General features: G+C 72.3%; 9 protein-coding genes and 2 pseudogenes (2 of these 11 running past the window's edge). 4 read left to right on the top strand and 7 right to left on the bottom strand.

All coding sequences use genetic code 11. The features are described 5' to 3' along the window. Both ETAA1_RS30780 and ETAA1_RS30775 read left to right on the top strand, forming a co-directional pair. Positions 1-330: the end of a 2OG-Fe(II) oxygenase gene (locus ETAA1_RS30780; protein WP_145244420.1), read on the top strand. The gene continues 2016 nt to the left of window position 1, outside the view; the window shows 330 of its 2346 coding nt (coding positions 2017-2346); its start codon lies off the left edge, out of view; the stop codon is at positions 328-330. Positions 331-351: 21 nt separating this feature from the next. Then, entirely contained in the window at positions 352-798 is a 447-nt protein-coding gene (locus tag ETAA1_RS30775; RefSeq protein ID WP_145244419.1) for a DUF3362 domain-containing protein, read from the top strand. A gap of 29 nt (positions 799-827) precedes the next feature. Here ETAA1_RS30775 and ETAA1_RS30770 read toward each other — a convergent pair whose 3' ends face one another. From ETAA1_RS30770 to ETAA1_RS30755, 4 genes are all read right to left on the bottom strand, one after another. Next, entirely contained in the window at positions 828-3971 is a 3144-nt protein-coding gene (locus tag ETAA1_RS30770; RefSeq protein WP_145244418.1) for a helicase HerA domain-containing protein, read from the bottom strand. After that, positions 3968-4927 carry a hypothetical protein gene (locus tag ETAA1_RS30765; RefSeq protein WP_145244417.1) on the bottom strand — a complete coding sequence of 320 codons (960 nt, stop codon included), beginning with the start codon at positions 4925-4927 and terminating at the stop codon, positions 3968-3970. The genes ETAA1_RS30770 and ETAA1_RS30765 overlap by 4 nt, the downstream gene beginning before the upstream one ends. Further along, on the bottom strand, positions 4924-6120 hold the full coding sequence (locus ETAA1_RS30760) for an endonuclease domain-containing protein (RefSeq protein ID WP_145244416.1): 1197 nt from the start codon (positions 6118-6120) through the stop codon (positions 4924-4926). The genes ETAA1_RS30765 and ETAA1_RS30760 overlap by 4 nt, the downstream gene beginning before the upstream one ends. A 117-nt stretch (positions 6121-6237) precedes the next feature. Next, positions 6238-7146, bottom strand: a complete 909-nt coding sequence (locus tag ETAA1_RS30755) for a hypothetical protein (RefSeq protein ID WP_145244415.1) — start codon at positions 7144-7146, stop codon at positions 6238-6240. Between the two features lie 479 nt (positions 7147-7625). Between ETAA1_RS30755 and ETAA1_RS33280 the strand changes: the two are divergent. Both ETAA1_RS33280 and ETAA1_RS30740 read left to right on the top strand, forming a co-directional pair. Continuing rightward, positions 7626-8729, top strand: a pseudogene (locus tag ETAA1_RS33280) (ISL3 family transposase). A gap of 303 nt (positions 8730-9032) precedes the next feature. Further along, positions 9033-9392, top strand: coding sequence for a transposase (locus ETAA1_RS30740; RefSeq protein WP_315851285.1), 360 nt, complete (start codon positions 9033-9035; stop codon positions 9390-9392). A gap of 98 nt (positions 9393-9490) precedes the next feature. On the opposite strand, the gene ETAA1_RS32595 is transcribed toward ETAA1_RS30740, so the two are convergent. The 3 genes and pseudogenes from ETAA1_RS32595 to ETAA1_RS30725 form a co-directional block, all read right to left on the bottom strand. Next, positions 9491-10132 carry an IS630 family transposase gene (locus ETAA1_RS32595; RefSeq protein ID WP_238389510.1) on the bottom strand — a complete coding sequence of 214 codons (642 nt, stop codon included), beginning with the start codon at positions 10130-10132 and terminating at the stop codon, positions 9491-9493. Between the two features lie 167 nt (positions 10133-10299). Further along, a pseudogene (locus tag ETAA1_RS33275) lies at positions 10300-10422 on the bottom strand (helix-turn-helix domain-containing protein); the annotation flags it as partial. 203 nt (positions 10423-10625) lie between these two features. Continuing rightward, a protein-coding gene (locus ETAA1_RS30725) for a hypothetical protein (protein ID WP_145244411.1) crosses the window boundary here: on the bottom strand, positions 10626-57671 show its 3' portion. It continues 108 nt past the right edge of the window; only the last 47046 of its 47154 coding nucleotides appear in the window; its start codon lies beyond the right edge, outside the window — the gene reads right to left on this strand; it ends in the stop codon at positions 10626-10628.

Genomic DNA, 57671 nt, shown 5'->3' with positions numbered 1-57671 from the left:
CTCGAACGGGCGACGGCCCGCGAGCCGACGCCGCCGTCGGACTGGGCCCGGCCCGCCACGGTCGAGTGCCGGTGCGGCTACTGCACGCAACTCAACACCTTCCTCGCCGACCCGACCGCCGCGGTCGGCCGCATTCCGGCGAGCGAGGACCGGCGCAGTCACGTGATTCACCAGATCGAGCGGCACCGGAGCGATGTGAGCCATCGCCTCGAGCGCACCGGGCGGCCCTACACTCTGGTCCTCACGAAGACGACCGGCTCCTACGAGCGGGCGGTGCGGCGCTACGAGACGGACTGCCGCCTGCTGCGCGACCTGCCGTCGCTGGTGTGAACGCCGTACGACTGGAGGAATATCGAGTATCTCCCTGGCGCAAGTGACATCGCCACGGCACTTTACTACACGGGGATCGACCCGTTCACCAAGAAGGAAGTCCACGTCTCCCGCGGCTTGAAAGACCGGAAAATGCAGCGTGCCCTCATGCAGTTCTTCAAGCCCGATAACTACTTCACGGTCCGCGAGGCGCTCATTGAGGCGGGTCGCGCCGATCTCATCGGCGGATGCGAGGGGCTGATCCCGGCCCACCCGCCGAAGGAGGCGATCGCGGCGAAGCGGCGGCAGGCCGACGCGGCGCTGCTAGGAGACCACTACCACACTGTCGCCAACCCCGCGAAGGGCGAGCCGCCCGGCGAGCGCCGGGCGGCGCCGGCGAAATCGACCGGCTACCGACCGGGCAGAAAGTCACAACAGCGGCGGCAAGGGAAGAAGACCGGTGGCGGCTCGCCACCGCGGCTGCCGTAAGCGAGTCGGGGGACGACCGGGCCGGCGGGTCAGCCGCCCGCCGCGCCGCCGAGCCGGGCCACTGCCAAGATGCGGTCCTCCGACAACTGCGCGGGCGGGATCAGGCAGACATCCGCCCGGACGGGGCGCACGTCGCCCTCGCGGGCCAGGTAGAATTCGCCCGCCCCCTGCTCCGCCAGCCGGTCCGCAGCCCCCGGCTTCGCCTCCAGCACCGGCCGCAGCTTCCCTACCGCCACAGTCTCCTTCACCTTGCCGACCAGCCACGTCGTCACCTGGTCGCGGCACTTGTAGTCCAGGTCGCCGGGGCTCTGCGTCGCCAGGAACACGCCCACCCCCGCCGACCGCGCCCGCCGCAGCAGGCTCTCCATCGGCCCCTTCGTCGCCGGCTTCCCCACCGCCGGCAGGTACCTGTCGGCCTCGTCGAACAGGAACACGGCCTGGAGGCGCGGCGACGGGTGCTGCCGCGTCCACCGCTCGACCGCCAGCAGCAACTGCGACACCCAGAAGTCCGCCGCCTGCTCGTCGCCGAGGAACTGCGTGCTGACGACCGACAGCCGCGTCTTCCCGGGGCGGGCCGCGGCGCCGCGGCCGAGGAGGGCGTCCACGTCGAGCCGGTCGGACCCTTCAAGGAGTCGGCGGTGCTGGAGGCCGAGGGTGAGCAGGTCTTGCGACAGCTTCGTAAAGTGCTTCGCCTCGTACTGCCCGTCGAAGTGGCTCGTCAGCGCGTCGTCCTGGTCGCCGACCAGCAGCTGAAGTGCCTTGATGGTGACGACCCGGTCAGGGGCGGCGGCGAGGGTTTCGATCGCCTTCTGGAGGATGACGAGCTTCGGGTCGGAGCCGCGAGACTTGTAGCCGAGCATGACGCCGAGCGCGGCAGCGGCGTACTGCGCCAGTTGCTCGCGGTCGGCGGCCGGCAACCGGCCGAGGTCGGGCGGGGCGACGGGGATGGCCAGTGGCCGGCCGGCGTCCTTCCCCGGTGTGTACAGCGCCACGTCGATCGCGGCGCGCAACCGAGCGCGGCGGGCGGCGCGGTCGGCGTCCGGCTCGGGGGCGATCCAGGCGTCGGGGTCGGCGTAGCGGGCCAGGTCGCCCTTGCGATCGACGAGTACGACGGGGACGCCGGACAGGAGCAGTTGTTCGACAACGGTGAGGGCCGCGGTCGTCTTGCCGCTGCCGGAGCCGCCGAGGAACGCGGCGTGCCGGCACAGCGACTGCGGGTCGAACTCGACGGCCGCCGGCGCCGCCCCGCGGGTCTGGCCGAGGCGGATCGCGGCCGGCGTGGCGGGCGGGGGAGCCGCGCGGGCCGCCTCCTTCGGCAGCACGGCCGGCGGCGCGACCGGCGCCGGGGGCGGTGCGGCCGGCCGCGTGTCGAGTGCGAGGAGGCTCCGCAGCGACGGCAGGCCGGTGAGCGGCTTCGCGGCGAGCTGCCAGTCGGCGAACCCCGGCGCCTTCCCGTGCGCGGCGGCGAACGTGCGGAACGCGGACATCAGCCGCCAGTCGCTGTTGGCGACGACGTGCCGGCGGTGCCGGCCGACGGGGAGGCACAGCTTCGCCAGCCGCTTCGTCACCTCCGCGCCCGGGGTCTTCGGGAAGTCGGTCGAGCGGAGGAACACGGCCGGGATCTCGCCGGCGCGGGAAACCACTTCCTCGACCTGCTTGCCGAGGCCGCCGCCCTTCGCGCTCTTGTCGCACACCGCGGCGAGCTGCTTGTCCACCGCGTTCCCGGCGTGCGCCTCGACCTGCACGAACCGGTCGTCCGCCTCGGCCCCGAAGAAGACGCCGCCGTCCGCCTCCGCGGACGCCTCCGCCACCGCCCACGCGAGCAGCTCGGCGAGCTTCGGCTCGTCCACGAGCGGCGGCTTCTGCGCGGCCAGCGCGTCGTTCCACAGTTGGTCGAAGTCGGACGGCGGGGGCGGGGGCGGGGGCGGCGTCGCGCCCGCGGGTTCGACCCAGCGGCCGGCCTCGACGCACCGGCTGCGGTGCTGGTGGAAGAACGCGAGGACGGCCCGCGCCGACATCCCCGCGAGCGGCGCGAGGTGCGCGGCGGTGTACGGCGCGACCGGGTTCGCCGGGTCGGGCGGAACGCCGGCCGCGTCCCACAGCGCGGCCAGCCGCGGGGCGACGATCGCGGCCGCGTCCTCGGCCGTCCGCCGCGAGGCGAGCGGGAGCGGGGCCGGGTCGTGTTCCAGTCGGTCGAGCTTCGGCCGCGGCAGCGACTGCCGGCCGATCTCGTCGAACAGCTCCTTCAGGCAGCCGACGACGACCACCGCCGTCGGCAGGGCGTCGGCCACGTCCACGAGCGTGTTCACCGCTGTGCGGAACAGCTCGCCCGGCGCCGCGTCGCGGCGGGCCAGCTCGATCACCTCCTCGATCTGGTCCACCAGCAGCACCAGCGCCGCGCTCTGGACCGCGGCCATCAGCCGGCCGAGGCCGACGATCGTGCGCAGCGGCATCTCGTCGCCCGGCCGCGGCACGAGGCCGCCGAGCATCCTCCGGTCGTGGTCCGGCAGGTCTTCGCACCGCAGCCAGCTCAGGGCCTTCGGGCGGATGCGGCCGTCGTTCGGCAGCAGGAACAGCACGGCGCGGAGGAGGTTCGGGTCGAGCCCGGCGAACTGCGGGTACTGCACCGCGGCGTCGGCGAAGCGGAAGACCAGCTCCGCGACCTCGGCCGGTTCGAGGAGGTCGTCGCACAGCCGTTGTCGGTCGGCGGCGGGGATCATGTCGAGGGCGTCGATCAGGCCGCGGGCGAGGCGGCCGAGCCCGGTGGTGGCGGCGCCCGGCCGGTACGGCTGTTCCAGCGAGTCGATCAGGTAGCTGAGCACGTAGCGGGCGTAGTTCGCCGACCGGCTCGTCATCTGGAGGTAGCCGCAGTACGCGGTCCCGGCGGCGTGGGCGGCGGTGCGGAAGGCGCGGAGCAGGTGCGTCTTGCCGCTGCCGGCCTCGCCGAGGAGCAGGAGCGTCTTGCCGTGCGGCGGCGGCTCGGCGGACGACGCGCGGGCGAGCAGCCGCGCGAACGCCGCCCGCGCCTCGGGGTGGACGGTCTCCACGTCGAACGGGTCCGGGGTCCACACCTGGTTCCCGTGGACGACCCCGCCGAACACCTCGGGGCCGTCGGGCCGGGCGAACGCGGCGGCGCGCGGGTCGGCGGCGGGGGCCGTGGTCGTTGCGGTCATGGTGCGTCCTCCACGGCGACGAAGTGGAACACGGCCGTCAGGAACGTCGTCTCGGACGCGCGGACGTCTTCGGGGTCCATCAGCTGCACGAGGTCGGCCCGGCTGAGGGTGAGGAGGCCGGCCCGGTTCGCGTCCACCAGCTTTGTCTTGAACCCGTCGGCGCCGAGCGCGGCGAACCGCGGCTCGTCGCGCAGCTGCCACCACAAGTGGCTGATGAACACCTTGTTGCCGCCGAACCGGCCCGTGGGGCAGTCGCGCGCCACCGCCCGCACCGTCGCCGCGAACATCTCCAGGTCGAACGGCTCCTCCGCCGCGGGGCGCGGCACGCGAGCCGACTGGGCGGCGACCCAGTCGGCCAAGATGGCGCCGCGGACGCCGTCGCCTTTCAAATTGAGGAGCACCCGCGGCACCACCGCCTCGGCGGCCTTCGGGGTGAGGGATACGTCCGCGCCGAAGGCCCGCGCCAGCGCCGCCCGCTTGACCGCCGCGAGGGTCGTGAGTTCGGGGAAGCCGAGCTCCCGGCACGCGATCGCCTCGACCACGGCCGCGAGCGTCGGGTTCGGACCGAGCGGTAGGCCGAGCGCCTTCGTCAGCTGGAGCGCGGCCAGCCGCTTCGCGTCCGTCGGGGCGTCGCGGCCCAGCGCCATCGGCAGGAGGCAGCGCGACTTCACGGCGGACCAGTCGCCCTTCCCCGGCAGCGCCTCCACCCCAAGAAACGCCCGCGCCCGTTCCCGGCCGGCGTCGGTGAGCCGCAATCCCTTCGCGGAGACGAGGCCGGCCGCCCGCAGTTCGGCCACCGCGTCGGCGAGGGCGTCGGCCGAGGGCGGGCCGCGGAATAGCGGCGAGAGGTCGGCGCGGAGCTTCGTCGGCGCGAGGCTCGTCTTCGCCGGCAGGAGCCGGGCGAGGATCAGGTCGGCGAGTGCGACGCCGGTCGGCGGGGCGAGAACGTCAGTCAAGGGCAGGCACCTCGGCGGGGGAGTCGTTGCGTCACCGCGTCCACGATCGTGGCCAGCACGGCCGGCAGATTCTCGACCACGTCCTCGGCCAGGAATCGCAGCACCACGTACCCGTGTTGTTGGTACAGCCAGTCCTTCCGGCGGTCGCGGCGGTACTGCTCGGGGTGCAGGTGGAACACCGCCCCGTCCACCTCGACGGCCACCCGCGGCCGCTCGGCCAGCAGGTCGGCTTCACCCGTCCGGGGGCCGTGGCGGAACGGCAACTCGGCGTTCGGACGGAACAGGCCGGCCGTCTGCGGGAGCGACTCCAGCTGCTCGAACAGGAACTGCTCGTGCACGCTTCGGAAATCGGACGCCACGTCCCCCGCGGTCGGGCGCCGCACCGTCGCGGCCGCGGCGACGAAGGCATCGGCCACGTCGTCGGCCAGCCCGCCGGCGGTCAGCGCCGCGGCTGCGGCCGGCGGCGGGTCCACCCCGGCGGCGCGCAGTCGCTGCGTCAGTTCGTCGCCGCTCACCCCGCGGACTTCAACCAGCCCTTCGCGGACCAGGGCGGCGCCGCGCGTTCCGGCCCGCGCCGCGAGGAAGCGCTCGACGCCTTCCGCCCGGACTGCGACCGCGACGGGCAGCCGCGGCTCGGCCGCGACCAGCGGCTCCAGCGCCGCGGTGGCGGCCGTCAGCCACGCGACCGGGTCGGCGCCCGGCGGTTCGACCAGCAGCAGCGCCGGCCAGCGCGGCTCGGGGAGGAGCCCGGTCAGCCCGCGGACGACCGCGGCGGGGTCGGCCAGCTCCCGCACGAGCGCCTCGGGGTCGGGGCGGGCGCCGGTCGCCGCGTCGGCGAGAACCCGGTACGCGGCGCGCGCCGCCGGGGCGGCGGGGTCGATCGGGAGCCCCTGCCACAGGCGGTCGAGGTCGTGGCGCGTCATCCGGTCGGCGTCCGCGCCCGCGACGGCCGCGAGCCACGCCGTGGCGTCGTCGACCAGTCCGGCGGCGAAGGCGTCCTCGGCCCAACCGGCGACCAGGGCGGTCGGGTCGGCGTCGGAGGCGGGCCGGACGGTACGACCCCGGGTCGCGGCCCAGCCCCGCCAGGCCTGGATGCCGACGCCGATCGGCCCCGCGAGGATGGTGACGGTCGGCACCCCCTGCGCGCGGCGGGTCTGCAACCGGTCGAGAGGCATCGAGTCGGTGGGGGGCATCGCGCTGCGGGGTGGTGTCGCGCCGGTCGGTCTTGCTTATTGTGCCGGATCGGCAGGCGGCGGGCGAGAAAAACCTGCGACTCGGGGGGAATGGGACGTGATGACCCCCTGGGGCGGTCAATCGCCGGGGAGCGGCCAGACGTACCCGAGCCGGTGGGCCGCCTTCCGGACCACCGCGAGATCGCCCTCGCGGACGACCACGTGCCGGTCCCCGGCGCGGAGGCACTCCCGCTTCAACAGCCGGTCGCTCGCGAGTTCGGCCGCGACGTGCGCGCTCGCGCACCCGAAGAGTCGAGCCGGGCCGTCGTCCTGGAGTTGCCCGGCCCGGTGCTCCAGGTCGGCCAGGAACGTCTCGACCGCTGCGGGAAGCTCGCCCGCGGCCCGCGCCAGGAACGCCCGCAACTCCTCGGCCCGACCGCCGCGTTCGACCACGTCCGTGAACTTTGCCCCCGAAAGCTTCCACACCGCTGGTGAGGTCGCGTCGGCGAACCGCTCCAGCGTCAGCCGGTCCGCGACCGGCGGCGGGTGGGTCGCGACCACGTCCAGGTTCGCCAGCACGCGGAGGGCGTCCGTCCGCCGCGGGGCCGCGGGCCGGTACTCCTCGGCCTGCCCCAGGAGCCACGCGCCGAGCGGGTTGATGCGGACGTACAGGAGCCCGTCGTAGCGGCTGAAGCAGGAGAGGTCGTCGGCCCCCCACCGGTCCCAGAAGTCGCCCCGCGCGCCCCGCGGCGGGACGTAGGCCACCTCGAGCACCCCGTGTGTGGCCGCGTACTCGAACAGGAACACGAGGGCGAACCGCCCCTGAAGCTGATCCCAGGCATGCGCGTCCTCGTAACCGAGGCTGCCGTACTCCTGCTCGAAGAGGTACAACTCCCAGGCGTCGCGTTCCCCGACGAGCGAGAACCCGCGGCCGATCCCGCGCATGAGCCGCCAGAAGTCGTCGACCGCGAACCACGCCCCGGGCAGGCAATCCTTCAGCACGCCGAGGACGGCCTTACGGCGGCCCGAGGCCGCGCTCAGGGTCATGCGCCCCTGGGCCTTGACCACCTCGACCCGCGCGAACTCGTCGAGCAGCTGGTTTTTCTGCCACGCGCCTCATACCGCCTTCAGCACCGCGGGCGCCTCGGCGCCCAGTGCGGCGCGCCCGGCGGGCGTGAGTTTCAGGGCGTCGCCGCGCTTCTCGGCCAGTCCCGCGGCCTGCACCAGCATCGGCCAGGCGAACGCCTTGATCGCGAGGTCGCCGGCCGGGTCGCCGCGACCACTACCACACCGTCGCCAACCCGACCAAGGGCGAGAAACCCGGCGAGCGTGGCGCGGGGGCGCCGAAGCCGACGGCTATCGGCCCGGAAGGAAATCACAACTGCGCCGGCTGGGAAAGAAGAGATAGCGGGACGATGGTGATTAGCACGGAATCCTGGCTCTCCCGCGGAGTTGGTGTGTAACAGGCGTACAATTCTAGCTGGTATCACCTGCAATTCCCGCCCGGCAGGCCGCCGAAGGTCGTCATGGACGCCGCGTTCCTCCAGACCCTGCTGCCGGCCGACGCCGGCGTCCGCATCACCGATGTCGCCATCGATCCGGCCGGTGTGGCGGTGCAACTCGCCACCACCGCGGACGCCGCGCCCTGTCCGCAGTGCCGGTCGGCGTCAACCGCCGTCCACGGCCGCTACCGCCGCACCCTTCGGGATCGGCCGTGCCTCGGCCGGCCGGTCCGCTTGCTCGTCACCGCCCGCAAGTTCGTCTGCCGCCGGGCCGACTGCCCGCGGCGGGTGTTCTGCGAGCGGTTGCCGGAGTTGACCGCGCCGCACGCCCACACCACTGGCGAGCTGGCCGACGCCCACCGACACCTCGGCCTGGCCCTGGGTGGCGAGGGCGGCGCGCGTCTGGCCGCCGAGCTGGGCCTGCCGACCAGCCCGGACACCATCCTCCGGCGGGTCAAGGACGCCCCGGACGAGCCGACGCCGCGGCCGCGGTACGTCGGCGTCGACGACTGGGCCACCCGCAAGGGGCACTCGTACGGCACCATCCTCATCGAACTCGAGCGGGGGACCGTGATCGACCTGCTGCCCGGCCGCGACGGCGAGGCGGTGAAGGTGTGGCTGGCGGCCAACCCGCAGGTGGAGGTGATCACCCGCGACCGCTGACCGGCGTACATCCAGGCCGCCACCACCGCCGCCCCCAACGCGCAGCAGGTGGCCGATCGGTTCCACCTGCTGCGGAACGTGCGGGAGGCGGTGGAGAGGATCCTCTCCCGCGTCGGCCCGGAGGTCCGCGCCGCCAACGCGGAGGTGAACACCCCGACCCAACATGCGCCGAACGGGACGAACGGGCCGACGACCGAACCGCCGATCCTGCCGGTCTCGACCGCGGAGGACGCCGTGGCGACACCGACCCCGGAAGCGGAGGCGAAGCCCACGACCGCGACGGAGCGACGCCGGGCGGAGAAGCGGCGGGAGCGGGAGGAGCGGTTCCGTCAGTTGAAGGTGCTACTGGCCGGGGGCGTGTCGTGTCGGGGGTGGCGCGGCGGCTGGGTTTGGACATCAAGGTCGTGCTCCGGTATCGGCGACTGGACCGCTGCCCGGACTGGTCACCCGGCCGCCCGACGGTGACCGCCCTCTACCCGTTCGCCGCGTTCGTAGCCGAGTGGGTGGTGGCCGGGAACCGCACCATCAGCGACCTGTAGCGGGCGTTGCAGGTGGGACGGGGTCCGCGAGCTGGCGGAAGAGCAGGCCAACCGCACCATCAGCGACCTGTAGCGGGCGTTGCGGGGGAAGGGCTACGCGGGCGGGTACGACGCGGTCCGCCGGTACCTGATCCGGTTGACCGGCCGCAGAGTCTGTGCGGGGCGGCGGGATGCGAACACGCGACCGCCGGGGCGAAAGGCGCCCTCGGCGCGACGGCTGTCGTTCCGGGTGGTGAACCCGAAGGAAGACAGTCACTCGACCCGCGTGCTGAAGCACCTCCGCGAGCGGAATGCGGCGGCACACGCGACGGTGGGGGCCGCCGAGGAGTTGATGGCAATGATCCGTCGGAAGCAGGCGACGACGATGGCCGATTGGGCGGCGAAGGTGGTCGTGTCGGGCGATCCCGACTTGAGGAACCTGGCGGACAGCTTGCTCTCGGACGCGGCGGCCGTGCAGGCGGCGATGACGGAGCCGTGGAGTAATGGCCAAGTGGAAGGCCAGGTCGGCCGGCTGAAAGGGATTAAACGGCAGATGTTCGGCCGAGCCGGAATGAAGCTGCTCCGGGCTCGGGTGCGACGCAAGGGGTGACCCACCCCGCCGAAACCGAAACAACTCGGCGCCCGAGAGGAAAGACCTCCACCAACTCTGCGGGAGAGCCAGGATTCGCCGCTAGAGCAGTTCCAGTTTCAGTCTGGCGGGTATCCGGCGTGAGCGAAGTAGTTCCGGGCGTCGGTCGGGGTGATCCAGTCGAGGCTCTGCCCGAACGCATCCTCCACCTCGGGTACCGTCCGCAGCTCCCGCCGCCGGAGTTCGTTCTTGACCTTCGAGAACACCTGCTCGATCGGGTTCCGGTCCGGGCTGTACGCCGGCAGGTACACCAGTCCGGCGTCCCGCCCGCGGATCGCCTCGGCCACCCCGGCCACCTTGTGCGTCGCCAGGTTGTCCATCACCACCACGTCCCCGGGCCGCAACCGCGGGGCCAACTCCTGCCGGACGTACGCGCGGAACAGGTCGCCGTTGAGCGCCCCGTCGATGACCAGCGGGGCGAACAGCCCGTCGAGCCGGAACGCCGCCAGGAAGGTGGTCGTCTTCCAGTGCCCGAACGGGACCACCCCGGGAACCCGCTCGGCCGTCGGCCCCCACCCGTAGAGGCGGGTCATCTTGGTCGTCCCGAACGTCTCGTCGAGGAAGACGAGCCGGCGGGGGTCGAGGCCGGCGGCGGCGACCGCCCACTCGGCCCGGGCGGTGACGACATCGGGCCGGTCCCGCTCGGCCGCCCGGACCGACTTTTTTTGAGCGACAGGCCGAGCGCCCGGAGGGCGTTCCAGAGGTTGGCGATCGAGGTCGTCAGCCCGAGGTCGCGGCGCAGGTCGGCCAGGGTGGTGCCCGGCTTCTCCCGGACGCGGGCGCGGATCCGGTCGCCCTCCCGGTCGGCGAGTGACCGCCGGTGGTTGGCCTTGGACTTCGGGGCGAGGGGCTCCCCCGCCCGGTGCAGGGCCTTGATCGACCGGACCCAGGACGGGCTGACCCCGAGCGCCTCGACCACCTCGGCCGTGGAGGCGCCCTCCTCGGTGAGTTGGACGACGCGGAGTCGGTACTCGACGGGCAGGGTCTTCATCGGCGACGCCCTCTTGGGTCGCCGCCGAGGGTACGCGACCCAAGAGCTCAGCGCCAGACTGAAACTGGAACTGCTCTAATCACCACGCCGCCACGGCAGCCCGCGACGTAAGTCGCGTCGGATCGGCGTCGAAGCGAGCCGGGGACGTACCCCGGGCATTCACGTCGTGGATGGCATTCAACGTCGTCACCGACCCCGACCGCCTACACGATCCGGAGTCGGTTGCTGACGACCCGCAGCCGGACCAGGTGGCTCAGGATGGTGGTCAGGCCGTCGAGGTCCTCGTTGACGAACAGCCCGAGCCCGCCGAGCTGCCGGCCGATCGTGTCGGCGAAGATCGCCGTCAGCACGGCCTGGTCGATCCCGTCCGGGGCCGCGGAGGCGTTTGCCGAGTAGTAACCGGGCGTCGTGGGCGTGTTGAACCGGTTCACGATCGCGCCCGAGGCGGCGACGACCCCCTGGTTGATCCCGAAGCTCATGCTGGTTCCTAGAGCCGGGTCGCCGATCGTGCCACCCGAGACGATGGACGACCCCGGCCCGATGCCGTTGATCTGGACGTTGCCGAGGATGCTGCCGCGGACGGCGACGGAGCCGCCGCCGACCAGCCCGCCGAGCAGGTTCAGGTCGCCGATCATCCGCCCGAGCACCACGATCTTCCCCGTCACCGGGCTGAAGTCCGTGCCGATGCCGCCGACGCGCGTCGGGGACGTGACGCTCAGCAGGGTCGAGAACTGGCCCACGTCCCCCTCGACGGCGATCGTGCCCATGATGCCGCCGCCGGCGATCACCTGGCTCAGCAGGTTCCCGCGCGAGATCAGGCTGCCGACGAGCCCGGCGGAGTAACCGGCCGGCGGCCGGCCGTTGGCGTCGGTGACAACCTGGGTCGAGGTCACGGACAGCGCGCCGTTCGACCCCAGCACCACGTACACCCGGCCGAACTCGGCGGACGCCGTGGCCGCGGTTCCGAACACCGGGTCGCTCCGCACCCCTGTCGTCTGCACCGTGCCGACGATCGCCCCGTAGGTGCTGACGTTCCCGAAGAAACTCGGGGCCGTGGTGTCCACCAGGCCGAGCACGTGGTTGACGTACACGTCGCCGAGCGGGCCGGTACTGGTGATCGACTCCGCCACCCACAGCGAGCTGACGAACGACCCGCCGTCGCCGCGGACGTCGAGCGTCTGCACGATGGCGTTCACCGCGCCGTCGGCGTACGGGTACGACCCCTGCTCGGTGGCGATGAGGGCCACGACCGCGCCGCGGGCCTCGTTCAGCGCCTGCCCGGAGCTGCTCTGCTTGGCGAAGCGGATGCTGGCGTTGTCGAACGCCCCGGTGAATCGCCCGGTGTTCATCCAGAACGTGACGGTCTGCGTCGGCAGGTCGGCGAACGGGACGCGGAACGTCTGCGTGGTCGCGGCGTTCGTGGACCCGGCGATGACGACGTGCGTGCCCGGCACCAGCAGGGCCTTCGCGTCGGTGGCGACGATGAGTGTGCCCGTGACCGGGTACTGCAACCCGGTCCGGTTCGTGGACCCGAACGCGACGCCCTGGATGCTCTGGGCCTGGATCGACTGCTGCGGCGCGAAGTCGCGGACCGCCACGCTCGCGACGCGGTCGAGCGGCAACCGGACGCCGCCCTGGTTACTGGCGAGCCCCATGAACGCCTGGGCGGCCGGGGTGACCGTCGTGAGCAGGTCGCCCTCGACCACGACGTTGCGGACGCCCGAGACGCCGGCGGCGTCGACGCGGGCCAGGTTGAACTTGGCCACGTCGTCGTAGGTCATCAGGTTCAGGTCGAACTGGTCCGGCTGCCCGCCGACGCCGTTGTCGATCCGCGTCGTGAGCTGCGGGTTGTAGAGGCCGGTGCCGTTGCCCTCGTAGAAGTACTGGAAGTTCACGTAGCCCGCGCCGGACGGGCCCGGCAGCGCGGCCTGGTCCGGGTTCGGGTACGGGTTGTCCGGCAGGTCGGCGTCGATCCGCCGCTGGATGTCGTTCTCGCGGATCTGGCCGACGACCGGGCCGAACCCGCCGAGGACGCCGATGGTGCCGATCGACCCGGCGACGATCGAGCCGGGCGTGCCGCCGGCCACGCGCAGCGACCCGAGCGTCCCGGCGACGTTTAGCTCGCCGGCCAGGTTCGCCCCGACCGTCCGCGTCGTCGCCCCGTTCGGCCCGACCGTCATCGTTACGATGTTCGTCGCGTTGACGATGCTGCCGGGGGCCATCGCGCCGGTGATGGTCACGCTCTGCAGGGTGCCGTACCCGAAGTTCAGCGTGCCCGTCACGTCCCCGGTGGTCGTCGGCGTGCCCACCGCCACGGTGCCGCTCTCGAACTGGTAGAAGTTCACGACCGTGTTCAGGTCGGTGGTCCAGTTGGTCGTGAGCGCGTCCATGCCGGACGTGCCGCCGAACACGGTCGTGGTGCCGGGCAGGTCGAGCCCGGCAGGCACGGCGACGGTGAAGGCGTTCCCGACCGGGCTGCCGGCGAGCGTGGTGCCGCCGGAGCCGAGGTGCGTGTTCAGGTTGCTCAGGCCGTTGTAGGTGATCCCGGCGAGGCCCATGCCCAGCCCCGTGAGCGTCCCGGTCGGCCCGTTGAGGGCCGGCGGCGTCGCGGCCGCGGTCAGGAACCCGTCCTTCGGCCCGCGGCTGCCGGTGTCGTCGAGCCACAGCGTGTCGTTGCCGCTCCCGAGAATGAACTCGGCGCCCTGGAGGTAGTCCGACACGCCGCCGATCACCGGCTGCGTGCTGCCGAGGTTGATCGTGTTCGCCCCGGCCCCGGTGTCGAACGTGACCGTCGAGCCGGGGGCCGTGGCCCGGACGTTGGAGGTGTCGTTGTCGCCCTCGCCCTGGAGCAGCACCGTCGGGGCAGTGATGGCGGAGAAGATGTCGAACGTCGCGCCGACGCCCTGGTCGGGGTCGATCGAGGCGACCGCGCCGGCGTCGGCGTCGGCGAAGTCGCCGTGGATGGTGACGGCGTGGCGGGCGCGGACCTGGGTGTCGGCCGGGAGGCTGAAGTTGTCGCCGACCAGCACCGTGACCGACCCGCCGCCGCGCGGGGCGTGAACGAGGTTGTACGTCGGCGTGGTGACGCCGGCGGCGTACAGCGTGCCGGACCCGGCGCCCGCGCCAAACGCCGACAGGTAGATGTTGACGCTCGACGCCCACGACGGCAGCGTCGGCAGCGTGACCTGGGGCACGTCCCCGGCCGCGACGACGGAGAACGGGGCCGAGCTGCCGCCGGCGACGCGCTCGGTGCCCTGCGCGTCGTTGAACGTGAAGAAGACGAAGTACGAGCCGACGTGGAGCTGGCCGACGAGTCCGGTCGGGTTGCCGCCGGTCGGGTTCACCAGTGGGGTCGGGCTCTGGTCGGCCGGCGGGGCTGCGGCCGACAGCGCGAACGACGTGGCCGTGATACCCGCGGCGTAGCGGACGAACGAGGCGGGGTCGCCGAGCGGGTTCGACAGGTACACGTTGATGCCGGTGGCCCACGCCGGGAGGGCTGGCAGCGCCACGGTCGCACGCTGGCCGGCGGCCACGGTGAACGGCGCGGAGGTCGCGCTCGGGAACGATTCGAGCCCGTTCGTGCCGGTGAACGTGTAGTAGAGCCGGTACGTGCCGGCCGCGAGGCTGCCGCCGCCGCCCACGGTCACGGCCGGGGCCGCGGTCCAGGCGTTCGTGGCCGGCGCCGTGACCCGCCCGGCGAGGGCGTTCGCACCCAGGTCGAACGGCGAGGCCGTCGTCGCGGCGTATAGGGTGCCGGAGCCGGCGTTCGCGTTCACGTCGGACAGGTACACCTTGTACCCCGTCGCCCCCGCCGGCAGCGCCGGCATGAAGACGCGCGGGACGCTCCCGGCGGCCACGATGAAGACCGCGGAGTTCGGGCTGGCGAACGTCTCGACGCCGCCGGGGAAGGTGAACGTGTAGTAGACGAAGTACTGGCCCGGCAGCAGGCTGCCGCCGGCCGTGCCGCCGCCGGCCGGGAGGACGGTCGGCGCCGCGAGGGCGAAGTTGTTGATCGCCGGGTCGATCGGGCCGACCGGGGTCGGGTAGGAGAGGTTGAACACCGGCCCCGGCACCCGGATCGCGTACCGGTTCTCCGAGCCCGGCGTCGCCGACGGGTTCGACAGGTAGATGCTGTAGCCCACCGCCCCGTCCGGCAGCGTCGGCAGGAGTACCTGCGGGATGCCGCCGGCGACGACCGTGAACGTGTTCGACGCCGGGCTCGGCAGCGACTCCGCCCCGCTCGGGTAGATGAAGGCGTAGCGGATGAAGTACGTGCCGGGCGCCAGCGTGCCGATCGCCCCGCTCACGTTACCGCCGCTCGGGACCACCGTCGGGGCGGTCGCGGCGAGCATGCTCACCGGCTTGCTCGCGCCGAGCGCCGGGCCGGCTGTGGCGAGGTTGAACGTCGCGCTCGTGACCGCCGTCGCGTACCGGGTCGCGGACCCGGCCGCGGCGGTGTTGTTCGACAGGTAGATGTTGTACCCGACGGCCCCCGGCGGCAGCGGCGGGAGGGCGACCTGCGGCACGTTCCCGGCGGACACCGTGAAGGTGTTCGACACCGTGTTCGGGAACGACTCCAGGTCGTCCGGGTAGGCGAAGGTGTACTGCACGAAGTACGTGCCGGCGGCGAGCTGGCCGCCGGCCGCGCCGCCGCCCGTGGGGTTGACCACCGGCGCCACGTTCCCGGCGTTCGTCCGCGGCGCCTGGATCGCCCCGGCGACGACCGCGTTCCCCAGGGCGACGACCACGCTCGTCTGCCCGGTCAGGTAGCGGGTCGCCGTCCCGTAGTCGGCCGCCGAGTTGGACAGGTAGATGTTGTAACTCGTCACCCCGGTCGGCAGCTGGCCGACGGGGAGAAGCGGCATCGTGAGCAGCGGGCGGTTGCCGGCGGCCACCGTGAACGGGGCCGACGCCGGGCTCGGCGACGTCTCGTAGTTCGACGGGAGGAAGTTGTAGTTGAACGTGTAGAAGGCGTAGTACGTGCCGGGCTGCAACAGCCCGCCGGTGGTGCCGCCGCCGGTCGCGTTCACCGACGGGGCCACGACGACCGTGCCGTCCGTCGGCCGGACGACCGGGGCGTTGTTGTTCAGGAGGAACGTCGTCGCGGTCACGTTCACCGCGTAGCGGATCGCCTTGCCCGGCTCTGTCGCCGGGTCGGCCAGGTAGATGTTGACGCCCGTAGCCCCGGCCGGGCGGGTCGGGAGGGTGATGAGCGGGACGTTCCCGAGCACGACGTTGAACGTGTTCGAGTTCGGGCTGGCGACCGTCTCGACGCCGTTCGGGTACGCGAACGTGTAGTAGACGACGTACTGCCCCGGCGTGAGTTTGCCGCCGAACGCCCCGCCGCCGGTCGCGCTCACGACGGGAGCCGACGTGGGGATGACGGTGGACGGAACACGCAGGCCGCCGACCGGCGTTGCGATCGTCAGGTCGAACGTGGAGGACGTCGCCCCGACGGCGTAGGTCTTGGCCGAGCCGGCGGTCGCGGTGGTGTTCGACAGGTAGACGTTGTACCCGGTCGCGCCGACCGGCAGCGGCGGCAGAGTGACCCGCGGGATGTACCCCGTCGCCACGAAGAAGTTCGCCGACTGCGGGCTGGCGAACGTCTCGGTGCCGCCCGGGTACGTGAACGTGTACTGCAAGAAGTAGGTGCCGAAGGCGAGCTTGCCGCCCGTGGCGCCGCCGCCGGTGGCGACGACGGTCGCCGCCGCGGTCGCCCCGTCGCGCGCCGGCGGGAGGTTGCCGACGGGCGGCACCGCGTTGCGGAGCAGGAACGTCGTGCCGGTCAGCGCCGTGGCGTAGCGCGTCTCCGAACCCATGTCGGCCGTCGCGTTCGACAGGTAGAGGTTGATCCCCGTCACGCCCGTCGGCAGGGGCGGCAGGGTGACCTGCGGGATGTACCCGGCGACGACCGTGAACAGGGCCGACGTCGCGCTCTCGAAGGTCTCGGCGCCGGTGTCGTCGACGAACGTGTAGCGGACGAAGTACGTGCCGGCCGCGAGGCTCCCGCCGGTCGTGCCGCCGCCGAACGGCTGGACCATCGGCGCGACCGTCGGCACGTTCTGAACCGGCGGCCGGTTGGCGTTGATCGCCGCGGCGGCCGACAGGTCGAGAGTGGCGGACGTGACGCCCGAGGCGTACCGCAGCGCCGACCCCGGCGTCGCCGTCGTGTTCGACAGGTACACGTTGTAGCCGGTCATCCCCACCGGCAGCGGCGGCAGCGACACCCGCGGGACGTTCCCGGCCGCCACCGTGAACGGCGCCGACGCCGGGCCGACGAACGACTCGGCCCCGTCCACGTTCGTGAACGAGTAGAGGAGGAAGTACGTGCCGGCGGCCAGCTGGCCGCCGGCGCTCCCCCCGCCGGTCGGGTTGACCGTTGTGACCTGGGCCGGCGTGTTGATGACCGGCTCGACCGGCAGGCCCGCGAGCGCGTTCTGCGACAGGTTGAACGTCGTGCCCGTGAGGCCGGCGGCGTAGAGCGTCTCCGAGCCCGCGTTCGCCGCCGGGTCGGACAGGTACAGGTTGACCCCCGTCGCCCCGGCCGGCAGCGGCGGCAGCGACACCTGCGGCACATTCCCGGCGACCACCGTGAACGGCAGCGAGGCCGGGGCGGCCGAAGTCTCGGCCCCGTTGGGGTAGGTGAACGTGTAGCGGACGAAGTACGTGCCCGGCAGCAGGCTGCCGCCGTAGGCGTTACCGCCCGTCGGGTTCACGGTCGCGGGGAGCGGGGCGTAGTTGTAGACCGGCGGTCGGGCGGCCGTCGGATCCATCGGGGTGATCAGGTAGAACGTCGGGTTGATGACGTTCGTGAGGTAGCGCGTCGCGGTGCCCGGGTTCCCGAACGGGTCGGAGACGTAAATGTTGTACCCGGTCGCCCACGGCGGCAGCGGCGGCAGCGTCACCTTCGGGATGTCACCCGCGGCCACGACGAACGTACCCGAGGCCAGGCTGGCGAACGTCTCGGCCCCGGTCGCGTGCAGGATCGTGTAGAGGACGTAGTAGCGGCCGGGGGTGAGCGTCGCGGGCTGTCCGGTGTTCCCGTCGCAGCCGCACTCGCAGTCGAGGTTGAGACCGTTCCCGCCCGTCGGGTCCACGGTGATCGTGCCGCCGGGGATGTTGGCGAGCGGCCGCGGCAGCCCGCCGGCCGGCGGGTCGGTCAGCAGGTCTAGCGTCGTCGCGGCCACGCCCGAGGCGTACAGCACGCCCGACCCCGACTGGCCAGTGGAGTTCGACAGGTAGACGTTGTAACTCGTGCCGAGCGGCGGCGCCGGCAGTGCGACGCGCGGGACGTTCCCGCGCGCCACGGTGAACAGCGCCGAGCCCGGCGCCGGGAGCGACTCGACGCCGGCGGTAACCGTCGTGTACGTCACGAAGTACGTGCCCGGCGAGAGGGTGCCGCCGGTGGCGCCGCCGCCGGTCGCGGTCGCTGCTGGGGCGGCGACCGGGGCGCCGGTCACGACCGTCCCGGCCGCCGGGGCCACGACCGCGGCCGGCGCCACGTTCAGCAGGGTGAACGCGGCGGCGGAGATGCCCGCGGCGTAGCGGCGTGCGGCGCTCGCCGTGGGGGTGGTGCCGAGGTACAGGTTGTAGCCGGTCGCCCCGACCGGCAGGGCCGGGAACGACACGCGCGGGATGTTGGCGCCGCCGGCGACTACGGCGAAGGCGGCGGACGCCGGGGACGCGATCGACTCCGCCCCGGACGGGTAGACGAACGTGTAGAAGGCGTAGTAGCTGCCGGTGGCGAGGTTCGTGGTCACCCCGGCGAGATTGCCGCCGGCCGGATCGACGGTCGGGGCGGCGGTGGGCACGATGGTGGTCGGCGGCGCGGCCCCGGCCGCGTTCGCGGCGGCGGCCATCGTGTAGTACGGGGTCGTGATGCCGGTCGCGTATCGCTTGCTCGCGGCGGCCGACGCCGTGGCCCCGACGTACAGGTTGACGCCCGTCGCGCCCGCGGGCCGGGCCGGGAACGCGACCAGCGGCTGGTTGCCGGCCAGCACGGCGAGCGGGTTCGAGGCGGGGCTGGCCGGCGTCTCAATCCCGTTCGGGTACGTGAACGTGTAGAAGAGGTAGTACGCGCCGGTCGCCAGCAGGCCGCCGGTCAGCCCGGAGTCCGTGGCCCGCGCGGTGGGGGCGATGTTCGGCGTGTCCACGCTCGGCGCGGCGACGCCGCCCTGGGCCGTGATCTGCCCGCCGGGCAGGACGCGCACGTCTTGGCCCGCGCCGGCGGCGTCCGGCACCGTCAACTTCACGTCGCCCATCGTCGAGTAGACGGTCCCGACGCGGAGCTCGCCGGACACCTCGGTCAGGTTCACGCCGCCACTCGACACGGCGTCGAGGCGCGTCGCCGTCCCGCCTTGCAGGTCCATCAGCCCGATGACTTCGATCTGCCTCGCCGGGTCGTTGGTCGCCGCGTCCGCGGCGCGGACGATGACGTTGCCGCCGGCGATCAGGCTCGTCACCGTGCGGTTCATCAGCGCGTCGAGGCCGCGGTAGTTGAAGATGCTCGGGATCGGCACGCCGGTCGTCGGGTCGCCGAACACGCCGAGGTCCGTACCCAGGCCGGCCGCGCCGCTGTCGGGCCAGAAGTAGTTGGCGAACGGGTCCTGCGGGTTCGTCTGCGTGCCGTAGATGCCGATCTGCGGCGCCTCGACGAGGATCGCGCCGGCGCTCCCGGCCGTCGTCGTGATCTTGATCGCGCCCTGCATCAGCACGTCCGCGTCGCCGCCGGCGGCGCGGACGAGGTCCATGTTCACGACCATGAACGTGTTCGGTTGCTCGAGGTGGCGCATCTCGCCGAGCACGTCCAGGTAGACGTTGCCGCCGGCGTCCGCGACGAGCTTCGTCTCGCGGCGCAGCCGCAGGGCCACGTCCGAGGCGTTGACCACGCTCTCGACCGGGTTCACGTTAATCCGCTTGCCGCCGTCGCCGACGTTGCCGTTCGGGGCCGTCAGGGTAAGGACGTTGGTGCGGATCAGCGACTCGCGCGTGTCCGGGCCGACGGCCGCACTCCAGCGCGGGTCGGGCGCGGTCGAGCCACGGACCTTCGTGGAGTAGATGCTGCCGCGGTCGTTGTTGATGGTCGTCGTGCCGATCGGGTTGTTGATCGTGCCGTTCAGGATGATGTCGGAGTTCGCCACGAACGCGGCGGGCGGGGTGCTCTGCTTGTTCTGGATGTCGATGTCCGTGGGGATCGACGTCTGCTCGATGAAAAACTTGAGGTCGTTCAGCTTACTCTGGAGGTACACGTCGTAGGTCGCCGACCCGCTGCGCTGGCGGACCACGTCGATGTTGTTGATCAGCAGCGTCTTGGGCGAGAGGTTGGTGATGGTGACGGCGCCGAGGGTGTTGAGGAACGTCCACGTGCCGGTGCCGTCGGTGTGCCGGATGATCGGGTCGGCCGAGTGGCTCGGGTCGCCCTCCGGGTTGTTGTCCCGGGCCTTCGGGTTGTTGAAGTACACCTGCCCGCCGGCGGTCGCCCCGATGTTGTTCACGACGATGACCGGGTCGGCGATCAGGCCGCTGGTCTGGTTCGGGTTCGCGGCGGTGCGGACCGACAGCCCGCCGGTCGCCTTGACGATGTTCCCTGCCGCGTCGATGACGAGCGTCGGCTCCTGGTCCGGGTTCGACTGGATGACCACGTCGGAGCTGAAGTCGACGACGTGGTTGCGCGGGTTGAAGGTGTCGCCGTGCGACCCGCCGGCGGCGAGCGCCCGCCGCGAGTAGTCGGCCCGGCGTGTGATGTTCAGGTTGGTGTTCGTCGTGTCCACGTAGAACGCGAGCTGCGTCAGGCCGGCCGGGTACTCGTTGACGTAGGGGCTCGGGTCGGGATTCGCCGGGTGGTTGAGGAACGTGTCCACGGCGCTGGGGTTGAGCGGGTCGGCCACGGCCGGGTTCCGCGGGGCCGCGGTGACGACCGCGTCGGCCGCGCCGTAGACCGTGTTCGTCTGCGTGGTGTCGTTGTCGGCGCTGGAGGAGAGCCACCCGAACAGGCCGGTCACCTGGGCGAAGGTGTAGGCGTTGGTGGTGACGTTGTTCGACTGGGCGAGGAGGTCCACGCCCTTGGTGCCGGTCACGTTCGCCTGGGTGGCGATGGCGACGGTGTTGTTGAACGTGGCGTTGACGTACGAGTCGTCGTCGGACACGCCGACGAACCCGGCCCCGTACCCCTCCGCCCGGGCGCGGAGGTTTACGTACGAGTTGAGGGCCGCGATCTTCACCCGCGCGCCGTGGATGCCGACGTTCTCGTTGATGTCGACCCGGGTGGTGTTGCCGAGGGTGGTGATCCGGGCGTCGGCGTACCCGCCGCCGCCGAACCCGCGGCCGTCGGCGTAGGCGGTCGCGTACCCGCTGGTGTCCGTGTTGGCCGCGATGTCCACCCGGTCGCCGGCGGTCACGCAGGCGTCGTCGTCCACGTACACGGCCGTGTTGTACGTGTCCGTCCCGCCGGAGTCGGCGTGCACGTCGGCGGCGAACCCGCCGGCGTTGGACTCCGTGCTGATGGTCCCGAGGTTGTTCGCCGTGTTCGCCTTCATGGTGAAGTCGCGTCCGGCGCTCACGTTCGCCGCCGCGCCCACCCAGGCGGTGTTGTCGTTCTTGACCACGTTCACGTTGGCGTTCGATCGGCCCAGCGCGATGAACCCGCCGGTCCCGTTGGACGCCCGCGCCCCGGAGTTGTTCACCGAGTTCGTGGTGATCGACACGTCCTGCTCGGCGACGATCAGGGTGGATGACACGTAGGCCTGCACGGTCGCGCTCTGCGTGACGGTCGAGCGGTTACCGTTGATGCCGACGAACCCGCCGCCCGACCCCTTGGCCGCGGCCTCGGACACGCCGTTCCCGATCGGCGGCGACAGGACGTTCAGCGGCACGCCGCCCGGCCCGAGGACGTACTGCGTCCCCGCGACCGCCGAGCCGGTGATGTTGTGGTACAGGGCGAACGTGCCGGTCTGCCCGGCGAACCCGCCGAGGTTGATCCCCTCGACCCCGAGCTGGTGGATGGACGCGCTCAGGGTCAGCCCGGCGGTGCTGAGGGTGATGGCGGGGCCGCCCGGGGTGTTCGAGAGCCGGAACTTGCCGCTGTTCGTGTCGACCACGGTGACGTTCGGCGAGTTCGCCTCCGGGGTCAGTACGCGGGCTACCGTGAGGACGATTTGCAGCGCGGTAACGCTGGCGATCGTGTACGTCCCGCCGTTCACCCCGGCGGGGTCGGTGACGGAAATCGTGTCGCCGGCCTCGAAGCCGTCCAGGATGAAGTTGCCGGCGGCGCGGGTGATCGTGTCGCCGGCCGTCAGGGTGTCACCGTTGGTCTGGTCCCGGACGGTGGCGGTCCCCGTCCCGGCCGTGCCGTTGAGGTACGCGGCGGTGGTCAGGTACAGGGTGTTGCCCGAGATGCTCTGGATCGTGTACGTGCCGTCGTGCGTCCCGCTGGAGGACACCACGATCGTGTGCCCCGGGGCGTAGAACGTGGGCGAGGCGGGCAGGGTGATCGACCCGCCGTTCGACAGGTTCCGCACGGTGACGGTCGCCGCCCCGGTAGTGGCGAAGTTCGGCCCGGCCGTCAGGGTGATCGTCGTAGCGTCGACGGTGCTGATCGTGTACGTACCGGCGTTCGTGCCGGTGACCTGGATCGTGTTCCCGGCGGCGAACCCGTCCGCCAGCCAGCTCCCGGTGCCCCGGGAAATGGTCCGCGCGCCGGTGTTCGAGAATGTGACGGCGACGTTGCTCGACAGGGCCGGGGCGAACGTCGTGCTCCCGGTGATCGCCGCCCGGGCGAACGTCATGGTGCCGGTCGCAGTGGCCCGCACCACGTAGTACGAGTTGCCGGGCGTCAAGCCGCCGATGGCCTGCTCGCCGGCTTTCTGCAGCGACTGCCGCACGTTCATCTGGGCGAAGGTGCTCTTCTGCGGCGAGAGAGTCACGGGGTTCGAGAGGGCGGTCACGCCGTACCCGCTCGTGCGGCTCTCGGCGACGACCGCGCGGTTCACCTGCACGGTCGTGGCGTTGACGACGGTAATCGTGTAGGTCCCGTTGTTCGCGGCATTGGTGGCCCCGCTGACGGTGATCGTCATCCCGGTCTGGAAGCCGTCGGCGCCCCAACTCCCGATGTTCCGCGAGATCGTGTCCGGGACGAACGGGAAACTCCCCGGGGTAAACGTGAGCCCGCCGGTGTACGACAGCTGCGTCCGGAGGCGGATCTGGTTGTCGTCGATCTTCTCCACGACGTACGTCTGGCCGTCGGTCAGCCCGCCGATGCTGCCGTTGACGGCGGTCCGGTAGACGAGCAGGTCGCCGGTGTTGAAGCCGTGGCCGGGGATGACGATGTTGTTCGCCCCGGCGTTGTTGACCGGCAGGCCGGTGGCCTGGTCGACCTGGTACGTCGTGACGGTCTGGTTCGTGAGCGGGTCCGTGTAGGTCGTGACGAAGGCGTTCACCGCGGCACTGGTGAAGGCGACCGGCTCCTTGACGTGGTACGTCACCAGCGCCCCGGTCGGGAAGTTCGACCCGGGGACGACGAGCGTGGTGTTGTCCGGGCGGACGGCCGTGCCGGCGAACCCGACAAGGGCCGGGTCGGTGCCGAGCGCGGACGGCGGGTCGGACAGCGGGTACGTCAGTGCCTGCGATTGGCTGGCCGTCAGCTTGACGGCGGTCGCGCTGACGACGCGGACGTAGTAGATCGAGCCGTTCGTCAGGCCGCCGACGATGCTCGGCCCGACGTACTTCACCGGGTCGCCGTTCCGGAAGTGGTGCGCCGCAGCGAAGGTGATCGTGTCCTTGTTCACGTCGGCGGAGCCGAACTGGTTGCCGAGGGCGATGTTGTTCGCGTCGAGGGCGACGACCGCGTAGTCGCGGCGGACGGTGGCGTCGCCGCTGCCGGTCGCGGCCACAAGCCCGCCGATCACGGCGTTCCCGTTGTTGTCGTAGGTCACCACGTCGCCCGTCTCCAGGCCGTGGCTGTTGACCGTGAGCGCCTCGGTGTTCTGGTTCGCCGCCACGATGCGGTAGTCGGGCGTGGACCCCGACGCGACCGGCAGCACCTCTGCCGAGACGCTCACGTTCAGGCCGTGGACCGTGGTGCCGGTGTCGAAGTAGGCCTTCACCGTCGGCGTGATGTTCGAGGCGGACACGGACCCGCCGACGCTGATACCGCCGCCGCTAACGCCCCGCGTGTTCGCATCGCCCTCCGGGCTGGCGGTGGCGGAAACCGCCACGTTGCCGGTCGAGTCGACGTTCCGGTTGGCCCCGAGGTAGGCCGTGACCGTCGGCGTGACGTTCGAGGTCGCCGTGTTGTCGGCGCTGACAGACACCAGCCCGCCGCCGGCCGCGTACGACAGCGCTTGCGCGTTGTCCCGCGACGAGGCTTCGACCCGGAGGCCGCCGCCCGTGATGTCGGGTGTCGCCGCCGGGGCCGCATTCCCGGCGACCCACGCCTTGCTCGACCCGCCGGTGTTCGACACCGCCTGGCTGGCCCCGACCGCCACCACGCCGCCGACGCGCGAGTCCGCCGTCGAGTACGCGAGGTTCGCCCCCGTCGAGGTGAGTGAGATCGGGCCGGTGGTCGCGAGCCGCGCACCGCTGCCCACGTAGGTGGTCAGGACGGCGTTCGCGTTCGCCGTGGGCGCGGCCCCCTGCACGCCGACGAACCCGCCGCCGGCCGCCGCCGCGGACGCCACGGCCCCGGTGGTCGGGTTGTGCGTCGCGGCCAGGGCGATGCTGCCGGCGTTGAACGTCACGTTCCCCGCGACGTGCGAGTCGAGCACCGGCGCGACCGTCGCGTCGGCCCGCATCGTCCCCACGCCCGCCACCAGCCCGACCGTGATTCCCGTCCCCGTCGCCGAGGCGTTCGAGTCGGAGGTCGAGCCGATCGTTGCGGCCCCGCTGATCGTCACGTTGCCGTTGACCGCGGTGGTGACCTGCGGCCGGGAGTAGGCGTCCGCCCGCGACACGTTCACACCCACGCCGACGGCGCCGCCGTTGGCCTCCGCGAAGCTCGTCGAGGTGTTGTTGGACGCGGCCTGCATGTCGAGCGAGCCGCCGGACAGGATCGTGCCGTCGATCCGCGCGCCCGTGAACCCGTCGGCCGTGGCGGTCGCCGTGCTGACGCCGGCCGAGGCGATGCCGGCGACGCTCAGCGAGTTGGCCGTGGCCGTGGCCCTGTTCTCGCCCGTCGCCGAGAGCGAGATCGCACCGGTCGAAGAGAGCGTCGAGCCGCTTCCCAGGTACGTGTTCAGTACGGCGTTGGCGTTCGCCGTCGGGGTCGAACCCTGGCCGCTGCCCAGGATGCCGCCGCCGGACGCGGACGCGGTCGCGGTCGCACCGGTGGTCGTGTTGTGGGTCGAAGTCAGCGCGATGCTGCCGGCCTGGACCGAACCGCCGCCGCCGACGTACGCGTTGAGGACCGGCGAGACGGTGGCGGTGGCGAACATTGTGCCGACGCCGATCCCGAGGCCGACGATGACCCCGTTCGCCGTGGCCGTCGCGTCCGAGTTCGAGGTCGCGTCGATCGTCGCCGCGCCGGCCACGTTGGTCACGCTGCCGGTCACCACCGCCGTGATCGTCGGCCGGGCCGTGGCCGTCTGGGTGGACGAGCCGCCGGCCCCGAGGATCGAGCCGAAGCCGCCGACGCCCGTGCTGGTCGCCGTGTTGTTCGCCGTCGCGTCGATGTCGAGCGACCCGGCCGAGAGCACCGTGCCCGCCACCCGGGCCGAGGTCGAACCGTTCGCCGTGGCGACCGCCGTACTCACCCCAGCCGCGACGAGGCCGGCGACCGAGATCGTCTTCCCCGTCGCGGTCGCCCGGTTCGTCGCCGTGGACGCCAGCGAGATGCCGCCGGCCGCAGACACGCTCGTCCCGGCCGCCACGTAGGTGTCGAGGACGGCGTTCGCGTTCGCCGTCGGCGTCGCCCCCGACACCCCGACCAGCCCGCTGCCGCCCGAGGAGGTGGCCGTCGCGCTCGCGCCCGTGGTCGTCGTGTGCGTCGAGGACAGGGCGATGCTGCCGGCGGTGAAGGTGCCGCCACCGCCGACGTACGCGCTGACGGTCGGCGAGTTGGTGGCGTTCGCCTCCATCGTACCGACGCCGACCCCGAGGCCGACGACCACCCCGTTTGCAGTGGCGGTCGCGTTCGTTCTCGTGGTCGCGCCGATCGTCGCCGCGCCGGTAACCGTCCCGCCCCCCGTCACCGCCGCGGTCACCGTCGGGTTCGATTCCGCGTTCACGATGCTCACGTTCACGCCCGCCAGCCCGCCGCCGGACGCGTCGCCCGTGCTGGTGGCCGTGTGCTCGGCCCGCGCCTGCACGTTCAGCGAGCCGGCCGACTGGATCGTGCCGCCCATGGTCGCCGACACGGTCCCGTTCGCACGGGCGTTCACCACGCTCACACCGACCGCGCCGAGCCCGACGGAGATCGCGCCCCCCGGTGCGGTCGTGGTCTGGTATGACAACGACTCCAGCGAGATCGCACCCGTGGAGTTGAGGATTGCGCCGGTGGCGACGAACGCGGCGACCGCTGGCGTTCCGGTGACGAGCGGGACGGCACCCTGGCCGGAGACGATGCCGCCGCCGGGGGCTTCCGCACTCGCGTAGGCGCCGTGGCCCGGGCCGGTGAGCGGCGTGCCCGTCGCCTCGTCGAAGTTGTGGAGCGCGCGGACGCGGATACCGCCGCCGGACACCTGTGCCCCGCCGTCGAGGTGCGCCGAGACCACGGGGGCCAGGTTCGCCGTGGCGAACCCGGTGCCGATCGACGCCCCGAGGCCGACGGAGAAGCCGAACTCGTAGGCCTCGGCGTAGTCGGTGGACACGGCCTTCACGTCGACGGTGCCGGCCGGCGCCGCGGCCCGCGCGCCGCCGGCGACGAAGGCCTCGACGTTCGGCGTGGTGCTCGCCGTGGCCTCGTTCACCGTCACGCCGACGAGCGCCGCCACGGTGACCGCGGTGATGGTGGCCTTCGCCCCGCCGGTCATCTCCGCCGTCACGTCCAGCCGCGGGCCGTTCGCCGTCACGTGGGCGGCGTTGCCGATGTACCCCTTCACGACCGGCTCGCTCTTGGCGACCGCGCCGGCGCCAATGACGTTGATCAGGCCGACGGACACGGCGTTCTCGGTCACCTCGACGGTCGAGTCCGCCTTGGCCGCGACGACCGCGCTGCCGGCCGTGGTGACGACCGCGGGCGTGCCGGCCGAGAGCGTGCCCGCCACCGGGCCGACGTAGGCGTACACCTTACTGCTGTCGGTCGCCGTCGCGCCGATGCCGGCGCCGGTCAGCGCCCCGATGCCGACCACGGTGGCGTCCGTGGTCAGCACGTTGGTCGCCGTCGCCGTCATGTCAAGGCTGCCGGCAGTCACCGTGGCCCCGTCGTCGATGTGGGCCGCCGTCGTCCCGTTCACCGTCTGGTCGATCACCAGTGCGGTGATGGCGAGCAGGCCGCCGGAGACGCCGGTCGTGGTCCCGTCGGACGTGGTGTCCGACGTGGCGCGGATCGTGACCGGCTTGCCCGTCACCGTCACGTTCGCCCCGGCCGCGACGTACGCCTCGGTCGTGCGCGAGACGGTGGCGGACGACGACGCCCCGCCCCCCGTGACGGCCGCGACGCTCACCACCGTCGTGTTCGGCGTCACGCGGTTCACGTCGTCCGCGAGCACCTGCAGTTCGTCCGCCGTGACCGTCGTCGCGCCGCTGGTGAAGGCCCGCGTGAGGCCCAACACGTCCACCTTCGACAGCATCACCCCCACGGAAATGCCGAGCGACACCGCGACGCCGGTCACCGTCGGGCTGGCCGTGCTCGTGGTCGCGGCCGAGAGGGTGACCGTGTGCCCGGCCGCCGTCAGGTTCGAGGCGTTCGCGTACGCCTCGGTCGTCCCGTTGATCGTGACGGTGGACTTCGCCCCGGCCCCGGCGCCGACGGTCCCGAAGGACGAGACGACGCTGCTCGCGGTGATCGTCGGGTTCGAGGCGGCGTCGACCAGGAGGTCGCCGCCGACTGCGGTCACCGTCGAGCGGTCCGTGTACGCGGACACCGTGGGGGCGATCGTGTTGTTCGCCACCGACGAGGCGCCGGCGAGGCCGATGAGCGTCACCGCACTAGCAACCGCGGTGATGGTCGCCGAGACGGTCGCGGTGTCGTGGGCCGCCACGCTCACGGAGGTCCCGTCGGCGAAGCCGCCGCCCACGGCCGGAACGGTGCCGACGACGTTCGTCGAGGTCTGGATGAACGAGCTGACGTTCGAGGTGATCGTGTTGCTCGACTCGACGCCCGCGGTGCTGAGGCCGGCGATGGCGACGGTCGCGGAGACCGCGACGGCCGTGCTGCTGATGGACGACGTTTCGTCCGACAGCAGCGCGACCTGCCCGGCCCGCGCCCGCACCTTGGTGTCCGCGTTCTTGATCGACGTTTCGACGCGGTTGGCGATCTCGTTGTGCCCGATCGCGTAGACGGCGGAGAGCGCCAGCCCCACTGGGGCGATCGTCGCGGCGAGGGCCGCGGCCGCGGCCGCGGCGGTGATCGTCGAGTGGTCCGTCGCCGTGAGCCGGACGTTGTTCGCCTCGATCCCGGTCGCCCCGTCGCCGTCGATCGACGCCTTGACGGACGTGCCGGACTTGTTCGTGGCGGAGACGCCGGACCCGGCCGCGGACGCGCCGACCAGCCCGCCCGCGATGGCCACGGACGCGGCCACCGTGGTCGAGTTGATCGTCTGCTCGGAGGCGGCCGTCAGGGTAAGGTCGGTGACGGCGGTGGCGCTGGAGCCCGCCATCGTCGCGGCCACGGTGTTCGCCGCCGGCGTGCCGTCCGCGTAGAAGCCGATGAAGTTGCGCGAGATTGCCGCGCCGATCGCCAGGGCGCCGCCGACGGCTCCCCCCCCGAAGGCGACCGGGATGGCGACGATGTTGGCGTCGATGGTGGACTTGTCGGTAGCGCTGAGCAAGATGCCCGCGGCGCTGGTGAGGACGCTGCCGTCCGCGTGGGCCAGCGCGCCGCCCAGGATGACGTTCGTCGCCTCGGCCCCGGCCCCGGCGATGCCGACGCCGGCGCCGAGGCTGACGCCCCCGGCCAGCGCCGCGGCGGACGAACTCGCCTTGATCGTGGCCGTCTGCGTCGCCCCGATCGTGATGCCCTCGGTCGTGGCGGGGTTGAGGTCGTCCGGGGTCCGCGTCGTCACGCCGTCGTCGGCGCGCGCGATGTAGGAGTTCGCCAGGCTGCTGATCGTGTTCGACGCCAGCGAGACGCCGATCGCAACGGAGATGGAGACGCCGCCGCTGAGCGCGAACGCCACCGCCGCGCCGACGGCGTCGGCGGTGATCTTCGACGTGTCGCTCGACAGGAGGGTTACGTTGTTGGCCGCGACACCCGCGTTCGTGCCCGCGCCGTCGCCGTCGTGGTATGCCTGTGTGTCGACGCCGATGAAGTTCTGCGTGTACACGCCGGCCCCGGCGCCGGCGAGCCCGAAGCCGATGCCCCCGGCCAGCGCTACCCCGGCCGCCAGCACGAAGGCGTCCACCGTCTGGTCCGCGGTCGAGGTGACGACGTAGTCGGTGGTCGCGTCCACGGACGTGTCGAAGCCGTACGCCTTCACGCCCAGCCCGACCGGCACGAGCCCGACCTGCCGGAACAGCGTGGCGTCCGAGTAGTTTTGCTGCAGCGCCGTGACCTGCCGCCAGTTCCGCGGGTCGTCGTAGTCCACGCCGGACAGGTTTGTGACGGGCAGGTTCGACGAGCCGACGTACTCGAAGACGGCGTTGTCGGAGAGCCGCCGCACCTTCTGCCCGCGGTTCACCGCCGTCGTCTGCGAGCTGGTGAAGTTGGCCGTGACCGTGAGCGGCGTCGAGCCGATGTACTGGTAGATGCCGCCGGCGCCCGGCCCGCCGACGAGCTTGACGCGCTGGCCGGGGTTCAGCGTGAGGACGTTGTCGCTCGACTTGTAGTCGAATGTCGTGGCCGCGTCCTGCTCCCACCCGACGTAGTTCCGCGCCACCGACACGCCAATGCCGAGGCCGGCCCCGCCGGCGCTCGCCCCGATGCCGACGGAGCCCGCGACGGCCACGACCTCGGCGTCGATGGTCGACTTGTTCTCGGCCGTGATGCGGACCGCGGCGGCGCTGTCCAGGTGGCTCCCGTCGGCGTGCGCCGTGGCCCCGCCGAGGATGCGGTTGGTCGCCTCCGCCCCGGCCCCGGCGATGGCGATCCCCACGCCCAGGCTGCCGCCGACGGCCACCGACGCGGCCACGGTCGTGGCGTCGATCGTGGCGTTCTCCGCGGCCGAGATCGAGATGTCGCCGGTGCGCGACCGCACGCCGTTCGCCGCGCCGCCGATGACGGCGTCCACCGAGTTGTCGATCGTGTTCGACGCGATCGACACGCCGATCGACAGCGAGATCGCCCCGAGCCCGGCCACCGAGGCGGCCAGCGTCGCCGCCACGATGTCGGCGGTGATGGTGGACGTGTCGGTCGCGCGGAAGGTGATGGTGTTGGCGACGATCCCCGGCCCGGCGCCCGTGCCAGCGCCGTCGTGCGACGCCTCCACGTCGGCGGCGATGAAGTTCTGCGCCTCGACGCCCGCCCCGCTCACGCCGATCCCCAGGTCCGAGGTCGCGGCGACGGCCACGGACGCGGCCAGGGCGAGCGCGTCCACCGTCTGGTTCGCCCGCGCCGTGACCGCGTAGTCCCGCGCCGCGTCCACGCTCGTGTCGGTGGCGTAGGCCTTGACCTCGAGCCCGCGGCGGGTGCCGTCCGACTCGAACCCGACGTAGTTGTGATCGACCGCGACGCCGATCGACGCCCCGACCGCCCCGCCGGCACCGCTCCCGGCCACGCCGATCGCCGCCGCCAGGTTCAGCGCCTTGATCCGCGACGTGTTCGCCGCGGCGAGCGTTACGTCGGCCGCGCTGGTGAGCGCGGCGTCGTCGGCGTGCGCCTTCGCCCCGCCGAGTACGACGTTCACCGATACCGCCCCGGCTCCGGCGATAGCCACGGCCGTGGTCCCGCTGAACGACAGTGCCAGAGCCGCGGCGACGGACGTGGCCGTGATGGTGGAGTTCGTCGTCGAGACGACGGCGATGCCGTCGAGCGTCAGCGGGTTCGCGTCGGGCGGGGCCGTCGTGGTGACGGCGGCGTCGGCGATGTACGAATCGACGAGGCTGTCCACCGTGTTGAACGCCAGCCCGAGCCCGATCGACAGCGAAGCGCCGAAGCCACCCGCGACGCTCGCGGCGACGGCGACGCTGGCGGCCGTGGCCTCGATGGTGGACGTGTCGGTGCCGGTGACGAACACGTTCCGCGCGGTCACGCCCGAGCCGGGGCCGCTCCCCGCACCGTCGATCGAGGCGCCGCCGTGGACCGAGATGCGGTTCTCGGTGTACACGCCGGACCCGGCCAGCCCGAGGCCGATGCCACCTCCGCCGATCGCCACCGACCCCGCGACCGTCACGGCCTCGATCGTCTGCGCCGCGGTCGAGGTGACGGCGACGTTCTGGGCCGCGGTGATCGGCGAGTCGATGGTGTAGGCGGTGACGCCGAGCGGCGCCTTCACCAGGTCGATCTGCCGCCACAGCGTCATGTCGCCGTAGTCCGACTGCAGCGCCGTCACCCGCCGCCAGAAGTTCGGGTTCGTGTAGTCCTGCGTGCCGAGGTTCGGGTTGCTCAGGTTCGACGCGCCGACGTACTCGAACACGGCGCTGTCGGAGACGCGCTTGACGCGCTGGCCGGGCCGCACGACCGCGGGCGTGCTCGTCGTGGTGAAGTCGTTCGAGACGCTGACGGCCGGGCCGGTGTACTCGTACACGTCGCCGGCCCGCGGCCCGGCCGACAGCTTCACCCGGTCGCCCGGGTTCAGTGCCAGCACGTTGTCGCCGGAGCGGTAGTCGAACGGCTCGGCCGCGTTCTGCGACCAGCCGACGTAGTTGCGGGCCACCGCCACGCCGATGGAGGCGCCGACCCCGCCGCCGGCCCCGGCGCCGACTGCGAGCGCGGCGGCGATGATCTTGGCGTTGATGTCCGACGTGTTGGTCGCGGTCACGTCCACGCCGGCGGCGCTCGTCAGCGGGCTGTTCGAGACGCCGGCGCTGGCCCCGCCGACGATGCGGTTCGTGGCCTCGGCCCCCGCCCCGCTGACGGCGATGCCGACCGAACTGACGCCGGCCGTGAGCGACGCCGCGATCGACGTGGCGTGAATCGTGGCGGCCTCGTCGGCCCGGACCGAGATGCTCCCGGTGCGGCTCTCGACGCCATTGTCGGCGTCGGCGATGAAGGCGTCCACCGAGTTGTGGACCGTGTTCGACGCCAGCGAGACGCCGACGGCGACGGACACCGCGGCGGCCCCGGAGACGGCCACGCCGATCGACGCGGCGACGATGTCGGCGGTGATGGTGGACGTGTCGCTGGCGCGGAAGGTGATGGTGTTGGCGATGACGCCCCGCCCGGCCGCGGAGCCGTCGCCGTCGTGCGACGCCTCCACATCCGCCGCGATGAAGTTCTGTGCCTCGACGCCCGCCCCGCTCACGGCGACCCCCACGTCCGAGCTCGCGGCGACCGCCGCGGACGCGGCCAGGGCGAGCGCGTCCACCGTCTGGTTCGCCACCGCGGTCACGGCGTAGTCCCGCGCCGCGGTCACGCGCGTGTCGGTGGCGTAGGCCTTGACCGCGAGCCCCTGCCGGCTGCCGTCCGAGTCGTAGCCGACGTAGTTGTGATCGACCGCGACGCCGATCGACGCCCCGACCGCGCCGCCGCCGCCGCTCCCGGCCACGCCGATCGCCGCCGCCAGGTTCAGCGACTTGATGCGCGACGTGTTCGCCGCGGCGAGCGTCACGTCGGCCCCGCTGGTGAGCGTGGTGTTGTCGGCGTGCGCCTTCGCCCCGCCGAGCACGACGTTGATCGACACGGCGCCCGCGCCGCTGATGGCGACCGCCGTGCCGCCGCTGAACGACAGGGCCAGGGCCGCTGCGACGGACGTGGCGGTGATGGTGGAGTTCGTCGTCGAGACGACGGCGATGCCGTCGAGCGTGGCCGGGCTGGCGTCCGGCGGCGCCGTCGTGGTGACGGCGGCGTCGGCGATGTACGAATCGACGAGGCTGTCCACCGTGTTGAACGCCAGCCCGAGGCCGATCGACAGCGACACCCCCAGGCTGCCGCCGACCGCGGCCGCAATCGCGACGCTGGCGGCCGTGGCCTCGATGGTGGACGTGTCGGTGCCGGTGACGAACACGTTCCGCGCGGTCACGCCCGAGCCGGCGCCGGTCCCCGCCCCGTCGATCGACCCGCCGCTGTGGACGGAGACGCGGTTCTCGGTGTAGACGCCGGACCCGGCCAGTCCGATCCCCGTGCCGCCGCCGCCGATCGCCACCGACCCCGCGACCGTGAGCGCGTTGATGGTCTGCCGCGCCGTGGACGTGACGGTGACGTTGTCCGCCGCGGTGATCGCCGAGTCGAGGGTGTAGGCGGTGACGCCGAGCGGCGACTTCGTCAGGTCGATCTGCTTCCACAGCGTGATGTCGGCGTAGTTCGACTGCAGCGCCGTGACCTGCCGCCACTGGTTCGGGTCCGCGTAGTCCACCGTGGCGAGGTTCGTGCCGGTCAGGTTCGACGCGCCGACGTACTCGAAGACGGCGTTGTCGGAGAGACGCTTGACGCGCTGGCCCGGCTCCACGACCGGGGAGCCGCTCGCCGTGGTGAAGTCGCTCGAGACGCTGACGGCCGGGCCGGTGTACTCGTACACGTCGCCGGCCCGCGGCCCGGCCGACAGCTTCACCCGGTCGCCCGGGTTCAGCGCCAGCACGTTGTCGCCGGAGCGGTAGTCGAACGGCTGCGCGCCGTTCTGGCCCCAGCCGACGTAGTTGCGGGCGACGGCGACGCCGATGGAGGCGCCGACGCCGGTGGAGCCGGCGCCGACCGCGAGCGCGGCGGCGATGATCTTGGCGTTGATGTCCGACGTGTTGGTCGCGGTCACGTCCACGCCGGCGGCGCTGGTCAGCGGGCTGGTCGCGACGGAGGCGTCGGCCCAGCCGCTGATGCGGTTCGTGGCCTCGGCGCCGGCGCCGCTCACCGCGATCCCGGTGCTGCCGAGCGCTGCCGACAGCGCCGCCGCGATCGACGTGGCGTGGATCGTCGCGGACTCGGACGCGCGGACCGAGACCCCCTCGATCGTCGCCGGGTTCAGGTCGGCCGGGGCCGTCGTGCGCACGCCGGCGTCGGCGTCGGCGATCGACGCGTTGACGCGGTTGTCCACCGTGTTCGTGGCGAGCGAGACGCCGACCGAGATCGCCACGGCGGTCTGCCCGACGGCGGCGGCGAGGGTGGCGGCCGCCACGTCGGCCGTGATCGCGGACGAGTCCGACGCCGAGAAGATGACGTTGCGGGCGCGGATTCCCGCCTCCGGGCCGGTGCCGTCGCCGTCGTGTGACGCCAGCACGTCGACCGCGATGCGGTTCTCGGCGTAGACGCCGGACCCGCTGAGGGCGACGCCGGTCTTCCCCCCCGAGACCGCCACCGACAGCGCGAGCACGAGCGCATCGACCGTCTGGTCGGAGGTCGCGGTGACGGTGTAGTCCTTGACCGCGTCGATGCTCGTGTTGGTCGTGTACGCCAGAACGTCGAGGCCGATGCGGGGGGCGTCCGCTAGGAGGCCGACGCCGATGAGGGCTCGCCGTCGAAGGCGAGAAGTGGGGCGGTTGTTGTTAGGTGGGCGGGTAGAGTCTGCCTCTTGGCCGATGAAGTTCTTGGCGACCGAGACGCCGATGGAGCCGCCGATGCCGTCGGCCCCGACGGCGACCGCGGCGGCGGCCGCGACGATCTTCGCTTCCACCACCGACTCGTTCTCGGCCGCGAGGACGACGCCGGCGGCGCTGTGGAACTCGCTCGCATCGGCGTACGCCTGCGCGCCGCCGGTCACCGTGTTGAAGGCGACCGCGCCGGCCCCGGCGATGGCGACGGCCAACTTGCCCCCCGCCACGGCCAGCGACGCGGCGATGGTCGTGCTGTGGATCAGGTCGTTCTGCGTCGAGGTGATCGAGATCCCCTCGGTCGTTGCGGGGTTCCCGTCGTCCGGCGCCGTCGCCGTCACCGTCGCGCCGGCGATGTGGGCGTCCACGACGTTGTCGATCGAGTTCATGCCGACGGTGACGCCGAGCGCCACCGACACGCCGTTCTTGCCCACCGCCGCGGCGAGCGCCGCGCCGATGGCGGTGACGGTGACCGCCGACTCGTCGGCCGCGGCGAACACGACGCTGGCCGCCCCGATGCCGCCGCCCGCGTCGCCGTCGTGGGTGGCGCGGATGTCGGTGGCGATCCGGTTCTCGACGTACACGCCGGAGCCGGCGACCGCGACCGACGTGCCGCCGGACGCGCCGACCGCGGCCGTGGCGGCGAGCACCTTGGCGTCGATCGTCTGCCGGCCGGCCGCCGTGACCGTGTAGTCGTTCACGGCCGAGACGCTCGTCCCGGTCGCGGTGGCCGTCACGCCCAGGGCTGCCGTGGCGAGGTCCACCTGCTTCCAGAGCGTGACGTCGCCGTAGTCCTGCTGCAGCGCGGTGACTTGCTTCCACAGCAAGAAGTCGTCGTAGTTCTGGGTGGCGAGGTTCGGACTCCCCAGGTTCGTGTCGCCGACGTACTCGAACACCGCGTTGTCGGAGAGTCGCTTGACGCGCTCGCCGGGCCGCACCTGCGCCGGCGTGCTCCCCGTCGTGTAGTTGAACGTGACGGTGACGGTCGCCCCGAGGTACTGGAGGATGTCGCCGGCCCGCGCCCCGGAGTCGAGCTTGATCCGGTCGCCGGTGGTCAGCGTCAGCACGTTGTCGCTGGCGAGGTGCGTGTACGTCTGGTCGGCGGCCGGCCCGAAGCCGACGAAGTTCCGCGCCACCGACACGCCGATGGCGACGCCGACGCCGTCCTTGCCGCCGCCGACCCCGACGGCCACGGCCAGCACTTCCGCGTCGATGTCGGACGTGTTCGTGGCCGCGATTGTGACGCCCGCGGCGCTCGTCAGCGTGTCGCCGTTGGCGGAGGCCATCGCCCCGCCGCCGACGCGGTTGGTCGCCGCCGCCCCCGCGCCGCCCACCGACACGGCCGTGCCGCCGGCGAACGACGCGGCCAGCGTCGCCGCCTGCGTCGTGGCGAGGATGGTGGCGCTCTCGGCCGCGGTGATGGTGATGCCGTCCGGCGTCAGCGGGTCCGCGTCGAGCGGCGCGCTCGTCGTCACCATCGCGTCGGCGACGTGGGCGTCCACCGTCGTGTACACCGCGTTCGTGGCGACCGCCGCGCCGAGGGACACCGTCACGCCCGTCTTCCCCGACGCGCTGGCGGCGATGCTCGCGGTCTGCACCACGGCCGTCACGTCGGAGGCGTCGGACGCCGCGACCGTCACCGTCTGCGCCGTGATCCCCTGGCCCACGCCGGTGCCGTCGCCGTCGTGCGATGCCTGCACCAGCGCGGTGACCGTGTTCTCGGCGATCGACCCGGACCCCGCGAGCCCGACGCCCGTGCCGCCGGACGCGGCCACCGCCACGGACCCGGACCGCGTACTCGAATCGATCGTCTGGTCGGACTTCGCGGTGACGGTGTAGACGCCGCCGGCGTGGACGGGCGAGTCCACGACGTAGGCCTTCGTGTCGGCCGAGTCGGCGGCCGAGCCGATGTGGTTGAGCGCGACCGCCATGCCGATCGCCGCCGCGACGCCGGTCTTGCCGCCGAACGCCAGCGACCCGGCGACGCCCAGCACCGTCGCGTCGATGGTCCCTTCGGACTCGGCGCTCACGGCGACGTCCGAGCCGGCGCTCAGCAGCGTGCGGTCCACGTGGGCCGTCACGTCGGTGAGGATCGTGTTGAGCGCGACCGCGCCGCCGCCGCTCAGGGCGAGCCCGGTCTTCCCCGCCGTCGCCGCGATCGAGATGGCGACCGCGGTCGATTCGACGGTGATGTCCGCGACCTCCAGCGCGCTCACCTCGACCCGGCCGGCCGGGGCGGCGAGCTGCACCGCGTTCAGCACCTCGGCGGTGACGGCGTTGTCCACGGCGTTCGACGCCAGCGACAGGCCGACCGAGATCGACGCGGCCGTCTTCGCGCCGGACAGCGCCGCCGAGATGGCGGTCGCCTGCGCGTCGGCGAAGACGAGCGACGTGTCCTGCGCGTGAACCGTGATGTCGCCCGCCGAGGCGGTCACGCCGCCGCCGCCGGCGATCGAGGCGAGCACGTCCAGCGCGACCTTGTTGTCCGTCCACACGCCGCCCGCGCTGAGGGCGGTCGCGCCGCCGCCGCCCGACACGCCGATGGCGACGGACGTGGCCTCGACCGTCGCCGTGATCGTCGCGTCCGACGTAGCCGAGACGGTGACGCCGTTGTCCGCCGTCAGCGTCGCGTTGCTGGTGGAGGCGTGGACCTCGACCGCGTCCGCTCCGCCGTACTCCTCCCAGCCGATCAGGTTGCGGGCGAGGGCGAAGCCGATCGCCACGGCCGGCGTGTTCCCGGCCAGCCCGCCGCCGGCCGCGATGGCGATGGCCTCCACCGTCGCCGTGATGGTCGAGCTGTACGTGCTGCTTACCTCGATCATCCCGGCCGTCGGCGCCGCGCCGGTGGCGAGGACCGCGCCGCCCGTGATGGAGGCGTTGCTGTTGCCGCCGATGAGGTTGACCGCCGTCGCCCCGCCGCCGCTGAACGCGGTGCTCTTCTCCAGGCTGACGGCGACCACGATCGACGACGCCGTCGCGGTCGCGTCGATCGTCGCGCTCTCGTCGGCGCGCACCGTCACGTTGCCGTTGACCGCCGTCGGCTGCGGGACGTTCGCGATGAACGCCTCCATGTCGTTCGCGATCTCGTTCCGCGTGACGCTCAGGCCGACGGAGATGCCCGTCGCCTTGTCGGCGGACGCGGCCACCGACAGGGCCGCGGCCGTGACGAACGACGTGACCTCCGTGACGTCCGACGCCAGCACCTCGACGCTCCCGTTCGAGGCCAGCAGGACCGGCGCGTCCTGCACGTAGGCGTGGGTCTTGGTGCTGACCTTGTTCATCGCCACGATGGCGCCGACGCCGACGCTCGTGCTCCCTGCCAGCGTGGCCTTGATGGCCGTGGACGCCGACTCCACGGTCGCGTCGATGCTCGCGTCCGACATCACGGTGACGCTCACGGACCCGCCGGCGCGGACCGTGGAGGCGGTGATGTACGCCTGGGTCGTGGCGGGCTTCTCGGTCCCGAGCGGGGCGCCGGAGATCGCCTCGGCCAGGTTGAAGATGATGTTCTGTGAGTCCCACCCGATCGTGTTGAACGCCACTGTCGCCCCGACCGACACGCCCTTCGAGGTCGTGGTGCTCGCGATCGTGGCCGAGACGGCGGACGTGTTCACCGCCTCGACGGCCACGTCGCCCGTGCCCGTCGTCACGTCGCTGGATGTGATGAAGGCGCTGGCACCGCTCAGCACCAGGTTCGTGGCGATGACGAAGTTGAACGCGTTGGACGAGCCGCCGACGAGGACACTCCCGCCGATCGACGTGACGGTGCTGGTGTCCGTGGCGCGGATCGTGGCCGTCTGGATCGCCGTGACCGCGAGGCGGTCGGCGGCGGACACGGTCGAGTGGGCGATCGAGCTCGTGACGCCGCCCCGCACGTCGTTCCGCACCGCGATGGCGCCGGCCGCGGTCGAGTCGGCCGGGTCGATGTTCAGCCCCAGGTTGTTGAGGATGGCGAACATCTGCTCGACCTTGACCTGCGCCCACTTGCTCGTGTCCGCGAAGTTCTGCGCCGCGAGGTCGAGGGTGGCGTCGGCCCCGATGTACTGGTAGACGCTGTTGATCTCGGCGCCGGGGTCCGTCGGCGTCGGGAGCGGGGTCGGGTTCTCGTCGTCGAGGACCAGGTCGCCCGCTTTCACAAGCCGCACGCCGGACTTGGTCGTGTACTGGTAGTCGGTGAGGAACGGGGTGAGCAGCCCGGTCACGATGCTCAGCCCGGCGTCGCTGGCGGACTGGGCCAGCACCTCGATGGTGCTGTCGGAGGTGATCGTGGCGCTGTCCTCGCCGGACACCGTCACGTTCCGCGCGAGGACGACGTTGAACTCCCGCCAGGCCGCGTTCGTCGCGTAGGCGATCGCGCCCAGGTTCGGCGCGGCGACGACCGGCCCGAGGTACTCGTAGACCTTCCCGGACGCGAGCACGACGCGGTCGCCGGGCCGCAGCGTGGCCGGCGTGCTCGTCACGGTGTAGTCGGCGGCCGTGGTGACGTAGTCGATGCTCGCGTGCGTCTCGGCGTTCACCATGTTGCTGGCGATGGCGACGCCGACGCTGAGGCTCGTGGCAGTGGCGATGGCGATCGACACGGCGGTCGCGTTGTTGCTCAACTCGGCGTTGACCGCCGCCTCGTTCAGCGCAGAGACGGTCACGTCGCCGGCGATGTCGAGGCGCGAGTTGATGACTTCGGCCCGCACCTGGGCCGGCTGCTGGCCACCGAGCGCGTTGGAGATGAGCGGGTCGCCGACCAGCGCGTCGAGGGTGGTGAAGAGGACGTTCTGCGGCTTCCACCCGATCGTGTTGAACGCCAGCGTGGGCGTGATCGACTGCCCGTTGCTCGACGTGGCGTTCGCGTTCTTCGCGTCGATCTGCGACAGGTTCTCGGCGCGGACTTCGAGGTCGCCGGCGGTCGTCGTGACGTGGCTCTCGCGGACGGTCGCGCTCGCCGAACTCAGGATGAGGTTCGTCGCCAGGACGCCGCCGCCGGCGTCGGACGTGCCGCCGCCCGTCAGCGAGTTCCCGCCCGACGACGTGGTGCTGTTGTCCGCGGTGGCGCGGATGACGGCCGTCTCGAGCGCCACGACGGTCACGGCCGCCGCGGTGACGGGGACGTGGTCGAGGAGCGCCTTCACGTCGCTCCGCACATCGTTGAGGACGACGAGGACGCCGACCGAGGTGGAGTCGGAGTCGGTGATGTTGAGCGCCGGGACAAGCTGGGTTTCGAGTACCGCCTTCCACAGCCCCAGGTCCTCGTAGTCCTGGGTGCCGAGGTCGAGCGTCGCCGCCGTCCCCATGTACTGGTACACGGTCCCCGGCGAGCCCGCGACCTTCGCCCACAGCGCCTCGTCGCGGTAGTCCTGCGCCGCCAGGTCACCCGTCAGCGGCGCCGCCCCGAGGTAGCGGTACGCGCTCCCCGCGTCGCCGCCGACGAGCACCCACAGCGCGGCGTCCGTGTAGTCCTGAATCCCCAGGTCGAGCCGGCCGCGGGCGCCGACGTACAGGTACACCTCGCCCGGCGTCCCCAGGAGCGGGTCGTAGTCGTCGCCGACCTGCACCACGTCCCCGGGCACCATCAGCCGGCGGCCCGACTCGGTCGTGAAGCCCGCCACGGCGTAGTCGTCGGTCAGGCGCACCACCTGGGCCGGCGCCACCGTCTGCACGCCCTGGTCGGTGGTGAAGTCGTCGACGACGAAGTCCGACGCCAGCCGCACGCGCTGGCCGAAGTCGATGGCGCGCGTCCCTTCGGCCGTGCTGAAGTCGGCCGGTAGCAGGTTGTTGATGAGCCCCTGAAGGATCGCCGCCCCGCCGTCGTTCGACGTGACCGAGGAGGAGATGATCTTGCTGTTCGCGAAGACCCCGGCCTGGTCCTCGGCCCGGACGAGTACCTCACCCGCGGCCGTGACCGGGGTGCTCGTAATCGAGGCCGACGCGCTGCTGCTCACCTTGTTCGTCGCCAGCACGGCGCCGAACGCGGCACCGGTGGCGTTGAACAGCGCGGACGCGGCGGACGAGGCGGCGTTGCTCACCGTCGCGTTGATCTGCGCCTCGGACACCGCCGTGACGGACACGTCGCCAGTCGCGTTGACGGTGGAGTCGAGGATGTACGCCGTCGTGGCGACCGGCACCTCGGTGCCGATGTTGGTCCCGACCAGGGCGTCGAGGCTCTGGAACAGCAGGTTCCCCGGGTTCCACCCGACCGTGTTGAACGCCAGCGCCACCCCGGCCGCCAGCGCCCCCGACGTGTTCGCCACGTGCAGGGTCGCGTCGACCAGCGCCGCCGTCTCCGCGGCCACCGTCACGTCCCCGGTCGTCACCGTCACCTCGTCCAGGTGTGCGTCCGCGCTGCCCCGGACGCTGTTGGTGACGATGACGCCGTTGACCGCCCACACCGTCCCCGTCCCGAACGCACTGCCGCCCGACGCCGACGTGGTACTCTCGGCCGCCGCCGTGATCACCGCCTGCTCCAGCGCCGTCACCGCCACCGACGGTGCGTTCACCGTCAGGTGGTGCAGGTACGCCGTCACGCCCCCGCGGACGTCGTTGCGGACCACCAGCCCGCCCACCGACTTCGCGTCCGACGGGGTGACGTTGCCGATGTTCGGGATATAGTCGGCCGTCGACGTGGTGATCTTCTGCCAGTTCGCGGCGTCGTTCTTGTAATCCTGCGCCCCCAGGTCGAGGGTGGCCGACCCGCCGACGTACCGGTACACCGCCCCCGCGTCGCCCTTCAGCGGGTCGTAGTCGGCGGCCACCCGCACCAGGTCCGGCGTCGCCACCGCCACCCGCTGCCACTGCGACTGGTCCGTGTAGTCGGTCGTGCTCAGGTTCAGCGTCGCCGCCGCGCCGAGGTAGCGGTACACGGCCTCCGCCACCCCCTTCTTCGCGTCGTACCCGGCCAGCACCTTCACCCGCTGGTCCGGCGCCACCGTCTGGCTCGTCGCCGCCGACGTGAAGTCGAACGCCGGGGCGTCGGCGCCGGTCGCGTCCACCACGCCGGACTTGGTCGTGTACGAGTACTCGTCGAGCCGCGCCAGGAACGCCTTCAGGATGCTCACGCCGCCGTCGTTGACCGTCGTGGACGACGAGATCAGGTGGCTCTCGGCGTTCACCCCCGCCCCGTCCTCCGCCGCGACGGTGAGGGCGCCCCCGACCTGCACAACGCCGGCGGCGCCGGCGGTGTCGTCGACGAAGGCCGTCGCCCGGGTGCTCACCCGGTTGCTCGCCAGCGCCACGCTCGCCGCCATCCCGACGGCGTTGACCAGCGCCCCGGCGGCCGACACCGCCCGGTTGTCCAGCACGGCGCTCACCTGCCCGTCCGCCCGTGCCGTGACGGTCAGGTCGCCGCCGACGTTCAGCGGGCTGTCCAGGATCGTCGCCGTCACCGCCGCCGGCTGCTCGGTGCCGATGTCCGTCCCGAGGAGCGCGTCGATGGTGTTGAACAGCAGGTTCTGGGACCGCCAGCCGATGGTGTTGAAGGCCAGCGCCACCCCCGCCGCCTTGTCCCCGCTCGTCGCCGAGCTGACGACCGTGGCGTCCACGTTCGAGATGTTCTGGGCGTCCACCACGACCGCCCCCGGCGTCGTCACCGCGCTGTCCACGATCGTCGCCGACGCCGACGACAGGACGAGGTTGGTGGCGATGGTGGCGTTGACGGCGATCACGGTGCCGGTCCCGTAGGCGCTGCCGCCGGAGGCGCTGGCGGCGCTGTCGACGGTCGAGGCGATCGCCGCGTGCTCCAGCGCCGTCACCGCCACCGACGCCGCACCGACGGTCGTGTGCGTGACGCGCGCGTCCACCGCGCTCCGCACGTCGTTGCGGACCACGAGGCCGCCGATGCCGATCGCGTCCGACCCGGTCACGTTCAGGCCGCTCGGCAGGAAGTTCGACGGGCTCAGTTCCTTCCAGAAGCCGTAGTCCGAGTAGTCCGCCGCCCCCAGGTCGAGCGTCGCGTCCGTGCCCATGTACTGGTACACCGCCCCCGCCGTCCCGCCCCCGGCGTAAGCGTCGTCCAGCCGCACCCGGTCGCCGAACGTCACCGCCTGCGGCCCCGACTTCGTCGTGTACCGGTAGTCGTCCAGGAGGGAGTTGATCAGGTCGTTGGCGAGGCTCGCGCCGCCGTCGTTCGTCGTCGTCGACGACGCCACCAGCGTCGCGCCCGCGTCGATCCCGGTGTTGTCCTCGGCGGCCACCACCAGCGCCCCGCCGGCCGTCACCGTGCCCCGCACCGGCGTCGTGTACTCGACGAACGCCGTCGCCGTGCTGCTGACGAGGTTGCTCGCCAGCAGCCCGCTCCCGGCCGCACCCGTCGCCCCGATCAGGGCCGACGCCGCCGACGTCGCCTGGTTCCCGACCCGGGCGAACACCTGCGCGTCCGACGCCGCCGTCACCGACAGGTCGCCCCCGACGGCCAGCGGCGTGTCCCGGACGTACGCCCGGGTCCGCGCCGGCTGCTCGGTGCCGATGTTGCTCCCGACCAGCGCGTCGAGGGTGTTGAACAGGACGTTCTGCGCCTGCCAGCCGAGGGTGTTGAACGCCAGCACCACCCCCACCGCCGTGTCCCCGCTGGTCGTGGCGCTGAGGGTGGTGGCGTCCACCTGCGACGTGTTCGCCGCGGCCACGGTCACGTCGCCCGGCGTGGTGATCGCGCCGCCGGTAACGTAGGCGTCGGCCGCCGACAGCATCAGGTTGGTGGCGATCGTGGCGTTCACCGCGATCACCGTCCCGGACCCGTACGCGCTCCCGCCGGACGCCACCGCCGAGCTGTCCGCCGCCGCCCGCAGGACCGCGTCCTCCACCGCCGTCACGCGGACGCTGTCCGCCACCACCGTCGTGTTCTGCAGGTACGCGGCGACGGCGCTGCGCACGTCGTTGCGGACGACGAGCCCGCCGAGGGCCATCGCGTCCGAGCCGGTGACGTTGAGCCCCTGCGGGATGATCCGGGTGGCCGGGACCGGCTTCCAGAACCCCCGGTCCGTGTAGTCCTGCGCGCCGAGGTCGAGGCCCAGCCCGGTGACCGCGGTGCCCATGTACGTGTACACGCTCCCCCGCTCCCGGGCGACGAGCGTCCACAGGGCCGCGTCCGTGTAGTCGAGGGAGCCCAGGTCGGCCGTCAGCGGGGTCGCCCCGACGTACCGGTAGGCGGCGCCCGCCTCCCCCGCGACCACCGCCCACAGCGCGCCGTCCGTGTAGTCCTGGAGGCCGAGGTCCCCCCGGCCGCGCGTCCCCAGGTAGCGGTACACCGCGCCGCCGGTCCCCATCAGGGAGTCGTAGCCGTCGGCCACCTGCACGGTGTCGCCGGGGGACAGCAGCCGCTTCCCCGAGTCGGTCGTGTAGTCGGCCGCGCCGTAGTCGTCCGCCACCCGCACGACCTGCCCGGGGGCCACCGTCTGCGTCCCGGCGTCCGTGGTGTAGTCGTCCACGAGGTAGTCGTCGGCCAGCCGCACCCGGTCCCCGAACTCCAGGTCGCGCACGCCCTCCGACGTGCTAAAGTCGGCCGACTGCAGCGTGCTGATCAGCCCCTGCAGGATCGCCGCCCCGCCGTCGTTCGTGGTGATCGAGGAGGAGACGATCTTGCTGTTCGAATAAATCCCCGCGTGGTCCTCGGCCGACACCACCACCGCCCCCGCCGCCGTCACCGGGGTGCTGGTGATCGAGGCCGTGACGCTGCTACTGACCATGTTGCTCGCCAGCACCCCGCTCGCCGCCGACCCGGTCGCGCCGAACAGCGCGGACGCGGCCGAGTTGGCGGCGTTGCTGACGGTGGCGTTGATCTGCGCCTCGGACACCGCCGTGACGGACACGTCGCCGGTCGCGTTGACGGTGGAGTCGAGGATGTACGCCGTCGTGGCGACCGGCACCTCGGTGCCGATGTTGGTCCCGACCAGGGCGTCGAGGCTCTGGAACAGCAGGTTCCCCGGGTTCCACCCGACCGTGTTGAACGCTAGCGCCACCCCGGCCGCCAGCGCCCCCGACGTGTTCGCCACGTGCAGGGTCGCGTCGACCAGCGCCGCCGTCTCCGCGGCCACCGTCACGTCCCCGGTCGTCACCGTCACCTCGTCCAGGTGTGCGTCCGCGCTGCCCCGGACGCTGTTGGTGACGATGACGCCGTTGACCGCCCACACCGTCCCCGTCCCGAACGCGCTGCCGCCCGACGCCGACGTGGTGCTCTCCCCGGCCGCCGTGATCACCGCCTGCTCGACCGCCGTCACCGCCACCGACGGCGCGTTCACCGTCAGGTGGTGCAGGTACGCCGTCACGCCCCCGCGGACGTCGTTGCGGACCACCAGCCCGCCCACCGACTTCGCGTCCGAGCCCGTCACGTTGCCGATGTTCGGGACGTAGTCGGCCGTCGAGGTGGTGATCTTCTGCCACCGCGCCGCGTTCGTGTAGTCCTCGGCCCCCAGGTCGATCGTCCCCGACCCGCCGACGTACCGGTACACCGCGCCGGCGTCGCCCTTGAGGGGGTCGTAGTCGGCCGCGACCCGCACCAGGTCCGGCGTCGCCACCGCGACCCGCTGCCACTGCGACTGGTCGGTGTAGTCGGTCGTGCTCAGGTTCAGCGTCCCGGCCGCGCCGAGGTACCGGTACACGGCCTCCGCCACCCCCTTCTTCGCGTCGTACCCGGCCAGCACCTTCACCCGCTGGTCCGGCGCCACCGCCTGACTCGTCGCCGCCGACGTGAAGTCGAACGCCGGCGCGTTGACCCCGGTGACCACCACCACGCCGGACTTGGTCGTGTACGAGTACTCGTCGAGCCGCGCGAGGTACGCCCTCAGGATGCTGGCGCCGCCGTCGTTGACCGTCGTGGACGACGAGATCAGGTGGCTCTCGGCGTTCACCCCGGCCCCGTCCTCCGCCGCCACCGTCAGCGCCCCGCCCACCGCCACGACTCCCGGTGCGCCGGCGGTGTCGTCGACGTAGGCCGTCGCGCGGGTGCTCACCCGGTTGCTCGCCAGGGCCGCGCTGGCCGCCATCCCGGTGGCGTTCACCAGGGCGCCGGCCGACGACACGGCGCGGTTGTCCAGCACCGCCGACACCTGCCCGTCCGCCCGCGCCGTGACCGTCAGGTCGCCGCCGACGTTCAGCGGGGTGTCCACGATCGTCGCCGTCACCGCCGCCGGCTGCTCGGTGCCGATGTCCGTGCCGAGGAGCGCGTCGATGGTGTTGAACAGCAGGTTCTGGGACCGCCAGCCGATGGTGTTGAACGCCAGCGCCACCCCCGCCGCCGTGTCCCCGCTCGTCGCCGAGTTGACGACCGTGGCGTCCACGTTCGAGATGTTCTGGGCGTCCACCACGACCGCCCCCGGCGTCGTCACCGCGCTGTCCACGATCGTCGCCGAGGCCGACGACAGGACGAGGTTGGTGGCGATCGTCGCGTTGACGGCGATCACGGTGCCGGTCCCGTAGGCGCTGCCACCCGAGGCGCTGGCGGCGCTGTCGACGGTCGAGGCGATCGCCGCGTGCTCCAGGGCCGTCACCGCCACCGACGCCGCACCGACGGTCGTGTGCGTGACGTGCGCGGCCACCGCGCTGCGCACGTCGTTGCGGACGACGAGGCCGCCGACGCCGATGGAGTCGGACGCGGTGACGTTGTAGCCGGTCGGGAGGAAGTTCGACGGGCTCAGTTCCTTCCAGAACCCGTAGTCCGAGTAGTCCGCCGCGCCGAGGTCGAGCGTCGCGGCCGTGCCCATGTACTGGTACACCGCCCCCGCGGTGCCGCCCCCGGCGTAGGCGTCGTCGACCCGCACCCGGTCGCCGAACGCCACCGCCCGGGAGCCGGACTTCGTGGTGAACTGGTACTCGTCGAGGAGGGTGTTGATGAGGGTGTTGAGGATGCCGACGCCGCCGTCGTTGGACGTGGACGCGGCCGCCACCAGCGTCGCGTCGGCGTCGATCGTCGCGTCGTCGGCGGCGGCCACGAGCAGCGCCCCGCCGGCCGTCACCGTGCCCCGCGCCGGCGTCGTGTACTCGACGAACGCGGTCGCCGTGCTGCTGACGAGGTTGCTCGCCAGCACCCCGCTCCCGGCGGCCCCGGTCGCCCCGATCAGCGCCGCCGCGGCCGACGTGGACTCGTTCCCCACCACCGCGTTGAGCCGGACCGCCGAGTCCGCCGTCACCGACACGTCGCCGCCGGCGGCGACCGCGGTGTCGCGGAGGTACGCCCGGGTCTGCGCCGGCTGCTCGGTGCCGATGCTCGTGCCGACGAGCGCGTCGAGGGCGTTGAACAGCACGTTCTGGGCCTGCCAGCCGACGGTGTTGAACGCGAGGACGACCCCGACCGCGGTGTCCCCGCTGGTCGTCGAACTCAGCGTCGTCGCGTCGATCTGCGACGTGCTGGCGGCGTCCACGGTCACGTCACCCGGCGTCGTCACCGTGCTGTCCGTGATGAAGGCGTCGGCCGCCGACAGGACCAGGTTGGTGGCGATCGTGGCGTTCACCGCGAGCACGGTCCCGGACCCGTACGCGCTCCCGCCGGACGCCACCGCCGTGCTGTCCGCCGCCGCCCGCAGGACCGCGTCCTCCACCGCCGTCACGCGGACGCTGTCCGCCACCACCGTCGTGTTCTGCAGGTACGCGGCGACGGCGCTGCGCACGTCGTTGCGGACGACCAACCCGCCGAGGGCCATGGCGTCCGAGTCGGAGACGTTGTTCCCCTGCGGGATCAGGTTCGTCGCCGCCACCGGCTTCCAGAACCCCAGGTCGGTGTAGTCCTGGGTCGCCAGGTCGAGCGACGCGGCGGTCCCCATGTACGTGTACACGGTCCCCGGCTTGCCCGCGACCTTCACCCACACGGCCGGGTCGCGGTAGTCGAGGGCCCCCAGGTCCGCCGTCAGCGGGGCCGCCCCGGCGTACCGCAGCGCCGCCCCGGCCTCGCCCGCCACCACCGCCCACCGCGCCGCGTCGGTGTAGTCCTGGACGCCCAGGTCCACCCGGCCGCGGGCGCCGAGGTAGACGTACACCTCGCCGGCCGTCCCCAGCAGCGGGTCGTACCCGTCGGCCACCTGCACGGTGTCGCCCGGGGACAGCAGCCGCTTCCCCGAGTCCGTCGTGAACGCCGGCGCGGCGTAGTCGTCCGCCACCCGCACGACTTGCCCGGGGGCCACCGTCTGCACGCCCGAGTCGGTCGTGTAGTCGTCCACCACGAAGTCGCTCGCCAGCCGCACTCGGTCGCCGAATTCGACGGCGCGCGTCCCCTCCGACGTGGTGAAGTCCGCCTGCTGGAAGGTGCTCACGAACCCCTGCAGGATCGCCGCCCCGCCGTCGTTCGTGGTGATCGAGGAGGAGACGATCTTGCTGTTCGAATAAATCCCCGCGTGGTCCTCGGCCGACACCACCACCGCCCCCGCCGCCGTCACCGGGGTGCTGGTGATCGAGGCCGTGACGCTGCTACTGACCATGTTGCTCGCCAGCACCCCGCTCGCCGCCGACCCGGTCGCGCCGAACAGCGCGGACGCGGCCGAGTTGGCGGCGTTGCTGACGGTGGCGTTGATCTGCGCCTCGGACACCGCCGTGACGGACACGTCGCCGGTCGCGTTGACGGTGGAGTCGAGGATGTACGCCGTCGTGGCGACCGGCACCTCGGTGCCGATGTTGGTCCCGACCAGGGCGTCGAGGCTCTGGAACAGCAGGTTCCCCGGGTTCCACCCGACCGTGTTGAACGCTAGCGCCACCCCGGCCGCCAGCGCCCCCGACGTGTTCGCCACGTGCAGGGTCGCGTCGACCAGCGCCGCCGTCTCCGCGGCCACCGTCACGTCCCCGGTCGTCACCGTCACCTCGTCCAGGTGTGCGTCCGCGCTGCCCCGGACGCTGTTGGTGACGATGACGCCGTTGACCGCCCACACCGTCCCCGTCCCGAACGCGCTGCCGCCCGACGCCGACGTGGTGCTCTCCCCGGCCGCCGTGATCACCGCCTGCTCGACCGCCGTCACCGCCACCGACGGCGCGTTCACCGTCAGGTGGTGCAGGTACGCCGTCACGCCCCCGCGGACGTCGTTGCGGACCACCAGCCCGCCCACCGACTTCGCGTCCGAGCCCGTCACGTTGCCGATGTTCGGGACGTAGTCGGCCGTCGAGGTGGTGATCTTCTGCCACCGCGCCGCGTTCGTGTAGTCCTCGGCCCCCAGGTCGATCGTCCCCGACCCGCCGACGTACCGGTACACCGCGCCGGCGTCGCCCTTGAGGGGGTCGTAGTCGGCCGCGACCCGCACCAGGTCCGGCGTCGCCACCGCGACCCGCTGCCACTGCGACTGGTCGGTGTAGTCGGTCGTGCTCAGGTTCAGCGTCCCGGCCGCGCCGAGGTACCGGTACACGGCCTCCGCCACCCCCTTCTTCGCGTCGTACCCGGCCAGCACCTTCACCCGCTGGTCCGGCGCCACCGCCTGACTCGTCGCCGCCGACGTGAAGTCGAACGCCGGCGCGTTGACCCCGGTGACCACCACCACGCCGGACTTGGTCGTGTACGAGTACTCGTCGAGCCGCGCGAGGTACGCCCTCAGGATGCTGGCGCCGCCGTCGTTGACCGTCGTGGACGACGAGATCAGGTGGCTCTCGGCGTTCACCCCGGCCCCGTCCTCCGCCGCCACCGTCAGCGCCCCGCCCACCGCCACGACTCCCGGTGCGCCGGCGGTGTCGTCGACGTAGGCCGTCGCGCGGGTGCTCACCCGGTTGCTCGCCAGGGCCGCGCTGGCCGCCATCCCGGTGGCGTTCACCAGGGCGCCGGCCGACGACACGGCGCGGTTGTCCAGCACCGCCGACACCTGCCCGTCCGCCCGCGCCGTGACCGTCAGGTCGCCGCCGACGTTCAGCGGGGTGTCCACGATCGTCGCCGTCACCGCCGCCGGCTGCTCGGTGCCGATGTCCGTGCCGAGGAGCGCGTCGATGGTGTTGAACAGCAGGTTCTGGGACCGCCAGCCGATGGTGTTGAACGCCAGCGCCACCCCCGCCGCCGTGTCCCCGCTCGTCGCCGAGTTGACGACCGTGGCGTCCACGTTGGAGATGTTCTGGGCGTCCACCAGGACCGCCCCCGACGTCGTCACCGCGCTGTCCACGATCGTCGCCGAGGCCGACGACAGGACGAGGTTGGTGGCGATCGTCGCGTTGACGGCGATCACGGTGCCGGTCCCGTAGGCGCTGCCACCCGAGGCGCTGGCGGCGCTGTCGACGGTCGAGGCGATCGCCGCGTGCTCGAGCGCCGTCACCGCCACCGACGCCGCATCCACGGTCGCGTGCGTGACCGTCGCCGCGACGGCGCTGCGCACGTCGTTGCGGACGACGAGGCCGCCCACCCCGATCGAGTCGGACGCGGTCACGTTGTAGCCGGTCGGGAGGAAGTTCGACGGGCTCAGCTCCTTCCAGAAGCCGTAGTCCGAGTAGTCCGCCGCGCCGAGGTCGAGCGTGGCGGCGGTCCCCATGTACTGGTAGACGGCGCCCGCGGTGCCGCCGCCGGCGTAGGCGTCGTCCACCCGCACCCGGTCGCCGAACGCCACCGCCCGGGAGCCGGACTTCGTGGTGAACTGGTACTCGTCGAGGAGGGTGTTGATGAGGGTGTTGAGGATGCCGACGCCGCCGTCGTTGGACGTGGACGCGGCCGCCACCAGCGTCGCGTCGGCGTCGATCGTCGCGTCGTCGGCGGCGGCCACGAGCAGCGCCCCGCCGGCCGTCACCGTGCCCCGCGCCGGCGTCGTGTACTCGACGAACGCGGTCGCCGTGCTGCTGACCAGGTTGCTGGCCAGCACCCCGCTCCCGGCGGCCCCGGTCGCCCCGATCAGCGCCGCCGCGGCCGACGTGGACTCGTTCCCCACCACCGCGTTGAGCCGGACCGCCGAGTCCGCCGTCACCGACACGTCGCCGCCGGCGGCGACCGCGGTGTCGCGGAGGTACGCCCGGGTCCGCGCCGGCTGCTCGGTGCCGATGCTCGTGCCGACGAGCGCGTCGAGGGCGTTGAACAGGACGTTCTGGGCCTGCCAGCCGACGGTGTTGAACGCGAGGACGACCCCGACCGCGGTGTCCCCGCTGGTCGTCGAACTGAGCGTCGTCGCGTCGATCTGCGACGTGTTCGCCGCGGCCACGGTCACGTCACCCGGCGTCGTCACCGTGCTGTCCGTGATGAAGGCGTCGGCCGCCGACAGGACCAGGTTGGTGGCGATCGTGGCGTTCACCGCGAGCACGGTCCCGGACCCGTACGCGCTCCCGCCGGACGCCACCGCCGTGCTGTCCGCCGCCGCCCGCAGGACCGCGTCCTCCACCGCCGTCACGCGGACGCTGTCCGCCACCACCGTCGTGTTCTGCAGGTACGCGGCGACGGCGCTGCGCACGTCGTTGCGGACGACGAGCCCGCCGAGGGCCATGGCGTCCGAGTCGGAGACGTTGTTCCCCTGCGGGATGATCTGGGTGACCGGGACCGGCTTCCAGAACCCCAGGTCGGTGTAGTCCTGCGTCCCCAGGTCGAGGGTCGCCGCCGTGCCCATGTACGTGTACACGGTCCCGGGCTTGCCCGCGACCTTCACCCACACGGCCGGGTCGCGGTAGTCGAGCGCCCCCAGGTCGGCCGTCAGCGGCGCCGCCCCGGCGTACCGCAGCGCCGCCCCGGCCTCCCCCGCCACCACCGCCCACCGCGCCGAGTCGGTGTAGTCCTGCACCCCCAGGTCCACCCGGCCCCGCGCCCCCAGGTAGCGGTACACCTCGCCGGCCGTCCCCAGCAGGGCGTCGTACCCGTCGGCCACCTGCACCGCGTCCCCGGGGGACAGCAGCCGCTTCCCCGAGTCCGTCGTGAACGTCGCCGCGCCGTAGTCGTCCCCCACCCGCACGACCTGCCCGGGGGCCACCGTCTGCACGCCCGAGTCGGTCGTGTAGTCGTCCACGACGAAGTCGCTCGCCAGCCGCACCCGGTCCCCGAACTCCAGGTCGCGTACCCCCTCCGACGTGTGAAAATCGGCCGACAGGAAGGGGTTGATCAGGCTCTGCAGGACCGCCGCCCCGCCGTCGTTGGTCGTGACCGACGACGACACGATCTTGCTGTTCGCGTAAATGCCGGCGTGGTCCTCGGCCGACACCACCACCGCGCCCGCCGTCGTCACCGACTGGTTCTCGATTGAAGCCGTGGCCGTGCTGCTCACCCGGTTGCTCGCCAGCACCCCGCCGACGCTCTTGCCCACCGCGCCGAACATCGCGGACGCCGCGGACTCGGCGGCGTTGCTCACGGTCGCGTTGATCTGGGCGGCGTTGTCCGCCAGCACCGTTACGTCGCCCGTCGCGTTGATCGTCGAGTTGCGGATGAACGCCCGCGTCTCGGCGGGCTGCTCGGCCCCGAAGGCGTTGGCGATCAGCGAATCCCCGAGCAGCGCGTCCACGGCGTTGAACAGGAGGTTCTGCGCCTTCCAGCCCACGGTGTTGAACGCCAGCGTGAACCCGAAGCCGTCGGCCCCGGTCGAGGTGGCGCTCAGGATCGTCGCGTCGATCATCGACGTGTTGTGGGCTTCGACGGCGACCGTGTCGGCCGTCACGTCGCTGTCCTGGATGTCGGCGACCGCCTTGCTGAGCACGATGTTCGTGACGGCCTGACCGTTGCCGGCCAGCACCGTACCGGTGCCGTAGAAGCTGCCGCCCGACGCCGACACGTTGATCTGCGCGTCGGCCACAATCGCGGCGGCCTCGACCGCGGTCACCGCGACCGACGCGGCCGTCAGGGTCGTGTTGTGGACGTAGGCGGTCGCGGCGCTGCGGACGTCGTTGAGGATCACCATGACGCCGATGGCGCGGGCGTCGGAGTCGAGGAAGTTGCCGATGCCGGGGTAGAGGTTGGCGATGTCGCTGGCGCTGCCGGCGACGAGCTTCATCCAGGCGAGCGGGTCGCTGTAGTCGGTGGCGCCCAGGTCCGCCGCGGGGAGCGGGGCCGCGCCGACGTACTTGTACAGGCTGCCGGTGTCGCCGCCGCTCGCGTAGGCGCTCCCGAGCCGCACCTTGTCGCCCGGCTGGATCGCCTGCACGCCCGACGCGGTCGTGTACTTGTAGTCGTTCGGCAGGAGGACGCTGTTGACGATGGGGATGAGGCCGGTCAGGTCGTTGGTCGTGGCCACGTCCTGCACCACCGAGCTGTGCGACTCGATCCCGGCCGTGTCCTGCGCCAGCACCGTCACGGCGCCCGCGGCCGTCACCACGCCGCGGCCCGGGCCCGTGAAGTCGATCGAGGCGGAGGCGAAGCTCGACACCTTGTTCGACGCCAGCAGCAAGCCGCCCGCCGCGCCGGTCGCGCCGTAGCCGGCGGCCTTCCCGTCCCCGGCCGCCTGACCGGCGGTGGGGGAGAACAGCAAATCGACCGCCGCCTCGACGACGTTGTCGTTCCCGGCCACGGCGTTGAGCTGGGCCTCGCCGCTGGCGGTCACGGTCACGTCGCCGGCCGCGTCGATGGTGGCGTCGAGGATGAACGCCCGCGTCGCGGCCGGCTGCTCGCCGTTGAAGGCGGTCGAGACTAGCGGATCGCCCAGAAGCGCATCGACCGCGTTGAACAGGAGGTTGGACGGCCGCCAGCCGATGGTGTTGAACGCCAGTACGGCGCTCGTGGCGTCCCACGCCTCGATGCGGCTGGTTGCCGTCGCGTCGATCTCCGACACGTTGGAGGCGTCCACCACCACGTCGCCGGCGGTCGTCGTCACGTCGCTGCTGGTGATGGACGCGGTCGCCTGGCTCAGGACGACGTTCGTCACGATGACGGCGCCGAGCCCTTCCCACGGCGCCACGACGCTCTCGTCGAAGGCCGTGATGACGGCCCCTTCCACCGCCGTCACGCTCACCGTCCCGCCGGCCGTCACCGTCTGATTCTGGACATAGGCCCGTACGTCGCTGCGGACGTCGTTGTGGTCGATGAGCCCGAAGTAACTGTTCGAGGCGCCGATCAGGCCCTTGTTCAGCCGCGTGCCGATCTCGCCGAGGACGGCGTACGCCAGGGACGCGGTGATGAGGTCGGTCGGCGTCAGCTCCTTCCAGAACTCGAAGTCGCTGTAGTCCTGCGCGTCCAGGTCGAGGGACTGGGCGGTCCCCATGTACAAGTAGACCTTGCCGGCGACGTCGGGGTCGGCGAAGTCGTCGGCGACGCGGACGCGGTCGTTGAACTGGACGGTCCGCACCCCGGACTTGCTGGTGTACGTGTACTCGTCCTGGATTCGCCCGGCCCACACGTTGAGGATGCCGGCGCCGCCGTCGTTCGTGGGCGACACCTCGCCGTACATCGTCGTGGCGGAGTCGATGCCGGCGGCGTCCTCGGCCGTGATGGTGACGCCGCCGGCCGCGTCCACGAGGTTCAGTTGCTGCCAGTCGGCGCTGGTGGCGTACTGCTGTGCGGCGACGGACAGGTTGGGCGCCGCGGCGACCGGCCCGACGTACTCGTACACGTGCGCGGCGTCCACCGCGACGCGGGCGCCGGGGAGCAACCGCGGCGGCGTGTTGGCCGGCGTGAGGTCGGTCACCAGCGGGAGGTAATCGACGTAGGCGTACGCCCGCGCGCTCACCATGCTGCTCGCCAGCACGGCGCCGACGCTCATCCCGGCGGCGCCGAACACCGCCGCGGGGGCCGAGGTCGCGTCGTTCCCGACGTCCGAGTTGATCTGCTCCGCGGCGACCGCCGACACCTCGACCGCGCCGCCGGCCTGGACGCGGGAGTTGGTGATGAACGCCAGCGTCTGCGCCGGCTGCTCGCCCCCGAACGCCGTCGAGACGAGCGGGTCGCCGAGCAGGCCGTCGAGGGTGTTGAACAGGACGTTCGACGGCCCCCAGCCGATCGTGTTGAACGCCAGGGCGATCCCGACCGAGTTCGCCCCGGAGGTGGACGCCACCTTGGTGCTCGCGTCGATCTGCGACAGGTACTCCGCGCCGACGGTCAGGTCGCCCGCCGTCGTCACGGTGCTGTCTGTCACGAAGGCGCTCGCGCCGCCGAGGACGCGGTTCGTGGTGATGACACCGTTGACGGCCAGCGAGGTGCCCTGCCCCGTCCAGGAGCTGCCGCCCGACGAGGCGATCGTGCTGTCCGTCGCCGCAAGGATCACCGCCTGCGCGGTCGCGGTGAGGGCGAGGCTGTCCGCCGACACGGTGGCGTTGCGGACGGCCGCCTCCACGTCGCTCCGCACGTCGTTCAGCGCCACGACCCCGCCGACGCTCGTCGAGCTGGACTGGGAGACGTTGAAGCCTTCCGGCAGGAGCCGCGTCCCGAGCACGCGCCGCCAGAACCCCAGGTCGGTGTAGTTCTGCGTCCGCAGGTCCAGCGTCTCGCCCGGCCCCATGTACTCGTACACGTTCCCCGGCGTGCCGCCGACCTCGACCCACTCCGAGTCGTCGGTGTAGTCCAGCCCGTTCAGGTCGAGCGGCTGCGCGGCGCCGACGTAGCGGTAGACGCTGCCGGGGTTGCCGCCCACCGCCTGCCAGCGGCTCGCGTCACTGTAGTCCTGCGCGCCCAGGTCGTAGCGGCCGCTGCCGCCGACGTACCGGTAGACCACGCCGGCGTCCCCGCCACCGCCGTCGTAGCCCTCGTCCACGGCCACGAGCGAGCCGAACTTGAGCAGGCGAATCCCCGACGCCGTCGTCAGCCGCGCCTGGCCGTAGTCGTCGCCGAGCTTCACCACGGAGCCGGGCGTCACCGCGACGGTCTGCGTGCCGAGCGTGCCCGCCGTGGCGAGCGGCGACGCGAAGTCGCTCGCCAGCCGCACGCGCTGGCCGAAGGCGACGGCGGTCGTGCCGGCGCTCGTGGTGAAGTCCGACGGGAGCGTGGCGTTGTCGGCGTTCTGGATGAAGCCGAACAGCCCGATGTTGGTGGTGATCGACGAGACCACCAGCTTGACGCTCGAATACACGCCCGCGTCGTCGTGGGCGTCCACGGTCATCGCCCCAGCGGCCGTCACCTCGCTGATCGGCTGCCAGAGGCTCGCGTTGCCATAGTTCTGCGCGGACAGGTTGACCGGCCCCGTGTTGATCGCCGGACCGACGTACCGGAACACCCGGCCGACGCCGAGCGACACCGTCGCGCCCGGCAGCAATGAACCCGGCGTGTCGCCGACCGTGTGCGTGGCGGTGATTTCGACGAACGCCTTCGCCCCGCTGCTGACCTTGTTGGTCGCCAGGATGCCACCCGCGGCCGTCCCGCTCGCCCGCCACAGGCCCGACGTGGTGGACGTGGCCGCGTTGCTGACCGTGGCGTTGATCTGCGGGGCGCTGTCGGCGTTGATCTGCAGGTCGCCGGCGGTCGTGACCGCGGAGTTGCGGGTGTACGCCTGCGTCAGGAACGGGGCTTCGACATCCCCCAGCTGCGTGCCGACCAGGCTGTCGAGCGTCGCCAGGGCGAGGTTGTTGATCCGCCAGCCGATCGCGTTCAGGGCGATCGCCACGCCCGCCGCCACGCCCGTCGCGCCGAGGGTGGCCGTCGTCGTCGCCGTCCGGGCGCTGACCTCCGACACCGCGTTGACGACCGACGAATTCGTCGCGTCCAACCGGACGTCGCCCGAGCCGACGGTGCTGACGCTGCTGCCGTCGGTGAACGCGCCGACGCCGCCCAGGAGCGTGTTCGTGACGAACAGCCCGCCGAGGCCGAACGAGATGCTGAACGGGAGCACGCCCGTCGTCGTGACGGCGGTCGCCCGCGCGGAGGAGGTCAGCTTCGTGGCCGACTCGGCCAGGAGCTCCACGTCGCCGTCCGTCGCCGTGACGGCGGACGCGGCGCCGATCGAGGCCTCGGTGGCGCGGTCCAGCGTGTTGCTGGCGTGAGCGACGCCGACGGACACGGACGAGGTCAACCCGCTCAGCCCGACGTTCAGCGACAGCTCGGTCGATTCCGCGGTCAGCACCCCGGCGTCGATCGCGGAGAGATGCACGCCCCCGGTCCCGGCCGCGACCGTGCCGCCGACCACCCGCGCGGTCGTGCCGCCGGAAATGTCGTTGACGGCGCCCTTCGCGGATGCCGTGTACGTGGTCGCGTTCAGCGCGTCCTGGGCGAGCCCGCCGACGTTCAGGTTGGCGCTCGTGAGCGTGGCGCGCGTCGTGTCGGAAACGATGTTCTCGACGGTCCCCACGAAGCTCGACACGATGGTGTTGGCGACCTCGCCGCGGTTCACGGCGTCGAGGTGGGCCAGCCCGGTCGTCGTCAGGGCGACGTTCGCAGTCCCCGGGAGGTCGGTGATATAGGCCTGCGTGTCCCGCGTGAGCCGAATCGAGTTGCTGAGGATGCTGAAGTCGTAGCCGGACGACGGGGCGAAGTCGGAGCTGGTCGCGACGAGGTGCGAATCGTCGACGGCCTGAATGAGGGCGCTGGCCGGCTCCGTGCCCGAAATCGCGCCGCCGCCGACCACCGCCCGGCCGCCGCCCACGATGCCCGCGTGCGTCGTCTGGTTCGACACGACGCCGATCGTGCCGGCGATCGCGTTCGCGGCCGTGGCCGTGACCGCGGTCGTGGTGTGGGCGGTGAGTTGCAGCGTGCCCGCCGTCACCACGCCGCCGGCGCGAATCTCCGCGACCGCACTCGACGCCGACGTGAGCGACAGGTTCGCCGGCAGGCCCGGCGCGGTCAGGGTGACGGTGTTCGCCACGGTGGCGTCGATGGTCACGCCGCCCGGCGTTTGAATCGACCCCTGGACGACGACCTCGGCCGCCAGGTTCACCGGCGCGGGTGTGGCCGCGGAGGTGACGGCGCCCTGCGCGCGGGCCAGTAGTGCGACGTCCCCCGTCGTGGTCAGCGACGTGCCCGCCGGGACCGCGATCGTCTCGGCCCCCACGGTCAGCGCCGCCGCGCCGAGGCCCACGGCGCCGACGACGGTGACGGTGTCCGAGCCGCCCCCGCCGCTGATCGTCAGCGAGGCGCTCGGCGTGGTGAACTCGACGCTCTCGAACGTCGGGACCACGTCGGCGCTCCGCACCCGCAGGACGCCGCCGCCGAGGTCTTCGAGCAGCATCCGGTCGGCGGCGCCGCTGCCGATCACCGACACGTCGGTCAGCGGGCCGGTCAGCGTGATCGGCTCGAGCCCGGCGTACCGGATGACGGCGGCGTCGATCTCCACGCTGCCCGAGTCCGGCCCGGTGGCGCGGAACACGACGCGCTCGGCCCCCTGGTTGTGGATGACGAGCGAGTCGAACCCGGCCGGGCCGCCGTCGATCACGCCGGGGAGCGTCCCGCCGGGCGCGAAGACGAACGTGTCCTGGTTCCCGGCCGCACCCCTCAGGTTCGCCACGCCCCGGAACGCGAGGAACTTCGACGACCCGAGGTAGCCGACGGAGTCGCCGGTCACGCCCCACGTCGCGTCGTAGGTAGGGCCGACCAGCGTGCCGGTCCCCCCGCCGTCGAACGTGATCCCCCCGCGGACCTGGCGTACGGACGGGTCCACGGTCAGCGTCAGGACGTGGCCGTTGGCGTCGATCAGCACGCCGCCGAAGATCCGGTCGAAATCGCCCGCCGCGAGGACGTGATTCGGGTCGGCGGTATCCACGAGTTGGAGCCACCCATCGATCAGCCGCAAGGTCGCGGCCCCATCCGCCTGGGCGAGGTAGGTCAGGTCCGCAGTCGGCGCGAGGCGGTCTTCGAG

Source organism: Urbifossiella limnaea (assembly GCF_007747215.1).
Taxonomy (GTDB): domain Bacteria; phylum Planctomycetota; class Planctomycetia; order Gemmatales; family Gemmataceae; genus Urbifossiella; species Urbifossiella limnaea.
The sequence above is the reverse complement of the archived record's forward strand: the minus strand, read 5'-3'. Positions and strand labels throughout refer to the sequence as shown.

What these genes read in the sequence shown, in the direction of transcription:
- ETAA1_RS30755 (WP_145244415.1), bottom strand. Translation starts at nt 7,146, where the DNA reads ATGACCCTGAGCGCGGCCTCGGGCCGCCGTAAGGCCGTCCTCGGCGTG.
- ETAA1_RS30760 (WP_145244416.1), bottom strand. Translation starts at nt 6,120, where the DNA reads ATGCCCCCCACCGACTCGATGCCTCTCGACCGGTTGCAGACCCGCCGC.
- ETAA1_RS30770 (WP_145244418.1), bottom strand. Translation starts at nt 3,971, where the DNA reads ATGACCGCAACGACCACGGCCCCCGCCGCCGACCCGCGCGCCGCCGCG.